The following is a 57,533-nucleotide window of genomic DNA, read 5'->3' on the forward strand; positions in this document are numbered from 1 at the left end:
TCGCCGTCGTCCACCGTCTTGACGATCAGCTCCTTCATGTCATAGGGCTTGTTCGGGTTGTCCGGCACCAGGGTGTCGAGCGAAAGGTCGAGCCGCTCGGCCGGGTCGTCACTGCGGCGCACCGGCGGCTTCTCCTTGTTGTTCAGCGGCAGGTAGTTGAAGAGGCGGCGCAGCATCAAGAGCGCGTCGACGTCGTTCTCGAAGGCGAGATCCGCCACGCCGCTGCGCGCCGTGTGGGTGGAGGCGCCGCCGAGCTCCTCGGCGCTGACCTCCTCGTGTGTCACCGTCTTCACCACCTCGGGGCCGGTGACGAACATGTAGCTGCTGTCCTTCACCATGAAGATGAAGTCGGTCATGGCCGGCGAGTACACCGCGCCGCCGGCGCAGGGGCCCATGATCATGCTGATCTGCGGCACCACGCCCGAGGCCATCACGTTGCGCTGGAACACCTCGGCATAACCGCCGAGCGAGGCGACGCCTTCCTGGATGCGCGCGCCGCCCGAGTCGTTCAGGCCGATCACCGGAGCGCCGACCTTCATCGCCTGGTCCATCACCTTGCAGATCTTCTCGGCATGCGCCTCGGACAGCGCGCCGCCGAACACCGTGAAGTCCTGGCTGAAGACGAACACCAGGCGCCCGTTGATGGTGCCGTAGCCCGTCACCACGCCGTCGCCGGGAATATGCGTGGCATCCATGCCGAAGTCCGCACAGCGGTGCTCGACGAACATGTCCCACTCTTCGAATGAGCCAACGTCCAGCAGCACCTCGATGCGCTCGCGCGCCGTGAGCTTGCCCTTGGCGTGCTGCGCGTCGATGCGCTTTTGGCCGCCACCCAACCGGGCGGCGGCGCGTTTGTTCTCGAGTTGTTCAAGGATGGTGGTCATCTTGGATTCTTGATGTCAAACAAAGGGAAAAACCATTCAGGCCGGCGCGGCGACGAAACCGCCTGCCGCCAGCAACTGGCGCGCCGCCGCGGACGGCGGCAACTGCCCGCGCGCCACTTGCTCGGTGACCGCTGCGAGACGCCCGCGCACCGCCGGATGATGATGAAACGCGGCCTTCAGGCCCGAGTCGATCAGCGACCACATCCAGGCGCGCGCCTGCTGCTGGCGGCGCGCCGCCAGCTTGCCGTTGGCGGTCTGCAGGTCGCGAAAGCGCGTGACGCACTGCCAGAATTCGTCCAGCCCCTCGCCCTTCAGGCCGCTGATGCGGATCACGTCGGGGTGCCACTGCGCGGCGTCGTGGCGCATGTGCTCGGGGTTGCCCTGCTGGCCGATCAAGCGCAGGGCCGACTTGATCTGCGCCTGCGCGCGGATGGCGGCAGCGGGTTCTATGTCGGCCTTGTTGATGACCACCAGGTCGGCCAGCTCCATCACGCCCTTCTTGATGGCCTGCAGGTCGTCGCCCGCGTTGGGCAGTTGCAGCAGCACGAACATGTCGGTCATGCCGCTGACGGCGGTTTCGCTCTGGCCCACGCCCACCGTCTCGATCAGCACCACGTCGTAGCCGGCGGCCTCGCATACCAGCATGGCCTCGCGCGTTTTCTCGGCCACGCCGCCCAGGGTGCCGCTGCTGGGGCTGGGGCGGATGTAGGCCTGCTCGAGCACCGACAGGCGTTCCATGCGCGTCTTGTCGCCCAGGATGGAGCCGCCCGACACCGTAGACGATGGGTCGATGGCCAGCACCGCCACGCGGTGGCCCTTGTCGATCAAGTACAGGCCCAGCGTTTCGATGAAGGTGCTCTTGCCCACACCCGGCACGCCGCTGATCCCCAGGCGCAGCGCGCGGCCCGTATGCGGCAGCAGGGCCGTCAGCAGCTCATCGGCCTGCGCGCGATGGTCAGTGCGCGTGGATTCGAGCAGGGTGATGGCCTTGGCGATGGCGCGGCGCTGGGCCGCGGACGTGCCGTGCAGCAGGGGTTCGAGCAAGGCGTGGGTCATGCGTGCCACTCACAAAATCTCGAAGGCGCGCCCATCGGGCAGGCGGTAGCGGGAAAAATCGCGAGCGTCCAGCGTCATGACGGTGGTCACCCCCGTCTCCGTAGCCAACCACACCAGCGAGGCATCGGCCAGGTCCATCTCGGCACGGGGCCGCTCGGTATAGCGCTGCATCAGGGGCACGAAGTCCAACAGTGACTCTTGCTGAAACGGAAACACCGACACGGCGCCCTGCCCTAGCCAACTGAGCAGCGCAAAGCGGTTGGGCGGCGGCACCAAGTAGCTTGCCTCGGTCACGCAAGGCCATGTCGTCGAGAGCGACCAGTTTTCAAGCGCCGCCAACTCCAGCAGATCGCGGTAGCGATCGGCGTGTGGTTCGCCTTGCCCGAAAATCGCCACCATGGCGCTCGCGTCAATCAGCGCCGAGGCCATGTTTGGCGCGCAGCTTGGCGATCAACGCAGCGCGCGAGCGCTCGGTGTCATACGGAATGTCGTGTTCGGCCGCGAACACCCGACTCAACTCCTGGGCGCGCGGATTCTGAGCCATCTCTTGCTTGACCTTGAGCATCAACTCATACGGGTTCTTGCGGCCAAGCGCCCGCTGCACCGCATTGATGATGAACTGTGATTTGGTGATGCCCTGGCGCTGGGCTGCGAGCTCGAGCTCCTTCTCCAGCAATGGCTCCATGCGAACTGATACGGCCATGATGTTCTCCGATTGGAATACCGTATTACTGTATCACGTCGTCAGACTCTCGAAGCCTTGATCTGCTCCAGCACATCCTTGGCACTGGCCGGAATCGGCGTGCCGGGCCCATAGATGCCCTTGACGCCGGCCGCGTACAGAAAGTCGTAGTCCTGCCGCGGCACCACGCCGCCGACAAACACCACGATGTCGTCGGCGCCCTGTTTCTTCAGCTCGGCCAGGATGGCCGGCACCAGCGTCTTGTGGCCGGCGGCCAACGTCGACACGCCGATGGCGTGCACGTCGTTCTCGATCGCCTGGCGCGCGCATTCCTCGGGGGTCTGAAACAGGCTGCCAATGTCCACGTCAAAGCCCAGATCGGCAAAGGCGGTGGCCACCACCTTGGCGCCGCGGTCGTGGCCGTCCTGGCCCAGCTTGGCGATCATCACGCGCGGGCGGCGGCCTTCGGCGTCGGCAAAGGCGTCGATCTCGCCCTTGAGTTTTTCCCAGCCGGAGGCAGAGTCGTAGGCGGCGGCATAGACGCCGGAGACCTTTTGCGTGTCGGCGCGGTGGCGCCCAAAGACTTTTTCCATGGCATCGCTCACTTCGCCCACGGTGGCGCGGGCACGGATGGCGTCGATGGCGGCGGCCAGCAGGTTGCCTTGGCCGTTTTCCGCTATCGTCGTAATAGCTGTCAGCGCTTTCTGTACCTGCGCCGGATCGCGTTTTTGCTTGATGGCTGTCAGGCGCGCGATCTGGTTCTCGCGCACCTTCACGTTGTCCACCTCCAGAATGTCGATCGGGTCTTCCTTGGCCAGCTTGTACTTGTTGACGCCCACGATCACGTCCTTGCCCGAGTCGATGCGCGCCTGCTTCTCGGCCGCGGCCGCCTCAATCTTGAGCTTGGCCCAGCCGCTGTCCACGGCCTTGGTCATGCCGCCCATCGCGTCCACCTCCTCGATGATGGCCCAGGCGGCGTCCGCCATGTCCTGCGTCAGCTTTTCCATCAGGTAGCTGCCGGCCCAGGGGTCGACCACGCTGGTGATGTGCGTCTCTTCCTGGATGATGAGCTGGGTGTTGCGCGCGATGCGGGCCGAGAACTCGGTGGGCAGCGCGATCGCCTCGTCGAACGAATTGGTATGCAGCGACTGCGTGCCGCCAAACACCGCGGCCATGGCCTCGATCGTCGTGCGCACGACGTTGTTGTAGGGGTCCTGCTCGGTCAGGCTCCAGCCGCTGGTCTGGCTGTGCGTGCGCAGCATCAGGCTCTTGGGGTTTTTGGGGTCAAAGCCCTTCATGATGCGGCACCACAGCAGGCGCGCCGCGCGCATCTTGGCGATCTCCAGGTAGAAGTTCATGCCCACCGCCCAGAAAAAGGACAGGCGCCCGGCAAAGGCATCCACGTCCATGCCCTTGGCCAGCGCGGTCTTGACGTACTCCTTGCCGTCGGCCAGGGTGAAGGCCAGCTCCAACGACTGGGTCGCGCCCGCCTCCTGCATGTGGTAGCCGCTGATGCTGATCGAGTTGAACTTGGGCATGTGCGCTGCCGTGTACTCGATGATGTCGCCGATGATGCGCATGCTCGGCTCGGGCGGATAGATGTAGGTGTTGCGAACCATGAACTCCTTGAGGATGTCGTTCTGGATGGTGCCCGCCAGTTGGGCCTGCGCCACGCCCTGCTCCTCGGCTGCGACGATGTAGCCGGCCAGCACCGGCAGCACGGCGCCGTTCATCGTCATGCTGACGCTCACCTTGTCCAGCGGAATGCCGTCGAACAGGATCTTCATGTCCTCCACGCTGTCGATGGCCACCCCCGCCTTGCCCACGTCGCCCGTCACGCGCGGGTGGTCGCTGTCGTAGCCGCGGTGGGTGGCCAGGTCGAACGCCACCGACACGCCCTGCCCGCCCGCGGCCAGCGCCTTGCGGTAGAAGGCGTTGCTTTCTTCCGCCGTCGAGAAGCCCGCGTACTGGCGGATCGTCCACGGCCGCACCGCGTACATGGTGGCCTGCGGGCCGCGCACGAAGGGCTCGAAGCCGGGCAGCGTGTTCGCGTAGGGCAAGCCCTGCACATCCTCGGCCGTGTACAGGGGCTTGACAGTGATGCCGTCGGGCGTGTGCCAGTCCAGGGCAGCGACATTGCCGCCGGGTGCGGATTTTTGCGCTGCCTTGTGCCAGTCGGCCAGGGTGGAAGGCTTGAAGGAAACAGGGTCTTGACTCATGGCGATCTCGGGCTTTGCGGCCGGCTGTCCGCATTGGGGCGGGCGGTGGGCACCCCACGCCTGGGGCGTGGCCGAACCGTTTGGAAATTCCCGTAATTATTAATTCAAAATCCAGTTTCGGGGCTAGAATTCACAAAATAATTTTTCCTCCATCGCCTTGTGACCGCCACCCTTGCCCCCCGCGCGCTGTACGAAGAAGTGGCCGACCGCCTGCGCCAGCGCATCTTTGCGCACGAGCTGGCGCCGGGCGACTGGATCGACGAGCTGAAGATTGCGGGCGATCTGGGCATCAGCCGCACGCCGCTGCGCGAGGCGCTCAAGGTGCTGGCCAGCGAAGGCCTGATCACCATGAAGCTGCGGCGCGGCGCCTACGTCACCGAAGCTTCGCCCAAGGACCTGGCCGACGTCTATCACCTGCTGTCGCTGCTGGAGACCGACGCCGCCCGCGCCGTGGCCCGCCACGCCAGCGATGCCGCGCTGGCCCAATTGAGCGCGCTGCACCAGGAGCTGGAAGCCGCGGTGCGTGACAGCGAGCGCTTCTTTGCGCTGAACGAAGCCTTTCATATGCGCCTGCTGGAGCTGGCCGACAACCGCTGGCGCCTGCAGGTCGTGCAGGATTTGCGCAAGGTGATGAAGTTGCACCGCCAGCATTCGCTGCACAAGCACGGGCGCCTGACGCAATCGCTGGCCGAACACCGCGAGCTGATGGCGGCGCTGACAGTCCGCGACGGCGAGCGCGCCGCCGTCTGCATGCGCCGGCACTTCGAAGGCGGCCTGGAGGCGGCGAGTTGAAATGCAACACCCCGAGTCTCCACTCGCTGCGCGATGTTTCGCCTCCCTTGCAGGGGGCCGAGCCTGCGCGCAAAAGGTCCGGTGGACCTTTTGTTGGCTGGCGAGGGGCCGGGCCACTGGCCCGGCGCGGCCTGCAAGGCTCGCCCCTGGCCGGGAAAACCCCGGCCACGGCGATCGCGGGCTTGGCCTGCTCCGCGGCCGTTTAGCTCCTTGAGTTTCATGGCCTGTGGGTGGCGCGGTGCGCCACGGCCAAACGAGTCCGGTGAGTAACTACAATATTCATAGCTGCATGTGTATGCTGATTGTGCGCTCGCGGCCCATTCGACCATGAATTCACGCCTTGCCACCCCCTCCCGCCGCGCCCTGCTTGCCGCTGGCCTGGCCTGCGCCTGGCCCGCCGGAGCGCGCAGCGCCGACATGGGCCCCTGGCCGCGCGATGAGCGTGTGCCCGGGGGCGTTGCCCGCATCGAGCTGGGGCCCGCCGCCGAGCGGCCCCAGGCGTTTTCGGGCAATGTGCCGCTGCTGGTCGTGGGCGATCCGATCAACTGGACGGCCCTGCTTGGCATCGCCCTGGCGGCAGCGCCCGGCACCCAGAGCATCCGCGTGCGGCAAGACGATGCCGAACGCAGCGTGACCGTCACCATCGCCGCCAAGCGCTACGCCGAGCAGCACCTGAAGGTGGCCCCCAAGACCGTGGACCTGTCGCCCGCCGACCTGGCCCGCTACGAGCGCGAGCGCGATCACCAGCAACGCGTGATGGCCACTTTCAGCACCCTGCCGACGGGGGACCTGGCGATGCGCCCGCCGGTGCCGGGCAAGCGCTCCGACTCATTCGGCAAGCGGCGTTTTTTCAACGGCCAGCCGCGCAATCCGCACAGCGGCATGGACATCGCGGCCGCCACCGGCACGCCCGTGATCGCGCCCCTGCCCGGCACCGTGATCGACACCGGCGACTATTTCTTCAACGGCAACACCGTCTGGCTGGACCATGGCGGCGGCCTGCTGTCCATGATGTGCCACCTGAGCCGCATCGACGTGCAGCCGGGCAACCCGCTGATGGTCGGCCAAGGCCTGGGCCTGGTGGGCGCCACCGGCCGCGTCACGGGCCCGCATCTGCACTGGAGCGTGGTGCTCAACCGCGCTTCGGTGGACCCGGCCTTGTTTCTCGACGCCTGATCCGCGGGCCTAGTCAGGCCCGGCCCCGATCCGCGTTTGCTCGGGTTGACACCGTCGGGCACGCCGCGGAGCATTCCGGGCCATCGTGGCCCCGGACCAAAGCCCGCAACCAACCCGTACCGTTGCCCGCCTGGCATTGGCGCTTGCCGCCACCTTGCTCGCGGCGTGCGCCGCGCCGCCCGCTCCCACGGCCTCACCGCCCATCGTGTCGGCCACCAACCGCCTGGGCATGCGCTTCGTGCATGTGCCCGCCGGCGAGTTCCGGATGGGCAGCGACGAATCCGCCCAGGCCCTGGCCCACGCCTTCCCCAACGCCGAGCGCCGACGCCTGCTGCAACTCGCCGACGAGGCGCCGGTGCATCGCGTGCGCATCACCCGGGATTTCTGGCTGGGGCAGACAGCGGTCACCGTCGAGCAGTTCCAGCGCTTCGTCGAGGCCTCGGACTACGTGCCCGAATCGATCCGCGACGGCACCGGCGGCTACGGCTTCAACCCCGACTACGACCCGGCGCGCACGCTCCGCGGCGACGCCTTCGAAGGTCGTGATCCCCGCTACTCATGGCGAAACCCGGGCTTTGCGCAAACCGGCGAGCACCCGGTGGTCAACGTCACCTGGAACGACGCCGCCGCGATGGCGCGCTGGCTCGGCGCGCGCGAGAACGCGCGCTGCCGCCTGCCCACCGAAGCCGAATGGGAGTACGCGGCCCGGGCCGGCACCCGAACGCGCTATCCGGGCGGCGACGACCCGCAGGTCCTGCTCGCCACGGCCAACACCTTCGACCGCAGCAGCGCCGCGCACTGGCCGCGCTGGAGCGAGCAGGCCGGCGCCGGGAGCGACGGTTACGCCTTCACCGCTCCGGTGGGCCGCTTTGCGCCCAACGCCTTCGGCCTGTACGACATGATCGGCAACGTGTGGGAATGGGTGGCGGACTGGTATGGCGAAGACTATTACCAGCACTCGCCCGTGGACGACCCGCAAGGCCCGGCCAATGGCACCGTGCGCGTGCGCCGCGGCGGCTCCTGGCACACTTGGCCGTTGTATGCGCGCGTGGCGTTTCGCAACTGGAACAGCCCGCAAACGCGCTATGTGCTGGTCGGCTTTCGACTGCTGTGCGAGGCACGGCCAATTTCCTGATCCAGGGCGCGCGACACCGATTTAGCCCGGCGCCGCGATGCATGCGCCTTTCGCGCCGCAGCGCCGTTCGCTACGCCAGCGTGGAAGCCGCGCTGGGCTCGCTTGCGCTGTCGGCATCCTCCGACAGACGCTTGAGGGCCCGTTCGACCACCGGATCGATCTCCACCGGGCGCAGATGGCGCAGGCGCATCAGCTTCTCGCAGGTGCGCTGCGTCATGCTGTGCGCGCGCCCGCCATGGCTGACGAACATGAACAAGGAGCCGTTGTCGCTCATCCAGCTCAACTGCGCGCGGCGCCAGCGACCATGCACGTACAGATCGACCCAGTCGCCCGTGCGCAGGCGCGCCACTTCGGCGCGAATGCGGGTCAGTAGCTCGCTTTCCGTCAGCTCGGCCGGGCTCGCGGCTGCCGGCGCCACCGGCTGAGCCGAATCGTCCAGGGCGGATTCGAGCTTTCCGGTCAACACGGGCACCGCGACGTCGGCAGCGTCGCCGGCCGGTGCCTCGGCCGGCGTCGGCGCGGCGGTCGCCGCCCAGTCCAACGCACCCGTGTCCTCGAACCCGGCCGCCTCGCGCTCGTGGCGGCCCAGCCACGGCTGCTCGGCCTTGCGCGGCGCCGGCTGCTCGGCGACTTGCTCTTCCAGCGGCGGCAGCGCGTCCCAGGAATTGCCGGTGCGCGCAAAGCCCGAGGCCTCGACGTCTTGCGCGCTGCGCAGGCGCCGCAGCCGCAGCACCGGATCGTGGTAGCGGATCAGCGCATCGAAAAACGCCTGCGTCTCGGCCGGCTCCTTGCCCAGCATGTCCAGCCCGCGCCGCAAGGTCTTGATCAGCCCGGGCACCACCTCGAACAGGCGCGCGGGCTGCTTGATGGCCTGCTCGCGGTTGACCGACCACAGCAGGTCGCTCACCACCGCCAGGTAGCCGCCCGGATCGAGCCGCGCCCCCGTGTTGGTCAATTGCGCATGGGCGATGACCAGCGACCAGTCGCGATACAGAAAATCCGCCACCACCGCGGGCACGCCCACCAGGTCGGAGCGCAAGCTGAACTCCCACGCAATCCGGTCGGCCAGGGTCTGGCGCTCCTGCGCGAACTGCATCGAGTTCTGCGCCTGCTCGCGCGTCTCGCGCTCGCCATCGTCACGCTGCTTCCACTGCGTTTGCAGCGACAGGCGCCGCTCCTCGAAGTCCTTGGGCGTGGCCACCGGCAGCTCGATCAACTCGCGCACGGCGGCGCGCACCGGCAGCATGAAGTGCTCGAACTCCGGATCGAACTCGTCGTTGTATTTGAAGCTGCGCTGCGCGACGGCCTCGACAAACATCCGTGCCGGATGCGACTCGTCGCCAAAAAAACGCGGGTGATCCAGCGCCATGCGCAGCAAAGCCGGCTCCAGCGCCACGAAGGCCTCGCGCACCGGTGCCAGCATCCGCTCGTCGTCGGCCACCTGGTTGATCAGCGCGCGCACCGCATCCAGCCCGAGCACCTGGCTGATCTTCTTGGCCTTGGACTTGAGCTCCATCAGCGCGCGCGTGCGCGCCTGAACCGAGCCGTGCTCACCCCAATCGTCCGGGGGCAGCGGCAAATCCACGCCCACGGGGCGCACCGGTCGCTCCATCACGCCCTGGCTGCGACGCTGCTCGCTGTCCAGTGCGTGCGCGGCGGCATCGAACGTTGCCTGCGGGCGCCGCCCCAGCCCCTCCATTTCGGCGTCCACCGCGTCGTAGTAACCGGGCGGCAAAGGTTCGTCGTACTCCTCCACCCACTGCGGCTGGTAGAGAAACTCGCGAATCATCGCCGCGCCCACGGCCGGACGCGCTTGCGAAAGCTGGTCCATGCGCGGCATGAAGGCGCGAGCGCGCGCGCGCGCCGCTCGGGACCCTGCGGCGGACGCTCGGCGCGCCCCTTGTTCGGTGGCCGCATCGCCAACGCCACCCGACCCGCCCGATCCGCCGGACCCAAAGCCGCCTCCCGCTGATCCACTGCCGCCACTGCCAGCGTCACCGCCGCCCGCAACCTCCGCGCCGCGGCCGCCGCCCCCACCCGCGCCTGACCCACTCCCTTCGGTCAGCCTCAGGCGATAGCGCGCCTCCTCCACCCCGCTGGCCTCCAGCAGGGCAATCAAGGCCTCGTACACCGCGTGCATTTCGGCGGCAAAGGGGCGGCCGATGTGCCGGGTCCAGAGCGCACGAACTTCGGCTGTCTCGGGCTGGTCTTCAAGGACGCGCAGCAGCGCCCCGCAGTACACGTCCGGGCGGAACGGGTTGAGCTCGGCGCGCACCACGGGCAAGCCGAGCACCGAACTCATCAGCGAGTCGAGCACGCCCAGCGAACGCTCGATCACGGGCATGGCATTTTGCTGCAAGCGCGAAGCCTCGACGAAGCGGGCCACTTCGGTGTCGTCCAGCAGCGCCAGGGTCGAATCCTCGCTGCTCGGCCGCCGCTGGGGTTCGGCTTGCGTGTCCGCGCGCAGCGCCGACTCGATGCGCTGCATCAGCACCTGCGGAAACTCCGCGCGCAAGCGCGGTGCGTAACGCAGCAGCGCCGCGTGCGCGTCGCCCAATTGCAGACGGCGCGACACCGAGCGCGCGTTGCGCTGGTCTTCCTCGATCGCGCCGCAGGCGGCCTGAATGGCGCGATCGAGCATGGGCGCCGCGTGCAGCAGCGCCTCGCGCTTGCTGCGCTCGACCAGGGGGTTGTTCAGGTGCTCAGGGTGCATCGGCTGGACGAAACGCGATCAAACCCTTCAAAAGACCAGCGGCACGCGGCGGCGCGCAGCGGCTTGGACCTGCTGCGCAACGCCCGACTCGCCAACGACCGCTCTGACACGCAGTGCCATCGATTCATCGGACAAGGGACGGATGCGCGACATGGTTGGATGATGGAGCGACGCGGGCCAATTTCCTCCGGCTCGGCACTGCACGACAGCAGCGTGCCGCCGCCGTGGCATCAGGCCGACAGCGGTTTTGTCAAATATACCGCCTCGCGGCCGACGATCGGCCGGCGCGTGGGCATGAAGACAGTGCATTCGTCACACGGCGATCGGATTTCGCCGGCCGAGCCATCGGTGGCGATCAACTCACCCTCGGCAAAAGTCTCAAAGCCGCTGAGCGGGCGGGTGAACTCGAAGGACTCGGTCTGCACCATGCAGGTGCGCAGCAGCTCGAAGCGGCGCTGAGGCGCCGGAGCCGCAGTGGTCGCCGGCACACTGATCAGCCCGAAGTGGGCCAGAAAATCGAGCGCCGTGCGGGTGGCGACCTCGGCCGAGCTGCGCAGGAAATGCTGACCGCACTCCACCACCAGGGCAGCGCCTGCAACCTCGCCCGGCAATCCGTGCCGGCCGTGCTGGATCAAGGGCGTGCCGCTGCCCAGGCCGCTGGGCATCACCAGATGGGTGGTGGAGGCACCGCCGGCGCCGATGGACAGGGCCGCGCGGGCATTGCGCGGAAAGTCCGGATAAACCCAGAACGCCCCACCGTCGTGGCTGGTGGAGTGGATGTCCAGGATATGGTCGGCGGCCGCCACCACCGGGCGCAGTTGGCGCGCCCGCCGCAACTCGGGGCTGTCCTCGGCGCCGTCCAGCCACGCGCCGGACCATACGCGGTTGAGGTTGTGCACGATCTGCCGGTTGGCAAACGGGTCGTCGGCGCGGAACGCCTCATAGGCCTCGACGTGCGCAAAACTCACGGTCAGCACGCCAATCAAGGGACGCACGCCCGTGTCCAGCAGATGCGTGGCGGCCACCATGCCGCAAATCTCGTTGCCGTGCGTCAGCGCATTGATCAGAACGTGCGGCCCGGGCCGGCCGGAGTCGAACCGGTGCACGTAGTCGACGCCGGTATTGCCGGCCCGGTAGGCCGACAGGTCGCGCGGCAGCACTTGCAGGGGGGTGTCGTTGGGTTTCATGAACAAGAGTCGAGGGCAAGCGCGCAGCCATGCGGCCTTCGCGCACAATCGGCGCATGGCCAAAGTTTTGCAGGATATCGCGTTTTCCATGCTCGATCTGGTCGCCGTGCGCCAGGGGCGCACCGTGGCCGACGCCTTGGCGGTGGCGCTGCGCACGGCGCAGCACGCCGAGCGCCTGGGCTTTGCGCGCTACTGGATGGCCGAACACCACAACATGATCGGCATCGCATCGTCGGCCACGGCCGTGCTGGTGGGCCACATCGCCGGCGGCACCCAGCGCATCCGGGTGGGCTCCGGCGGCGTCATGCTGCCCAACCATGCGCCGCTGGTGGTGGCCGAGGCCTTCGGCACCCTGGCCGAGCTCTACCCCGGTCGCATCGACCTGGGCCTGGGCCGCGCGCCCGGCACCGACCCGATGACCATGCGCGCGCTGCGCCGCGACCGGGTCGAATCGGTGGACGACTTTCCGCGCGACGTGGCCGAGTTGCAGCAGCTGCTGGACGAACCCCGGCCTGGCCAGAAGCTGATTGCCACGCCCGGCGCCAGCACCCGCGTGCCGATCTGGCTGCTGGGCTCCAGCCTGTTCTCGGCGCAACTGGCGGCCGAGCGCGGCCTGCCCTATGCCTTTGCGTCGCACTTTGCGCCCGCCCTGCTGCTGCCCGCGATCGAGCTGTACCGGCGTCTGTTCAAGCCCTCGGCCCAGTGCGCCAAGCCCTACGTGATCATCGGCGTGCCGGTGGTGGCCGCGCCCACCGACGAGGAGGCCATCCACCTGGCCGGCAGCGTGTTCCAGCGCGTGCTGGGCATCCTGCGCGGCGAGCGCGGCTTGCTGCAACCGCCGCAAGAGGGCTTTTTCGCGCGCCTCGCCGAAGCCGAGCGCGCCGGCATCGCCGACTTCCTGGCCTGCGCCGTCATTGGCGGCCCCGCCACCGTGCGCGCCGGCCTGCAGGCCCTGGCCGAGCAAACCGATTGCGACGAGATGATGCTGGTGTGCGACGTGTACGACCCGACGCTGCGCCTGCGCGCGCTCGACATCACGGCGGCGGCGCGCACGGCGGCCTGAGCGGCATCGATAAAATACCGCCTCCCGAACGCCGCCGCAGCCTCTGGCAGCCCGCCGCCACCCTCGCATGGACTACCCCGCAAACCTGTTTGTTGTCGCCGCCCCCAGCGGTTCTGGCAAGTCGAGTCTGGTCAAGGCCCTGATGGAACTCGACGCCGGCGTGGCGCCCTCCGTCTCGCACACCACGCGGGCGCCGCGCGGCCAGGAAATGGACGGGCGGGAGTATTTTTTCGTCGATCGCCCCGCCTTCGACGCCATGATCGAAGCGGGCGACTTCTTCGAATGGGCCGAGGTGCACGGCAACCGCTACGGCACCTCGCGTCAGGCCATTGCCGCGCGCATGCAGGCCGGCCATGACGTGGTGCTGGAGATCGACTGGCAGGGCGCGCTGCAGATCCGGCGCCTGTTTGCCAACGCGGTGCTGATCTTCGTGCTGCCCCCCAGCTGGGACGAATTGCGCGCCCGCCTGCAGCGCCGCGGCGAGGATTCGGCCGAGGTGATCGAGCTGCGCCTGGCCAACGCGCGCAGCGAGCTCCGACAGGTAAAAAATTTCGACTACGTTATAATCAATGAGATATTTGAACGCGCGCTTTTTGACCTCAAAGCCATCGTGCACGCGCAGCGCCTGAAGTACGGCGCACAAAAACGCACCCGCGCCGCCACGTTCAAAGCCCTCGACATCGACTGAACACCCTCCACACCGCCATGGCCCGCATCACCGTCGAAGACTGCCTCGAAAAGATCCCCAACCGCTTTCAGCTGGTGCTTGCCGCCACCTACCGCGCGCGCATGCTCAGCCAGGGCCATGCGCCCAAGGTCGAGACCACCAACAAGCCGGGCGTGACGGCCTTGCGCGAGATCGCCGCCGGCCAGATCGGCCTGGAAATGCTCAAGAAAGTGCCCTGAGCGGAAAATTCGCCGCACGCACCCTGAAAGCGCCCTTTGTGGCGCTTTTTTCATGACCGCCAGCGCAAGTGCCCGCGCATGGTTAAATTCGGGCAATGAGCACGGCAAGCGCGTCGATCGACCCGCCGCTGGCCGCCGCCACCGCGGCGGCCGCGAGCTTTGCCGCGCTCGAATCCAAACTCGGCTACCTGGACACCGCCGACATCGAGCAGGTCCGCCAGGCCTACCGCTTTGCCGACACCGCGCACCTGGGCCAGTTGCGCCACAGCGGCGAACCCTATATCACCCATCCCATCGCCGTGGCCGCCCAGGTGGCCGAGTGGAAGCTGGACGCGCCCGCCATCATGGCCGCGCTGCTGCACGACACGATGGAAGACTGCGGGGTCACCAAGGCGGATCTGGTCGAGCGCTTTGGCGCACCCGTGGCCGAGCTGGTGGACGGCCTGACCAAGCTGGACAAGCTGAGCTTCAACACCCGAGAGGAAGGGCAGGCCGAGTCCTTCCGCAAGATGCTGCTGGCCATGGCGCGCGACGTGCGCGTCATCCTGGTCAAGCTGGCCGACCGCCTGCACAACATGCGCACCATGGGCGACATGCCGCGCAGCAAGTGGGCCCGCATCAGCGGCGAGACGCTGGACGTGTATGCCCCCATCGCGCACCGGCTGGGCCTGAACCAGACCTATCGCGAGCTGCAGGACCTGGCGTTTCGCCACCTCAAGCCCTGGCGCTACAGCGTGCTGGCCAAGGCCGTGGGGCGCGCGCGCCAGCGTCGGCGCGACCTGATCCAGAAGGTGCAGCAAGACCTGGAGCGCGCGCTGGCCGAGGCGGGGCTGGCCGCGCGCATCATCGGGCGCGAGAAGCAGCTGTACTCCATCTACCGCAAGATGGACGAAAAGCGCCTGTCCTTCGCGCAGGTGAGCGACCTGTATGGCGTGCGCCTGATCCTGCCCGACGTCATCGCCTGCTACACCGCGCTGGGCGTGCTGCACCAGCTCTACAAGCCGGTGCCCGGGCGCTTCAAGGATTACATCGCCATCCCCAAGATCAACGGCTACCAGTCGCTGCACACCACCCTGGTGGGGCCGGCCAGCATCAACGTCGAGTTCCAGATCCGCACCGAGGCGATGGACCTGGTGGCCGAGGCCGGCGTGGCCGCGCACTGGCTCTACAAGAGCGGCGAGCATGGCCATCTGCACGGCGAGCAGCTGGGCAACCAATGGCTGCAGTCGCTGCTGGACATCCAGAACGAAACGCGCGACGCGGCCGAGTTCTGGGACAACGTCAAGGTCGATCTCTTCCCTGACGCGGTCTACGTGTTCACGCCCAAGGGCCAGATCATGGCGCTGCCGCGCGGCGCCACGGTGGTGGACTTTGCCTACGCCATCCACAGCAACGTCGGTGACCACACGGTGGCGGCCAAGGTCAATGGCGAGCAGGTGCCGCTGCGCACCGAGTTGTCAAACGGCGACGCGATCGAGGTCGTCACCGCGCCCGTCTCCAGCCCCAACCCGGCGTGGCTGGGCTTTGTGCGCACCGGCCGCGCGCGCTCCCGGATCCGCAGCCACCTCAAGTCGCTGGCGCAAGACCAGTCGCGCACCCTGGGCGACAAGCTGCTGGCGCAGGCCCTGCGCGCCGAAGGCGTGGGCCAGCCGCCCAGCACCGGCCCCGACGGCAAGCCGATCTGGGACAAGCTGCTGCGCTTCACCGGCAACCGCTCGCGCGATGAGCTGCTGCTGGACATCGGCCTGGGCAAGCGCAGCGCCAGCATGGTGGCCAAGCGCCTGGCCACGCTGCTGGGCGAGCAAGGCGTCAAGCCTGATGCCCTGCTGCTCACCCGCGCACGCTACACCGCCCACGAGAACCTCTCGCAGGGCGCCGTCACCGTGGACGGCTCGGCCGACGTGTCGATCAAGTACGCCACCTGCTGCCGCCCAATCCCGGGCGACGGCCTGCTGGGCTATCTGGGGCGGGGCGAAGGCCTGGTGGTGCACACCGACGAGTGCGCCGTGGCGCGCCGCCTGCAGCACAAGGACCCCGAGCGCTTCATCACCGTGGCCTGGGCCGACGAGCCGGTGCGCGCCTTCGAGGTCGGCATCGTCGTCACCGTGGTCAACGGCAAGGGCGTGCTGGCGCGCGTGGCCGCTGCCATCGCCTCGGCCGAATCCGACATCGTGCACCTGGGCATGCCCGACGAGGTGGCGCAGGACGCGCTGGACCTGCGCTTTGTCATCACGGTGCGCGACCGCACGCACCTCGAGCACGTGCTGCGCACGCTGCGCTGGACGCAGTCAGTGCTGCGCGCCACGCGCACCGTGCCGGCGTCAAGCTGATGCGGCCCCCGGCGACGGCGCCGGGTAACTCACCGCCAGCACTTCGATCTCCTGCACGCCGGCGGGCGTTGGCAGCTGCAGCACGTCGCCCACCCGCGCACGCAGCAGGGTGCGGGCAATCGGGCTGATCCAGCTCACCTCGCCCTGGCTGCTTTCGGCCTCGTCGATGCCCTTGATGGTCACCGTGCGCTCGACGCCCTCTTGGTCGGCATAGGTCACCGTGGCACCGAAGAATACCTGCTCGCCGCCGTGGTGCACGCTGGGGTCGGTCACCTCGGCGATCTCCAGGCGCTTGGTCAGAAACCGCACGCGCCGGTCAATCTCGCGCAGGCGCTTTTTGCCGTACAGGTAGTCGCCGTTCTCGCTGCGGTCGCCGTTCTTGGCGGCCCAATGCACCGCCTCGACCACCTTGGGACGCTCCTCGTCGATCAGGCCCAACAGTTCGGCGCGCAATCGCGCATAGCCCTGCGGCGTGATGTAATTCTTGCCGCCAGCGGGCAGCGGCGGCAGCGCCGGTTCGTCATCGTCCTCGCCATCGCTCTCGCGCGTGAAGGCCTTGTTCATGCGTTGATGATAGCCATGTGACAATGGCCGACCCCGCGGGCCTCGACCCGCGAAACACCGCATGACCCGCCCGGCCGCCCACGCCCTCTTGACCCGCCTGCGGCTGCGCGCCATGCTGCGCGCACTGCTGAGCAGCTATATCCTCAACGGCGCCGCCGTGGCGCTGGGCATGTTCCTGATCACGGCGCTCATCCATGCCACGCTCGGCCCGGTCGCGTCGGCCAACGCCAGCGTGGGCACCGTCATTGCGCTCATCTCCGACAACCCGCGCGCCTGCCGAGGCAAGTTCCTGCACCTGATTGCCGCGCCGGTCTTGGGCGTGCCCCTGTTCCTGGCCGTGCAACTGCTGCGCGTGCACCCGGTGGAGCTCGGCCTGTTGCTGCTGCCCGGCACCTTTCTGGCCTTTCTGTCCACCGCCTGGGGACGGCGTGGGATGCCGGTGGCGGCGGCGGTCATGTTCGCCATGCTGCTGGCCATGGCACCCAAGCCGGCCGCCGACCTGCACGAAGCCCTGCAGCGCACCGGCTGGTGCGCGCTGGGCGCCGGACTGTACGTGCTGTGGGGCACGGCCAGCGGGGTGGTGCTCAACGGCCGCTACCGCACGCAGGCCCTGGCCGAACTGCTGCTCACCCTGGCCGCGTTGCTGGACATCCATGCGTGGCGCGTCACCCGCGCGATGAATCCGCGGGGTGACGAAGACCCGCTGGCTCTGGGCGAGGTGCTGCGACGCCAAGCCGCGCTGGCCGAGCAGTTGCAGGCCGCGCGCGACCTGATCCTCGAAGCGCCCGGCACGCCACGCCGCCAGCGGCTGGCCGGCATGCTGATGGTGGCGCTGGAGATGCGCGACCGCCTGATCGCCGGAGAGCTCGACATCGAACTCATCCACCCGGGGCCGTCGGCCACACTGGAGCAGCTGGCCACCATCCTGCACGCCATGGCCCGGGACGTGGCCGAGCTGGCCGACGCGCTGCTGCTGGGCCGCATGCCCGCGGCAGCACAGGACCATGGCGACGCACTCGCCCGCCTGCGCGAACAAGCCTACGCCGAAGCCCATCAGAACCCGGACGATGTCCGGGCCGTGGCCCATGCTGCCCTGCTGCGCAGCGTGAGCGTGCGCATCGGCGACCAGAACGCCGCCGTGCGCCAGTTGGCCGCGCAGGCGCGCGGCGAGCAGGCGCCCAACCTGTCGGCGGTGCGCATCGGCTGGCAGTTGTTCGTCAGTCCCGCCTACTGGTCGCTGCAGCCCTTGCTGAGCGTGTGGCACTGGCGCCAGCCGGCGCTGCGCCACGCGGTGCGCGCGGCGCTGGCGGTCGGCACCGGCTACACGCTGGCCATGCTGCTGCCCTGGGGTTCGCGCGACTACTGGATCCTGATGACCATCGTGGTGGTGCTGCGCGGCAACCTGGCGCAAACGCTGGAGCGGCGCAACGACCGGGTGCTGGGCACGCTGGTCGGCAGCATGCTGGCCGTCGGCTTTCTGGCGCTGGAGCCGCCCGCCATCGCGCTGTTGTTGGTGGTGGTGGTCGCGCAGGGCGTGGCGCACGCCTTCGCGGTGCGGCGCTACACCGTCACCTCGGTGGCCGGCTCGGTGATGGGCCTGGTGATGGTGCACCTGCTGTACAGCGGCGGCCACCCGGCGTTCGACTTCGTCGAGCGCGTGGGCGACACCCTGCTGGGCACGGCCATCGCCTGGGCCTTCTCCTACGTGCTGCCCTCGTGGGAGCGCATGCAGATCGCGGCCACCGTGCGCCGCGTGTGCCGCGCCATGGCCCAGCACGCGCGCCAGTCGCTGGCCCTGGCCACGCTGGCCGAGGTCACCGGCCAACCCGAGCTGGCCTGGCGCCTGGCGCGGCGCGAGGCCTACGACGCCCTGTCCGCCCTGGTGCAGGCCACCGGCCGCGCGCTGGTCGAGCCGCGTGCCGTGCGCCCGCCCATGGCCGCGCTGGAACAACTGCAGGGCCACGGCTATCAGCTGCTGGGACAACTGTCGGCCATCCAATCCATCTTGCTGCTGCGCCGGCAGCGGCTGGAGCTGCCGGCCGTGACCGGGCCGCTGGCCGACACCGCGCAAGCCATCGGCCAGGCCCTCGAACTCGATCAACCCTGGTGTGCCCGCTCGTCCGATGCTCCGCACGACCCGACACTGCCCGAGCGCCTGAGCGCCATCCCCGAAGACCTGCCCGACCCCTTCGCGCCCAACACCAACGCCTGGCTGCTGCGCCGCCTGCATCTGGCCGACGACCTGGCCGCCCGCGTGCGCGCCGACGCCCTGCGCGTCATCGGCCCGTCGGCGGCGCCATGAAGCGCCAAGCCAACGAGTCGATCAACGCTGCTTTCTCTGCCCCAGATGGCCTGTCCAGCGTCATTCGCTGCCGCCAACGAATTTGTCGACGTCACCCTTGCCGAGCGCAGCTTGCCGCGGCATCATGTCGAACAAGATGCGTCACGACAGCGTTCTGACCTTCAGCAAGGCGGTCGAATCTGCCCTGCGAACCGCAAGAAATGGCTGACCCTCGACAGCGACGGCAAGGAGACAACATGGACCTCGGTGCAATGCTGAATGGCAAGCGTGTTCTGATCACTGGGGCATCGTCGGGGCTGGGCGAGAACTTCGCCCGACTCGCGGCGGGCTGCCACGCCAAGGTGGTCATCGCGGCGCGGCGCAAGGACCGGCTGCAAAGGCTTGCGAAGGAGTTGGAGCAAGCCGGTTCGCCGCAAGTCACCGTGATAGAAATGGACGCCGCCTCGGAGCAGTCGATCGATGACGCATTCGCGCAGATCGATGCGTCCGGAGAAATTCTGGACGTCGTTGTCAACAACGCCGGCGTCTCCAATGACGGACTGGCGCTCACGCTGCCGACCAAGGACTTCGACGACCTGATGGCGGTCAACGTGCGCGCCGTCTGGCTGGTTTCGGTGCGCGCCGCACAGCGCTGGCAGGCGGCCGGCCGGGGTGGCGCCATCATCAACATTGCCTCGATCCAGGGCGAGCGCGTCATGCCGGGCATCACGCCCTACTCCACGTCCAAGGCCGCGGTGGTGCACATGACCAAGAGCCTGGCCCTCGAATGGGCGCGCTGGGGCATCCGCGTCAACGCGATCGAGCCGGGCTACATCGGCACCGAGATGACGGATGCGATGTGGGATACCGACTACGGCAAGGCATTGATCAAGCGCATTCCGATGCGCCGGCTGGGCAAGCCCGAGGAGCTGAACGGTCTGTTCCTGCTGCTTGCGACCGATGCCGGTTCATGGATGACGGGTGCCTGCGTGCCGGTCGACGGCGGGCACCTGTGCTCGTCTCTGTAAAGCATCAAAGACAGCGCGCGGCCTGACGGTCGCCAACGCCCGATAGCCGGCGCCCTGCCTGCATTCGCCATCCAGGAGAAAAAAATGACTGACTCGAATGCCGCTGTGCTTGACCGATATCGCAACATCGCCGTCGTTGGCGCGGGCGTGATCGGATCATCCTGGACTGCGCTATTTCTGGCGCATGGCCTGAAGGTCATGGTCAACGATCCGCGCGCCGACATCGAGTCCGTCGTCAAGAGCGATCTTGTCGAGATCGCACCGACGCTCAAGGCTCTCGGGCTGCCTTCCGAGGGGCTTGAGAAGAATTTGCGCTTCGAGGCCGACCTGGAACGCGCGGTTTCCGGTGTCGACCTGGTGCAAGAAAACGGCCCCGAGAAACCCGAATGGAAACAGCAGCTCTGGGCCCGCATTGAAAAAGCGGTGCCTGCGCACGCGCTGCTGCTGTCGTCCAGCTCGGCGCGCCCAGCCACCGAGCAAGGCAGCCAGATGCAAAACGCAAGCCGGCTGCTGGTCGGCCACCCGTTCAACCCGCCGCACCTGATCCCGCTCGTCGAGGTGGTGCCGGGCGAGCACACCGACCCCCAGGCCGTCGAAGACGCGGTGGCGTTCTACGCCGCGCTCGGCAAGGTGCCGCGCGTGCTCAAGAAAGAAATCCAGGGTTTCGTGGCCAACCGGCTGCAGCGCGCCATCATGCGCGAGGCCTGCTATCTGGTGCAAGAAGGCGTGGTCACGGTCGATGAGCTGGACGACATCGTCACGAGTTCCATCGGCATGCGCTGGGCCGTCAACGGGCCCTTCAGTTCGTTCCACATGGGCGGTGGGCCCGGAGGCCTGGCGGCCTTCTTCACCGATGGACTTGGCAAGAACATGGTGGCAGCCTGGAAGAAAGTGCCCACCGTGGAAATGGACGACGTGCTGCGCGAGCGCATCATCAGCCAGACCGCGGCGTCGTTCGGCAAGATTCCGATGGAGCAGATGGAGCGCACCCGCGACAACAGGCAGGTCGCGCTGCTGCGCGCGCTCGGCAACGCCCACGCGTCGGGCACGCAGAAGCAATGATGGCCTCGGCCCGGCGCTGACACCCTGGGCCCCAACCGCGAGGAAAACCCCATGACCAACATCCTGGACGGCTTGCGCGTCATCGACTGCGGCAGCTTCATCGCCGCCCCTGGCGCCGCCACCGTGTTGTCCGACTTCGGCGCCGACGTCATCAAGGTCGAGCCGCCCGGCGCGGGCGACGCCGCGCGCACGATTTCGCGCATGCCGGGCAACCCATCCAGCGAGCACCCCTACGGCTGGCTGCTGGACAACCGCAACAAGCGCGGCCTGGCGCTCAACCTGGCCAGCCCCACCGGCTTGGCGGTGCTCAAGCGCCTGGCCGAACGCGCCGATGTGTTCATCACCAACTTTCCGCTGGCGACGCGCAAGAAACTCGGCATCGGTTACGAAGCCCTTTCGGCACTGAACCCGCGCTTGATTTACGCATCATTCACCGGTTACGGTGAGCGGGGGGCCGAAGTGGCCAAACCCGGCTTTGATCTGACGGCCTACTGGGCGCGCTCGGGCCTGATGGACGGCTGCCGCACGGATGCAGGCACACCGCCTGCGCGCGCGCTCACCGGCATGGGCGACCACCCCTCGGCTGTCTCGCTGTTTGGCGCCATCATGCTGGGGCTGTACCAGCGCGAGCGCACCGGCAAAGGCTCGCAGGTGGGTTCTTCGCTGCTCGCCAATGGTTTTTGGGCCCATGGCTTTCAGGTGCAGGCGGCGCTGTGTGGTGCAACCTTCTACCCCCGGCCGCCGCGCGATCAGCACTTCAACGCCCTGACGGCTTACTACCGTTGCCGCGACGACAAGTGGATCATGCTCACCATCCTCAACGAGAATCGCGATTGGCCGGTTCTGGCCAAGTGCCTGGGCCGCGAGAACCTGATCGATGACCCTCGCTTCGTGCAGCGCGCCGACCGCTTCAAGCACGCCCACGCCTTGATCGCCGAGTTTGACGCCGCCTTCGCCACGCGCGATCGTCCCGAGTGGCGAAAGATTCTTGGCGACGCCGGCCTGGTGTTCGAGATCGTCGCCAGCGCCGAGGACGCCGCCTGCGACCAGCAGGCCATCGACGCCGGCGTGCTGGTACCGTTCGAGAACGACACCTTGATGACCATCGACAGCCCGTTGCACGTGGATGGGGTTGCCAAGGTCAAGCCGCGCAAGGCGCCGGACGTCGGGCAGCACAGCGATGAGATCCTGCGCGAGGCCGGTTACAGCGACGGCGAGATCGAACAACTTCGCGCCAGCGAGACCGTGGCTTGAAGGAGCCGGCGGATTGAACACCTGCCCTCGTGCCATCCGAGAACCTTTCCACACCACCCCAGGAGCCCCCATGACACTGAGACTGACCCGCCGCGAAAGCCTCATCCTGTTGACCGCTGCATCGCTGGGCTCTGCGGCCCACGCACAGTCGTACCCGAGCAAGCCGATCACGATGGTGGTTCCGTATCCACCCGGTGGCGGCACCGACGCCGTGGCGCGACTGATCGCCGAGAAAATAGGCAAGAAGCTCGGCCAGAACGTAGTCGTCGACAACAGGGCCGGCGCGTCGGGGCTGATCGGCGTGGACAAGGTCGCCAAGTCCGTCCCCGACGGGTACACGATCCTGGTGGCCCTCAGCACCCAGTTCGTGATCAACCCGTACCTGTTCAAGAAGCTACCCTACGACCCCAACAAGGACATCGCGCTGGTGTCCCAGATCGTGGCGTCGCCGATCGCGCTGCTGGTGCACCCCAGCGTGCCGGCCACCGATGTGCCGTCGATGATGAAGTACATCACGGCCAAAAAGGGCAAGCTTGCCTATGGCTCCTACGGCATCGGCTCGGCGTCGCACCTGAGCGGCGCGCACTTGAGCCAGATAACCGGCGGAGACATGAACCACGTGGCCTACAAGGGCGAAGCGCCAATGATCCAGGACCTGATCGGCGGCCAGATGCCGATGGGATTTGGCAGCGCGGTGCAGGCCAAGTCGATGATCGACGCCGGCAAACTCAAGGCCATCGCCGTCACGGGCGAAAAGCGTCTCCCCCTGCTGCCCAATGTACCGACCTTCGTCGAGCAGGGAGTCAAGGACGACGTGTTCCGCACTGTTGGATTCATTGCGATGGCTGTGCCGGGCGCGACGCCCAAGCCCATCATTCAACGCTTGGCCGCGGAAGTGAAGGCAGCCTGCGAGTTGCCTGAAGTGCGTGAACGCATCGCCGGCTTCGGATTTGAAGCCGCACCGCTCGGCCCCGACGAGTTCACCGCCAAGGCCAAGGCCGACGCACAAGTGTGGGCCCGGCTCGTCAAGCAGACCGGCGCAACGCTCGATTGAAGATTGCGCAGACAGATGTGCGGCGCCCAGATGCGTCGCCCGCCGCAACCGCCGTTTCGAGAAACCATCATGAAAGCATTGCTGGCCCTGCTGATCCGCTACAAGCGTCTCGTGCGCATCGACCTGGCCGATGGCTCGGTGCAAGACCTGACCGACAACACCGGCGACGCGCCCGATGGCGTCGTCGTGGAAAACGGTGTCGTCTACTGGACGACGATGGGCAAGCCGATTGTCGACCCGAACGATCGCAGCGAAAAGGGTCGTGACTACTCGCCGAAAAACGGTGGTGTGCATGGCATGAAGCTGGACGGTTCGGCGCCCTTCGACGTCGTTCCGTCTGGCGGCCTGACGACCGGCAAGCAGCTCGCCAGCGACGGTGCAGGCACGCTGTACTGGGGTGATCGGGAAGGTTTCAAGGTTTCCCGGGTACGCGTTGACGGGACGGGCCTGGAAGACGTCGTGGTCAATCCACGCGACGACCAGGGTCTGGGGGAGTGCGTCGGTTGCGCGGTGGATCGGAAACGCGGCCACGTTTACTGGAGTCAGAAAGGGCCGTCCAAAGGCGGCCAGGGTCGTATCCTTCGCGCCAACCTGACGCTGCCCAAAGGACAAACGCCGGCCACGCGCAGCGATATCGAAGTGCTGTGGACAAACCTGCCCGAACCCATCGACCTGCATGTCGAAGGCGACCGGCTGTATTGGACCGATCGTGGCGCGCCGCCGAACGGCAACACCCTGAACCGTGCCCCCATTCCCGGCCCTGGCGAGCGCGGCGTCAGGCCGGAAATTCTGGCCTCGGGCTTTGGCGAAGCGATCGGCCTGTGCGTCAACGAGGCGATGGGTCTGGCCTGGGTATCGGCGCTCGACGGCAAGATTCGCGAAGTGCCGCTGCCGGACATGCCCGCTGCCGACCGCGCCGAACGCATCCTCGTATCCTTCGAATCGGCCGTCACGGGGCTGGCCGCGCTCTGACGCGTGACGATTCTGCTCTGCAATAGACGCCCTGGACCCGACAAGCCCACCCCCCCATTGACACGCTGCCCGAAAGGGTTGGACGGCATTCCGCTGATGCCGCAGCCTGCACTTGGCCGAGGACTTGGCCGCCCATGTGCGCGGCGACGCCGGCCGGATCATCCGGCCACAGGCGGGACCCGCGGCGGCGGCATGAAACGCCAGGCGATCGCCCAACCCAGCGCCTGCACCCCCAGCAGCAAGGCCACCGTCCCCGGCCAGCCGCCGCGCGCATACGCAAAGCCGCCCACCCAGGCGCCGCCAAAACCGCCCAGGTAGTAGGCCGTGTAATACAGCCCGCTGGCCAGCGAACGCCCCTGCGTGATGCGATAGGCCAGAAAACTCAGCGTGGCCGACTGGGTGATGAAGGTGCCGCACGCGGCCAGCGCCAGTGCCACCACCACGCCGCCCGCCGTTGGCAGCAGGGTCAGCCCCACGCCCAGCGCCGACAGCCCCACCGACAGCAAGATGGTGCGCCGCGCGCCCAGGCGCGCAATCCAGCGCCCGGCCAGCGGCGTGACCACCACGCCGATCAGATACACCGCAAACACATTCGCCAGCGCCGCCGGACCGAAGTGATAAGGCGCCCCCGCCAGATGAAAGTTGACGTAGGTGAACATGCCCACCTGCACGAACAGCACCGTCAGGCCCAGCGCGCACGCCGCTTGCAGACCCGGGTGGCGCAGCAGCTCGCCCAAGGTGCGCAGCGCGCCGCCCAGGCGCAGGTTGGGCACGAAATGGCGCGAGGCCGGCAGCACCCGCCCGACCAGCACGGCGCCCGCCAGGTTCAGCCCGCCCAGCACGCCGAAAGCCGCGCGCCAGCTCATCCACTCGGTCAGGTGGCCCAGCACAAAGCGCCCCAGAAACCCGCCCAGCACGTTGCCGGCCACATACACCGCCATCACCCGCGCCATGGCCGCGCCGCGAAACTCCTCGCCGATGTAGGCGATGGTGACCACCGTCACCCCCGGCACCGCCAGGCCTTGCAAAAAGCGCAGCACCGTCAGGCCATGCACCGACTCGACCTGGATCATCGCCATCGTCGGCAGCGCCAATGCGCACACCGAGGCGACCACCATCGCCTTGCGCCCCAGCGCATCCGAGGCCATACCCATCAGCGGCGACACCAGCGCCACCGCCAGCACCGTGGCTCCCACGGCACTGCCGATCTGCACCACGGTGGCGTTCAGGTCGCGCTGCAGCTCAGGCAAAATCGACTGCACCGAATAGACCTGCAAAAACGCAAACACGCCCACCAGCGCCATCGTCAACAGCAGCAGCGGATCGGGGCGGTCGTTCCAGTCGGGCAGGGCTACGGGATTTGGTGATGCAGACATGGGCGCGATGCAGACTGCGGGCACGGCCGCCGCGTCCACGCAATGACAAACGCCGAGTCTATGCGGACACCGGCCTGAACACATTCCATGACCGAAACCGATCTCTCCGCACACACCCCCATGATGGCGCAATACCTGCGCCTGAAGGCCGACTTCCCCGACACCCTGCTGTTCTACCGCATGGGTGACTTCTACGAGATGTTCTATCAGGACGCCGAGCGTGCCGCGGCCTTGCTGGACATCACGCTCACCACGCGCGGGCAGTCGGCCGGCCAGCCGATCGCGATGGCGGGCGTGCCGTTTCACTCGGTTGACGGCTATCTGGCGCGCCTGATCAGGCTGGGCGAGTCGGTGGCGATCTGCGAGCAGGTGGGCGACGTGGCCACCAGCAAGGGCCCGGTGGAGCGCAAGGTGGTGCGCGTGGTCACCCCCGGCACGCTGACCGACAGCGAGCTGATGAGCGACAAGAGCGAGTCGCTGCTGCTGGCCGTGCACCCCGGCGCGCGGGGCCGCGTGGGCCTGGCCTGGCTGGCCGTGACGCAGGGCCGGGTGCAGCTGGCCGAGTGCGCCGCCGATGCGCTGCCGGCATGGATCGACCGCATTGCGCCCAGCGAGCTGCTGCTCCCGCAGGACGCCCCGCCCGCCTTCGAGCAGCGCCTGGGCAACGCACGCGCCGCCCTCACCCACCGCCCCACCTTCCAGTTCGACGCCGCGCTGGGTCGGCGCAAGCTGCTGGAGCAGTTGCAGACCGCCAGCCTCACCGCCTGGAGCGCCGACGACCTGCGCGAGGCCCACGCCGCCGCCGCCGCGCTGCTGGCCTACGCCGAGCACACGCAGGGCCGCGCCCTCACCCACGTGCGCGCGCTGGCGGTCGAGCGCCCGGGCGAGCTGATCGAGCTGCCCGCCACCACGCGCCGCAACCTGGAGCTGGTACAGACCCTGCGCGGCGAGGACGCGCCCACGCTGTTTTCGCTGCTCGACACCTGCATGACGGGCATGGGCAGCCGCCTGCTGAAAAGCTGGCTGCTGGCGCCGCAACGCGCGCGCGACGCTGCCAGCGCGCGCCTGCAGGCCATCGGCGCGCTGCGCGAAGGCGGCCTGTGGCAGCGCCTGCGCGCCACGCTCAAGGGCACCAGCGACGTCGAGCGCATCACGGCGCGCCTGGCCCTCAGTCAGGTGCGCCCGCGCGAGCTGGTGGCTTTGCGCCACGCACTACAAAAACAAGAGCTGCTGGCGCTTGTCCAACAAACGCCAGAGGCACTTTTGACCACTCATCCTGATGGTGCGCCCGCCCCTCACGCCTCCCTCTCCCCAGAGGGGCGAGGGCGATCGGCTACGCCGGTTTTACCCCCTCTCCCCCGGGGCGAGGGTCGGGGTGAGGGCGCACCCCCTGCCTCGCAGCACGGCGAGCGCCCTGCCCTGTTGGCACACATTGCAGAAAACCTGCACCCCCCCGCCCAAGCCCTGGCCTTGCTGCAAGCCGCCCTGCAAGACGAGCCCGCCGCGCTGATCCGCGAGGGCGGCGTGATCGCCCCCGGTCTGGACGCCGAACTGGACGAGCTGCGCGCCATCGCCGGTAATTGCGACGCCTTTTTGCTGGAGCTGGAGGCGCGCGAGCGCCAGCGTACCGGCATCGCCAACCTGCGCGTGCAGTTCAACAAGGTGCACGGCTTCTACATCGAAGTCAGCGCCGGCCAGGCCGCCAAGGTGCCCGACGACTACCGCCGCCGCCAGACGCTGAAAAACGCCGAGCGCTTCATCACGCCCGAGCTCAAGGCCTTCGAGGACAAGGCGCTGTCGGCGCAGGAGCGCGCCCTGGCGCGCGAGAAGTGGCTGTACGAGCAATTGCTGGCCCAGTTGCAGCCGCACGTGCCGCAGCTCACGCGCTTTGCCGGCGCCATCGCCACGCTCGACGCCCTGTGCGCGCTGGCCGAGCGCTCCCTCACGCTGAACTGGTGCGCGCCCAGCTTCGTGCGCGAGCCCAGCATCGAAATCCGTGCCGGGCGACACCCCGTGGTCGAAGCGCGCCTGGCCGAGACCAGCGGCGCACCCTTCATCCCCAACGACACGCTGCTGGGCCCCAAGGCGCGCATGCAAGTCATCACCGGCCCCAACATGGGCGGCAAGAGCACCTACATGCGCCAGGTCGCGCTGATCGCCCTGCTGGCCAGCATGGGCTCATACGTGCCCGCGCAAAGCTGCCGCCTGGGGCCGCTGGACGCCATCCACACCCGCATCGGCGCCGCCGACGACCTGGCCAACGCCCAGTCCACCTTCATGCTGGAGATGACCGAGGCCGCGCAAATCCTGCACACCGCCACGGCGCAGTCATTGGTGCTGATGGACGAGATCGGTCGCGGCACCAGTACCTTTGATGGCCTGGCGCTGGCATCGGGCATCGCCACGCACCTGCACGACAAAGTGCAGGCCTTCACGCTGTTCGCCACGCACTACTTCGAGCTGACCGAGTTTCCGGCCACGCACCACGGCGCCTTCAACGTCCATGTGGCCGCCGCCGAAAGCGGCCACGACATCGTCTTTCTGCACGAGCTGCAACCCGGCCCCGCCAGCCGCAGCTACGGCATCCAAGTGGCGCGCCTGGCCGGCGTGCCCGCCGCCGTGGTCAACCATGCGCGCCATGCGCTGGCGCAGCTGGAGCAAGGCGCGGCCGCGCACCAGGCGCAGGTCGATTTGTTTGCGCCACCGCCAGCAACCGCTGCGCCCGAGCCCAGCGCCTTGGACGCCGCGCTGGCCGCCATCGACCCCGATGCCCTCAGCCCGCGCGAGGCGCTGGAGGCGCTGTATGAGCTGAAGCGGCGACATGGCCCCGGCAAGCCCCCTGCTTGACGGCGTGGATCGAGCCGGCAGAAAATGTAGTTTTCAACACTACATATAGGCCGCGACATGAAAAGCATTTCCGCCGCCGAGGCCAACCGCCGCTTTTCCGCCCTGCTGCGCGACGTGGCGGCCGGCCAGACCATCACCGTGCTCTCGCGCGGCAAACCCGTGGCAACCATCGCCCAGCCGCGCGCACTGGCGGCCGAGCGCGCGGCAGCCAAGAAGCGACTGCTCGCACGCCTCGAACAACAAGCACCGACCGGTGAACGCGACTGGACGCGGGGCGAGCTGTACGAGAGCTGATCGGTGCGCGTCGCCCTCGACACCAACATCCTCGCCTACGCCGAAGGCCTGGGCGACGCCGCGCGCTGCGCGGCAGCGCGGCAACTGATCAAGAAACTGCCCAGCGACCAGACCCTGCTGCCGGCGCAAACCCTCGGCGAGCTGTTTCGGGTGCTCACCGCCAAAACCCGGCGCCCACCCGAGCAAGCGCGCGAAACCGTCCTGAGTTGGGCCGACACCTTCGAAGTGGCTGATTCCAGCTGGACCGCCTTTCAAGCGGCCTTCGACCTGACGGTGGACCACCAGTTGCCGACGTGGGATGCCCTGATCCTCGCCGTGACCGCCGAGCAGCGCTGCCGGGTGCTGCTGTCGGAAGATTTTCAGGACGGCTTTACCTGGCGCGGCGTGACGGTGGTCAACCCTTTTGCGCAGCCGCGCTCGCTTCTGCTGACAAACCTGATCAACGCCGGGGGCTGACCCGGTCGTTCAAGGCCATCAGGAAAGCGAAATTTCATTTTCCTGAGATCCCCACCCCCCGCACCGTCACCTTCCTGCCCTTGATGCGCCCGCCGTTCAGCCGCGCCAGCGCCTGCTCCCCGATCTCGCGTGCCACGGCGACGTAGGTGGCGTACTCCATCACCTGGATCTTGCCCACCTGCTCGCGCGTGAAACCGGCCTCACCCGTCAGCGCGCCCAGCACGTCGCCGGCGCGGATTTTTTCCTTGCGGCCGCCGACGATCTGCAGCGTGGTCATGGGCGCGCGCAGCGGCGCTGCGTTGGCGGGCGTGAGCGTGTCCACCGCCTGCCACTGCGATGCGTGGCCGACGAACTGCTCGATGCGGCCGATGCGGCCCATGTCCTCCATCGTCGCCAGGCCCAGCGCCAGGCCGGCCTCGCCGGCGCGGCCGGTGCGCCCGATGCGGTGCACGTGCACCTCGGCATCGGGCGTGATGTCGACGTTGATCACGGCGGCCAGTTGCGTGATGTCCAGGCCGCGCGCGGCCACGTCGGTGGCGACCAGCACCGTGCAGCTGCGGTTGGCAAACTGCACCAGCACCTGGTCACGATCGCGCTGCTCCAGCTCGCCGTGCAGGGCCAGCGCGTCAAAGCCCTGGCCTTGCAGCAGCGCCACCAGCGCGCGGCACTGCTCGCGCGTGTTGCAAAAGGCGAGCGTGCTCTCGGGCCTGAAGTGGTTGAGCAATTTGGCCACGGTGGGCAGGCGCTCGGCGGGCTTCACCTCAAAAAACAGCTCGCGGATGTGCTGGGGCGCGTGCCGGGCGTCGACCTTGACGGTCTGCGGATCGCGCATGAACTGCCTGGCCAGCCGCGCGATGTCGTCGGGGTAGGTGGCCGAGAACAGCAGCGTCTGCCGCTCCTTGGGGCACTGGCGCATGACCTTGACCATGTCGTCGTGAAAGCCCATGTCCAGCATGCGGTCGGCCTCGTCCAGCACCAGGGTGTTCACGGCGTCCAGGTTCAGGGTTTCGCGAAACAGGTGGTCCAGCACGCGCCCCGGCGTGCCGATGGCGATGTGCGCGCCGTGCTCCAGGCTGGCGGCCTGGCCGCGCAGCGGGACGCCGCCGCACAGGGTGACGACCTTGACGTTGTCCTCGGCCCGCGCCAGGCGACGCACCTCGGCCGTGACCTGGTCGGCCAGCTCGCGCGTGGGGCACAGCACCAGCGCCTGCACGGCAAAGCGCCGCACGTCCAGCCGGGCCAGCAGAGCCAGGGCAAAAGCCGCCGTCTTGCCGCTGCCGGTCTTGGCCTGGGCGATCAGGTCCTTGCCCTGCAGCGCCAGCGGCAGGCTGGCGGCCTGGATGGGGGTCATCTCCAGGTAGCCCAGCTGTTGCAGGTTGGCTTGCATGGCGGGCGCCAGGGGCAGCGCGGAAAACGGGGCGGCGCCGCTGTCCGCCGGCGGAGAAGACGGCGTGAGCGCCTTGGGAGATGTCTTGGTCATGGGTGATTATCGGGACTGCGGGCTCTACACTTCGCAGTTGCCTTTTCCCCTCCCTGCCCATGACCTCCATCGTCTTCTCCCACGGCAACAGCTTTCCGGCCAGCACCTACGGCGTGATGCTGGGCAGCCTGCGCACACGCGGCTACCCCGTGGCCGCCATCGAAAAATTCGGCCACGACCCGCACTACCCCGTCACCGACAACTGGCCGCACCTGGTGCAACAACTGGCCGACTTTGCCGCGCAGCAAAAAGCCGCGGACAAGGGGCAGGCCCCCATTCTGGTGGGCCATTCGCTGGGCGGCATCCTCAGCCTGATGTGCGCCGCGCGCCACCCCGAGCTGGCGCGCGCGGTGGTCATGCTCGACTCGCCCGTGCTGGGCGGCTGGCGCGCCGGCGCGGTGCGCGTGGTCAAGCGCACGGCGCTGATGCAGCGCTTCTCGCCCGCGCAAACCAGCCGCCGCCGGCGCGACCAGTGGGACGACCGCGAGGCCGTGTATCAACACTTCGCCGGCAAGAAGCTGTTTGCCCGCTGGGACCCGCAGGTGTTGCGCGACTACGTCGATCACGGCACGGTGGACGCCGACGGCACCTGGCGCCTGGCGTTCGAGCGCGAGATCGAGTCGCGCATCTACGAGACCCTGCCGCACAACCTGGACGGCCTGCTGCGCCGCCACCCGCTCAAGTGCCCGCTGGCCTTTGTCGGCGGCCTGCAGTCGGCCGAGATGAAGCAGGTGGGCGGCGTGCAGGCCACCGCCCGCTTGGCCAAGGGGCGCGTGATGATGCTGGAGGGCACGCACCTGTTCCCGATGGAAAAGCCACTGGCTGCGGCCGCCGCCATCGAGGCCAGCGTGCGCGGCATGGGGTTTTGATGCTCAACGCTCGATCACCCAGGCCGTGCCAAAGGCCAGCGGCTCGGCCGGCCAGTCGCCGGCCGCGGTGGGCAGTCGCACGCCGCGCTCCAGCAGGCGCACCGCGCGCACCACGCCGGCGTGGGTGATCCACACGGCGTCGCGTCGGCGCCGCTGCCAAGCGTCCCAGGCGGTGGCCACGCGGGCCATCAGCTCGGCCACGCATTCGCCGCCGCCGGGGCGCACGTGGGCGAAGTCGGCCAGCCACGCGTCGAACTCGGCGCGCGGGATGGCGGACCAGCGTTCGCCTTCCCAGGCGCCAAAGTCCATCTCGCGCAGGCTCGCGTCGGGTTTCAAGGCCAAATCGGGTCGCAGCGCCCGCAGCTCCTGCGCAAGCAGCTCGCATCTTTGTAGCGTCGATACGCGCAGCGTGGCACCGTGCGGCAACTCGCGCGCCAGCCGGGCGGCGGCGCGGCGGGTGGCATCCATTCGCGCGGGCACGTCGCTCTGGCCATAGCAGATGCCGGCGGGCAAGTCCACCTCGGCATGGCGCACCAGCCACAGCTTCATGGCAGTCGCGCCGCCAGGCCCAGGTACAGCGCCAGTTCGCACAGCTGCTGCGTGGCGCCCAGCGTGTCGCCGGTAAAGCCCTGCAGGCGCCGGCGCAACAGGCGCAGCATGGCCGCCAGGGCCAGGCACCACAACAAACCGGTGACTGCAAAGTTCATAGCGTCTTGCGCTTGCCACACAAGCGCCACCGCCGGGATGGACCACAACACCCCGGTCCACGCACCGCGCGCCGAAACCGCTTCGGCCAGCGGCTTGGACTTGGCCTGCGCCGCGTCGCTGACGTAGGGCAGCGCGCGCATCACCACCAGCGGCGCCGCGCGCGACAGCACGTGCGCGGCCAGCAGCGCCGCTGCGGCCAAGGCCGCGCCGCGCTGCGCGATCGAGGCCAGCAGCGCCAGCTTCAAGCCCAGCGCCAGCAGCAGCGCCACCGTGCCATAGCTGCCGATGCGCGAGTCCTTCATGATCTCCAGCGCGCGCTCGCGGCTGACCTGGCCGCCCAGCGCATCGGCGGTGTCGGCCAGGCCGTCCTCATGAAAAGCGCCCGTCAGCCAGACCGTGGCGGCGGTGGACAGCAGCGCCGCGACCCACGCGCCCCACACGGGCAAGGCCGCCCACAGCACGGCCGCGCCCGCCGCGCCCACCACCCAGCCCACGCCCGGAAAATGCCCCGCGCTGGCGTTCAGCATGGCGGGGCTGTAGCCCACCCACGCCGCCAGCCGACCGGCAACGGGGATACGGGTAAAAAACTGAAGGGCGAGCAGAAAGTGGCGCAATGCGTTCATCGAACAAACAAGCCTGGGCGGCGCCTGGCGCGCCGCCATGGGCACCGGACCGGCCGGGCCCCGCGGATTGTAGGCATCGGGCCAATCCGCCGCGGCCCTGTGCACAATGCAGCGAAGGCCCCTGCGCACGCCCACCACCCCAACCTCCATCACGCCATGCCTGTTGTTCAACACCTCAACTCACCCGGCTTCGCGGCGCTGGGGCTGCCCTTCTCGGAGATCGTGCGGGTCGACGGCACGCTGTACCTGTCGGGCCAGATGGGCACCCTGCCCGGCACGCTGCAACTGGCGCCCGGCGGCATGGCGGCCGAGGCCGAGCAGGCGCTGCGCAACATTCGCCAGGCGCTCGAGCACCACGGCTTTGCCATGAGCGACGTGGTCAAGTGCACCGTGATGCTGGCCGACATGAACGACTGGCCAGCCTTCAACACCATCTACCGGCGCCACTTCAGTGCCCCCTACCCGGCGCGCAGCGCGTTTGGCGGCTGCCAGCTGGCGCTGGGCGGGCGCCTGGAGATCGAAGCCATGGCCGTGGTCACCGGGGCGCGCTGATGAGCCTGCGCTTCGACGAATACCGCCGCTTTGACGCGCTCGGCCTGGCGCAGGCCATCCGGCGCGGCGACTTGTCCAGCCATGAGGTGCTCGACGCCGCACTCGCGCGCCTGCACGCCATCAACCCACAGGTCAACGCCGTCACGCACCTGAGCGATGCGGCCATCGACGCCGCGCGGCGCGCCACGCCCGCCGGGCCGCTGGGCGGCGTGCCCTATTTCATCAAGGACCTGCACGCGCCGGTGCAGGGCATGCCACTCACGCACGGCAGCCGGCTGTTTGCCGATCAGCGGATGGACTTCGACAGCGAGACCGTGGCGCGCCTGCGCCGCGCCGGGCTGCGCATCCTGGGCCGCACGGCCACGCCGGAGTTCGGCATGAGCGCGTCCACCGAGCCGCTGCTCACCGGCCCCACGCGCAACCTCTGGGCGCTGGGGCACAGCGCCGGCGGCTCCAGCGGCGGCGCGGCGGCCGCCGTGGCCGCGGGCATCGTGCCGGCCAGCCACGCCACCGACAGCGGTGGCTCGATCCGCATTCCGGCGGCATGCAACGGCCTGGTCGGGCTCAAGCCCACGCGCGGCCTGCTGCCCACCGGCCCGCACCGGGGCGAGGCCAGCCACGGCCTGAGCCACGAGCACGCCGTCACGCGCTCGGTGCGCGACTGCGCCGCGCTGCTGGACGCCACGGCCGGCCCCGATGCCGGCGCGCCCTACTTCACCGCGCGCCCGGCCGAGCCATTTCTGGCGCTCATCGCACGCCCGCCCCGGCGCCTGCGCATCGCCTTCACCACCGAGACCTTCGCGCACCGCGCCATCGACCCCGAATGTCAGGCGGCCGTGCGCACCGCCGTCGCCTGCCTGCGTGAGCTCGGCCACGAGGTGATTGAAGGGGCACCGCCATTCGATTCGGGCGAGCTGGGCAGTGCCAGCAGTCTGCTGTTGCTGACGGGCCTGGCTGCCCAGGTGCAGGCGCGCGAAGCGGCGCTGGGCCGCGCAGCGCGCGAGGACGAACTGGAGCCCCTGACCTGGCTGGCCGTGCGCCTGGGCCGCTCGGTGAGCGGCATCACCTACGCCAGCCAGTTTGCGCGCATCAACACCCAGGTGCGCCGCATCGGCCGCTTCTTCGAATCGGTGGACATGCTGCTGACGCCGACCACCGCCACGCCGCCGCCGGCGCTGGGCGTGCTGTCCACCCAGACGCACACGCTGGAGAGCTTTCAGCAGGCGATGGCGGCCTTTTGCCCCTTCACCGGCGCCTTCAACGCCACCGGTCAGCCCGCCATCAGCCTGCCGCTGCACTGGACGCCCGATGGCTTGCCCGTCGGCGTGCAACTGGTGGGCCGCTTTGCCGATGACGCCACGGTGCTGCAACTGGCTGCCGACATCGAGCGCGCCCGGCCGTGGTTCGACCGCACCGCGCCACTGTGAGGCCGGCCGACGCGCATGATGCGTCGCACCAACTGCGCAGCGCTGTGCGCGATCCCGACGTCGTGCTTTGTCTCGGGGCGCGCCTTACCGCCCCGCGGCTTCGGCATCAACGGCTTGCTGCACCGCCTGGTAGAACGCCTCGCGCGCCGCCGACTGCGGGTTGCCCGCCGCGCCGGCCTTGTCCCAGTCGGAATTGGTCACGATGACGAGCTGGCGCCTTGGGTCGATGAAGATGCCCTGGCCAAAGATGCCGCGCGCGGTGAAGCTGCCGTCGTCATAGGTCCACCACTGATAGCCATAGCCGCGCCCCGGCGTGCCGATGTCGGCCTGCTTGTGCGTGGCCTCGTGCAGCCAGCCTTCGGGCACCAGCGGCTCGCCGCCCACCTTGGCGCCCTCCAGAATGAACTGGCCAAAGCGCGCGTAGTCGCGCGGCGTGGCCTGGATGCAGCAGCCGCTGATCTCCTTGCCGGTCTTGGACAGCAGCCAGGTCGCCTCCTGCTCCATGCCCACGGGTTGCCAGATTTTCTCTTGCAGGTATTCGGCCAGCGGCTTCTTGATGGCGGCCATCAGCATCACGCCCACCAGGTTGGTCTCGCCCGTGCTGTAGTTCCAGCGCGTTCCGGCCGGGGCCGCGCGCGGCAGCTTGCGCATGTAGCTGACCAGCGCGTCCACACCCGGCTCGGGCACGTGGTTGTTGAAGCGCGCCACGTCGGACTTGGGATCGTCATAGTCCTCGTTCCAGGCGACGCCCGAGGTCATCGTCAGCAACTGGCGCACGCTCACGTCGTCGTAGGCCGAGCCCTTCATGTCCGGCAGGTAGTCGCTCACCTTGTCGTCCATGCTCTTGATCAGGCCGTCCTTCAGCGCCGCGCCCACCAGGGTGGAGGTGAAGGACTTGGCGACCGAAAAGCTGGTCCAGCGGCCGTTGCCGTCAAAGCCCAGGCCGTAGCGCTCCAGGCGCAGCTTGCCGCCTTGCACGATCAGCAGGGCCGCGCCGTGCTGGTTGGTCATGTAGGCATCCACGTCCACCGCCAGCTTGAGCGGCGCGCCCTCGGGCAGCGGCCGCGGCGAAGGCCCGGGCAGCGCGGTGTGCCACTTGGCCAGCAGCGGGATGCGGTCCATGGCGCGAAAGGCCGCATCGCGCTGCGACTGGCTCCAGAACAGGATGTTGCGGTTGGTCGGCACCGTGGCCAGCAGCCCGCGCGTTTCCTTGTCCAGGCTGAACCAGCCGGCGACGGCGGCAATGACCAGCACGACCAGCGTGCCGAGGGTGAGCTTCTTCCATGTTTTCAAGCGTGTGCTCCTTGTTGACTTGCGGATGTTAGAAGAAACAGCCGGACGCAGAGGACGCAAAGATGACGCAGAAGGCGCAAAAAAAGAAAATTCAAATGGATTCCTTTTGCGTCCTTTGCGAATCCTTTGCGTCCTCTGCGTCCGGTTTTCTGGCTCCCAAATTTTCAGGACTTGTCCGACACGCCCGCCGACTCGAAGCTGGCCATCTCGTTCAGGATGGTGCAGGCCGACACCAGCAGCGGCCAGGCCAGCGCGGCGCCGCTGCCTTCGCCCACGCGCAGGGCCAAGTCCAACAACGGTTCCGCATTCAGCAATTGCAGCAGCCGCGCGTGGCCGCGCTCATCCGAGCGGTGCGCAAACACGCAGCGTTGCAGCACATGGGGCGCCAGCTTGCAGGCCACCAGCACGGCGGCGCTCGCGATGAAGCCATCGACCACGATCACGCGCCGCTCGGCTGCCGCCTGCAGCACACTGCCGACCATGGTGGCGATCTCGAAGCCGCCCAGCGCGGCCAGTGCCGCCAACACGTCGGTCGCACCGGCGTTGGCCGCCAGCGCCTGGCGCAGCACGGCGGTCTTGCGCGCGATGCCCGCCGCGTCGAGCCCGGTGCCCGCGCCCGTGACGTCGGTCACGTCCACGCCGCCCAGTCGCGCCACCAGCAGCGCGGCGGCGCTGGTGTTGCCGATGCCCATCTCGCCCAGCAGCAGGGCGTTGCCGGGCAAGGCGCGCACGATGTCCACGCCGTTTTGCAGCGCCTGCGCGCACTGCGCCGGTGACATGGCGGGGCCGGCGCTGCAGTCGGCCGTGCCGTGGGCGATCTTGCGGCTCAGGAGGCCGGGTGCCGGCGCAAAGTCGCCGCGCACGCCGCAGTCCACCACGCTCAGGGCAATGCCGTGCTGGCGCGCCAGCACGCTGACCAGCGCGCCGCCGGCCAGAAAGTTGCCCACCATCTGCCGGGTCACGTCGCTCGGATAGGCCGACACGCCGCGCGCGGCAATGCCGTGGTCGGCGGCAAACACCAGCAGCTGCGGCTGCGCAAGATGCGGCTCGGTCGTGCCCAGGATCTGTCCCAGCCGCTGCGCCAGTGCCGCCATGCGGCCCAGTGCGCCCTGCGGCACGGTCTTGCGGTCGATCTTGTGGCGCAGGGCGGCCACCAGTGCGGCATCATGCAGGTCGTCGATGGATGGAAGAGAAAGCGCCCTCATATGTCCGATTCAGTGCACGCCGCCGCGCGGCAAGGATTTGAAAAACACGCCGACGCTTACGCGCGTGGGCGGCCCGACTATCCGGCCGCGCTGGGCGGCTGGCTGCGCGATGCGCTGGGCCTGGGCCTCGGGCGCGTGGTGGCCGACGTGGGTGCGGGCACGGGCAAGTTCACGCCGCTGCTGACGGCCACCGGGGCGCAGGTGATCGCTGTCGAGCCGGTGGATGCCATGCGCGCGCAGCTGGCCGCCGCGCAGCCCGCCGTGCGCGCTCTGCCCGGCACGGCCGATGCGCTGCCGCTGGCCGATGCGGCGCTGGACGCCATCGTCTGCGCGCAGGCCTTCCACTGGTTTGCCACGCGCGCCGCGCTGGATGAATTTGCGCGCGTGCTCAAGCCCGGCGGCCGGCTGGGCCTGGTGTGGAACGTGCGCGACGAGTCGGTGGACTGGGTGGCCGAGCTCACGCGCATCGTCACGCCGCACGAAGGCGACGCGCCGCGCTTTCACAAGGGCAGCTGGCGCCAGGCCTTTCCGCACCCCGCCTTCGGTCCCCTGCAAGAGAGCGTGTTCGCCTACACGCACGAAGGCCCACCGCAGCAGGTCATCGTCGATCGCTTCATGTCGGTCAGCTTCATTGCGGCGCTGCCCGAGCACGAACAGGCGCGGGTGCGCGCGCAGATCGAGGACCTGATTGCCTCGCACCCCGCGCTGCGCGGGCGGCAGATGCTCCAATTTCCATATCACACGCGGGCCTTTGTCTGCGTGCGTCATTGAACCTGGAGACGGCAGTTGGACGCACTTGCCAGTGCCGTGATCGGTGTGCCAGGCAAGGCGCGCCGACGCGGCGGGCTGTTGCCCGCAAGGAGAAGCAACGCGGCATGGCGCACCGAGCGCGGTGCTGGCGAGTGCGTAGCGCTGTCACCCCACGGGTGAGTCGCAACGAAGCAGACAGGTCCAATGTCCATGCGGCTCTCGTGATGTTTGAAAGCGGTCAACTGCCGTTTCCAGGTTGAACCAGGGATTGGAGCACGCCGGGCGCAAAGGCGCGCTCGATCTCATCGGCCAGGCCGTCGAACACCGCGTCCAGCGCGGGCGCGCCGGCACCAAACAAGGCGCGCAGCACGGCGGCATCCTCGAACAGGCCGTGCAGGTACACGCCCAGCACATTGCCCGCGCCGTTTTGCCAGGCCAGGCCGGCCATCACCTCGCGCGCCACATCGCCCTTGGCGGCCATGGCCGGGTGCTGCACCGTGCGGCCGCTGTGGATTTCGTAGCCTGATACGGTCACGTTCGACAGCGCCGACCAGGCCCCTGCGAGCGTGCCAAATCGCTGCGTGGCGTGGCGCACGGTCTTGTCAAGCTCGAAGCGCGTGACCAGCGGCAGCAGGCCCAGCCCCGGCCCATTGCAGAAATCACCCCCACGCTCCACCGCTGCGCGTGTTGCGCTGCCCTCCAAGGGGGCCGCGTTTTCGCCTTGGGGCGGCCCGGCGGCGAAAACCGGCTCCACGCCGTGCACATCAATCAGCGCCTCGCCCAGCATCTGCAAGCCGCCGCAGATGCCCAGCACGCGCCCACCGCGCGCCGCGTGTGCGGCAATGGCCGCGTCCAGCCCTTGCGCGCGCAGCCAGGCCAGATCGGCGGCGGTGGCCTTGCTGCCGGGCAGGATGATCCAGTCAGCGCGCGCCAGCGCGGCCGGGTGGCGCGCCCAGGTCAAATGCACGCCGGGCACGTTCTTGAGCGGCTGGAATTCGTCGAGATTGCTGATGCGGGGATAGGCGACGATGGCGATGCGGATTGAGGACGCTGGCCCCCATCCCGGCCGTCCCCCAGAGGGGGAAGGAGAAAGACCCGCACCCCTGCCCTCTCCCGCCAGCGGGAGAGGGAGCAAAGCCGCGGCGGGGTGGGCGGACGCCAGTCTTGCTCCCTCGTCCCTCTGGGGAGATGGCTGGGATGAGGCGCACGATGCGTTCCGCGCAGCGGGCTGTTCGCTCCCTCTCCCGCTGGCGGGAGAGGGTTGGGGTGAGGGTACGGCGCGCCTCTCGTCAAACACGCCATCTTCCTCCGGCAGCCCATGTCCAAAGCGCATCGGCACCACCGCCACCGTGGGCACGCCGGTCAAGGCCTGCAATTGCTCGGGCGCGGGCGCCAGCAGGCTGGCATCACCACGAAATTTGTCCAGCACGAAGCCGCGGATGCGCGCGCGATCTTCTTCAGCCATCAATGCCCAGGTGCCGTACAGGTGGGCAAACGCGCCGCCGCGGTCGATGTCGGTCACCAGCAGGCAGCGCGCGTCGGCATGGCGCGCCACGCGCAGGTTCACCACGTCGCTGGCCGTCAGGTTGATCTCGGCCGGCGAGCCCGCGCCTTCGATCACCACCACGTCGTTTTCGGCGCGCAAGGCGTCGAGCGCGGCGGCGATCTGCGGCCACACGCGCTCGCTGCGCCCGCGCCAGGGCAGGGCCGACAGCTCGCGGTCGACCTGCCCCAGCAGCACCACCTGGCTGCGCGTGTCGGCCTCGGGCTTGAGCAGCAGCGGGTTCATGCGCACGTCGGGCACGGCGCGCGCGGCCAGGGCCTGGAAGTATTGGGCGGAGCCGATTTCACCGAGGATGTGGCCGCCACGCTCCCCTGCTGCGCATGGTGCGCTGGCCTTGCAGGCCGCAGAGCTGTCAGAGCCAGCTCCTCTTCGGGCTGTCCAGGCTCGCGCAGGCGAGCCCGGAGCCGCAGCCCTCAGCCCCGAGGGGGCCGCACCCCGCCTTGGGAGCGGCCCGGCGGCCGGGTGGCCCCCGCCGCCGTCGCCTGCCTCGCTGGGCGAAACAGCCCCATCAGCGCCCGCCACAACCCTGGCGTTGTTGCTCATGTTCTGCGCCTTGAATGGCGCGACCTTCAGGCCCTGGTTGGCGTAGTGCCGGCACAGGGCCGTGGCGATCCAGCTCTTGCCGGCGCCGCTGCTGGTGCCCAGCACCATCACGCAGCGCGCGGTCACTGGACAACCCTCCGCGCCGGGGAGCAATCCAGCGCGCTCACTGCCGGCACTCCGTGGCGCAGGGTCGCCAGCAGCGCGTCCTGCGTGGCGGGCGCGGCCACGGCCATGCGCACCCGACCGGGCAGGCCGAAGCTGGCACAGTCGCGCAGCTTGATGCCGTGGCGACGCAGCGCGGCCAGTTCAGTTTCCAGCTTCAACAGGCCGCCATCGCCCGCCCAGTCTGCGCAAGATGCTACAAAAAAGTGGGCAATGCTGGGCTCCACGCGCCAGTCCAGCGCGCGCAAGCCCTCGATCTGCCGCGCCTTCCAGCCGCGCAGCGTGGCGCGGCAGGCTTGCAGCCAGGTGCCGCAGCCGGGCGTGGCCCAGGCTTGCAGCAGCGCCACGCCGTGGGCCCCCAGCGGCCACGACGGAGCCAGGGCGTGCAGGCGCGCCCACAGTGCCGGCGCCACGACGCGCGGCGCAATGGCATAGGCCGCGCGCACCCCCGTCAGGCCCAGCGCCTTGTTGGGTGTGAGCAGGCGCCACACGCGCTCTTGCGCCGCACCGTCCAGGCTCGGCGCCCCATCCAGCCGCAGGGGCTCGTAGGCCTGGTCGAGCACCAGCGTCTGGCTGCTGCGCAAGGCGGCCACGCGCTGGGGCAAGCCGGCATCCGCTTGGCCCAGCGGGCTGGAGGGCTCGCAGGCCCACAGCAGGCTGGCGCGCTGCGGCGCGTCGGTCATCGGCAGGCCGGCGGCCTGCGCGGCGCGCGCGTAGTCGCCATAGGCGTGCGCGGGCTGCCACACGGCCGCCTCCGGCCCGGCCGTCAGCGCCACGGCCAGGCTGATGCGCTGGATGAACTCGCTGGCGCTGGCGGCCAGGACAATGCGATCGGTCGCCACGCCGTGCCAGGCGCCCAGCTGCCGGCGCAGTGCGGTGTAGGCCGGGTCGGGGTAGTGGCGCGCATCCGCGTGTTGCAGCGCCTGCAGCGCCGCCGGCCAGGCGCCGCAGGGGTTGCCGTTGCTGGACAAATCGTGTCGCGGCACACCCATGGCATCGGGGCCGCCATGCAGGGGGGTCAACACGCGAAAACTCCTGAAATCATAGCTGGCGGCGCGCATCCGGAGCGCGCAAGCGGCTCATTTTGCATCAAGCCTTCATCCCGCAAGCATCAGCAGCAGGACCCCGCAGGTCAGCACGGTGGCGGCCATGGCGCAGCGCGAGCCGATGGCGCAGGCGCGCAAGGTGTCGGCCGGCGTCGGCACGCGGGCGCCGGGGTTGAGCGCGTACACGCCCGGCTTGCGCAACTGCACGCCCAGCGCCAGGGCCATGGCGGCCATGGGCCAGCCGCCGTTGGGCGAAGGCGTGCGCGCGGCCTCGGCCGGCAGGCGCGGCAGGCCCCGCAGCCCGCCCAGCAGCGCGATCAGCACCGCGGTGATGCGCGCGGGCAGCCAGGCCAGCACGTCGTCGGCACGGGCGGCCCATTTGCCGGCCCAGCTCCAGTCGCGCGCCACGCCATCCAGCCGGTGCACGCCGCTATAGCCCCACATGGCGTCGGCGGTATTGGCAAAGCGAAACAGCGCCGCCCCGGGCAGGCCCAACAGCGCAAACCAGAACAGCGGGGCCACCAGCGAGTCGTTCAGGTTCTCGGCCAGGCTCTCGATGGCGCTCTCGCGCAGCTCATGCCCGGACAGCTGGCTCACATCGCGGCTGACCAGCCGCGCCAGCTGCGCGCGGCCAGCGCCGAGCGACTCGCCCAGCGCGCGTTCCACCGCCAGCACCTCGTCGTGCAGCATGGCCCAGGCCAGCAAGGGCTTGAGGAACAGCGCAAGCGCCAGCGTCGCCAGCCATGCCGGCTGCTCCAGCACCCAGGCCTGCAGCAGCCAAGACAGCGCGAACACCGCGCTTGCCGCGCCGCACCAGGCCAGCGCCGCGCCCCAGAAGGTGCGCTCGTCGGACAGCACCCGCGGCGCACCGGCCAGCGGCGCCAGGCGCGCGCCGGCCCAGGACAGATAGCGTCCCATCCACACCACCGGGTGCCAGCGCGCCGCCGGCTCGCCCAGCACGCGATCGATGGCCAGCGCCAGCGCCGGCGCGCAGGCCAGCAGGGCGACGTAGGCTTCGGGCGCGCCGCCCGTTCCGATCAGCATGGCCGCGCCTTGCTGCGGCGGCGGCGCGGCGGCGCGCTCAAGACGGCGCCGCCAGCAACTCGGTCAGCGCCGCGGGCTCCTGCACCAGGTCGGCCAGGGTGTGCTTGTCCAGCTCGGCATAAAACACCTTGAAGGCGCCGCTCAGGATGCCCGACAGCTTGCACGCCGGCGCAATGCGGCAGTGGTGGCTGAGATCGACCACCATGCATTCGACATACGCGGCGCTGCCCTCGCACAGGCGCACCACCTCGCCCAGACGAATCGACTCGGCCGGCTGCCCCAGCCGCAGGCCGCCGCCCTTGCCGCGCACCGTCTGCACCCAGCCGGCACGCCCCAGCAGATGCACCACCTTGGTCAGGTGGTTGGATGAAATGCCGTAGGCGGCGGCAATCTCGTCCACCGTGGCGCGGCGATCGGCTTGCACCGCCAGGTACATCAGCACGCGCAAGGCGTAGTCGGAAAAGGTGGTGACCCGCATCGGCGAAAATCACGCCCGGGCCGCCCTGCTGGCAACGCGGACTTGCGTTGCGGGCGTGCGTGCCATGGCGTACATTAAAAGATGTATTCATTATGCATTTTTAGGACTGACTCGCAAGGTCCCTCATCATGACTTTTGTCGTTACCGAAGCCTGCATCCGCTGCAAATACACCGACTGCGTGGACGTTTGCCCCACCGACGCATTTCGCGAAGGCCCCAACTTCCTGGTGATCGAGCCCGAGGACTGCATCGACTGCGCCGTCTGCGTGCCCGAGTGCCCCGTCAACGCCATCTATGCCGACGAGGATGTGCCCAAGGACCAGCTCGACTTCATCCCGCTGAACGAAGAACTGGCCAAGGGCTGGAAGACCATCTCGCGCAAGATCCCGGCCCTGCCCGACGCCGACGAGTGGGCCAAGGTCGGGCCAAAGCGCGAGCAACTGCAACGCTGATTTTCAAACTCTGCGCCATGCAATAGGGGCGCTTTGGACAGCCATGTCAAACCCACCCGGACACGACCACACCACCCCCGAGGCCATCTACGGCTTCGACGCGCGCGGCATCGCGCGGCGCTTTCGCCACTCGGCCATCTTCGGCGCGCTGGACGCGCTGAACCCCGGCGAGACCATGCGCTTCGTCAACGACCACGACCCGATCCCGCTGCTGGGCCAGCTGCAGGCGCGCTACGGCGAAGGCGTGCACATCGAATACCGCCAGCGCTCGCCCGAGGGCGTGGTGATCGACTTCGTGCGGCAGTAGCGATCACGCGGCGCCGCTTGCGGGCGGGCGGACCGTGCGCCTGCATCTGCGGGCACCCGAGGCGCGCATGACATGGCCCGCGGCCCGGCCGCTGCTCAGGCGCGATCCGGCTGCTGCCGGCGCGCCGCCAGCAGCGAGATGCGCGCCAGCCGGGCAATGACATCGCTCATGGCCGCCGCGGCCCGCTCGAACAGGGCGCCGTCGCTGGTGCGCATGATCGCCTCCAGCGTCTCGCTGAAGGCTTCCAGCGGCTTTTGCGCCTCCACCAGCAGATGCGCCGGCTGGTCGGCCGTGGCAGCAGCAGCGCCCGCCGCGTGGCCCTGGGCCCAGCCGGCCAGCAGGGCACGCGCGTCCTGGCCACCTTCGGCGATCGACACGCGCCCGCGCGCGACCACATCGTCGTCGGCCCGATCGGCGGACGGCGCCGCCGAACCCGGGGCCGACGGCAGCATCGCCTCGAGCAAGGCCGCGCTTTCCGGGTCGCCGATCGCGCGCAACCGCGCAGCCAGCGCGCGGTGCCGGCTGGCGATGGCCGTCTCGTGCTGGGCCAGCACCTCCTCCAGCGCCTTGGGCGAGCTCACCGTCAGATCGGGCAGGCGCACCGGGCGCCGCTCCTCGTGCCAGGCGCGGCGCCGAAAGCGGCGCAGCACGCCGGCGCGGCGCAGCTGCTCGGTGCCCAGTCGCTCGGCCTCGTCCCGCACGCGGGGGTCGGCCGCGCGCGCGGCCAGATAGCTGTAGAAGGCAAAGCCGCGCTCGCGGTTGTCCACCGCCAGCGCAAAGGCGCGATACGGCGTCAGCAACGCGCTGCCAAGCGCTTCGTCCCAGGCGGTCGACAGGCTGGGCGGCAGCCGTGCGGCAAAGCTTGCCACCGCCCCGACCGGCTGGCCCAGCTGCGCGGCCCAGCGCCGCACTGTCTCGGCATGCTCGCTCGCGTGCTCGCGCAAGACCCGGAATGCCGCCGCAGTGGCGATCTCACCGCGCTGCTCCATGTGCTCGATCAGTTCGCCGTAACGGTGCACGGCCTGCTCCTCGAGGGCGTTGGCCATGCCGACGAGCTCGCGCATGCTCACCGACTCGATCTCCGGGTCATGCTGGAGCCGGGGTTGATGCAGGTTGCGTTCAGGCATGCGGTGCTCCTTGGTCTGGCGGCCACGGGCCGATTCCGGGCCTTGACGATGCCGGGGCGGACAGCGCGCACCGCCTCGGCGCGCGCGGGCGATGCGCACAACCGCGCCGGCACCGCTTTGCCCAGAGACAGCCCTTCACTTTGTAAGCCCAACAAGCACCCGGAGCACGCTCCTTCATTTGATTTTGATCAAACAACGTCAAGGTACCAGACCCACCGTTACGGGTGTTGACACTTTGATCGGGGGTCGATTTCTATACTGGCCCGAAGCTGCCATGCACCCAACCCGTCCGACGCGGACGTCTGGAGAGGCAATTGATCAAGACATTCAGACAGGCGGCGACGGCGATGCTCGTTGCTTTCCTCCTTGCCCTGCCCTGGGGAAAGGCACTGGCCCAGAGTGCGCCGACGCTGGACAGCTTTCTGAAATCCGTGCAGCCGTCTGATCTGGTGCCCGGCGCCGACCGGTTCGGGCCGACGCGGGCCGACCCGCCGGTGGCCCCCGCGTTCAAGGGCGAGCAGCTGATCGGTTACGCGTACCTGAGCTCGCAGTTCGTCAACACCAACGGCTACTCGGGCAAGCCCATCCACACCCTGGTCGGGCTCGACACCAGCGGCACCATCGTCGGCCTGCACCTGGCGGCACACAGCGAGCCGATCGTGCTGATCGGCATCCCCGAGCAGCGCATCGTCGATTCGATCAAGCCGTTCATCGGCTACAACCCGCTGAAGGCGGCAGCCGAGGGCAAGGGCCCTCCCAAGGCCGACATCGTCAGCGGCGCCACGGTGACGGTGCTGGTCATCGGCGAAGGCATCGTGCGCTCGGCGGTGCGGGTGTCGCGCCTGCTCGGCCTGGGGGGCACGGGGCCGGCAGCGGAGACGGCTGCGGCGGCACCCAAGCGTGTGATCGATTCGCAAGCCGGCGGCATCCAGAGCTGGTCCGCGCTGCTGGCCGACGGCTCCATCGCCGCGTTGCACTTGACCGTGGGCAAGGTCAACGATGCCTTCAAGGCCTCGGGCAACGCGCAGGCCATCCAGCGACCGCAAGCGGGTGCGCCAGATGACCCCTTCATCGACCTCTACGTGGCGCAGGTATCGCAGCCCGCCATCGGCCGCAGCCTGCTGGGCGAGACCGAGTTCGACGCCGTGCGGCAGATGCTGGCGCCCGGGCAACAGGCGATCCTGGTGGCGGGCGACGGCGTCTATTCCTTCAAGGGCTCGGGCTACGTGCGCGGTGGCATCTTCGACCGCATCGAGCTGGTGCAGGGCACCGAGACCATCCGCTTCACCGACCGCGGGCACCGTCGCGTCGGCGCGCTGCAGGCCGCGGGCGCGCCGAATTTCCGGGAGGTCGATGTGTTCGTCGTGCCCGAGGGCGCCGAGTTCGATCCCGCCGCGCCCTGGCGTCTGCAACTGCTGGTGCAGCGCCCCATCGGCGCGCTCGACAAGGCGTTCGTCTCGTTCGAGCTGCCCTACGACCTGCCCACGAAATACACCCGGGCCGTGACCCCACCGGCCACCCCCGCGCCGGCCCCCGCCCCGACGGCCGCCACCGCGCCGACGGCATCGGCGGCGTCAGCCGCATCCGCGACGCCCGCCGTCGCAGCCACCGGCAACGGCGTGGCGGCGCTCGACGACCTGGAAGCCGTTCCGCTGTGGCAGCGCATGTGGAAAAGCAAGATCGCCGCCATCGTCGTGCTGGGTCTGATGCTGGTGGCGTTGACGGTGATCTTCTTTTTCCAGACCTGGTTCGTGCGCCGCGAGAAGCTGTTCGACCGCGTGCGGCTCGTGTATCTGGCCATCATTCTCCTGTGGCTCGGCTGGGTGGCGCAGGCGCAGCTGTCGGTGGTCAACGTGCTGACCTTCCTCACGGCGCTGCGCGAGGGCTTTCACTGGGAGGCCTTCCTGATCGACCCGCTGATCTTCATCCTCTGGACCTCGGTGGCGGCCGCCCTGCTGTTCTGGGGCCGCGGGCCGTTCTGCGGCTGGCTGTGCCCCTTCGGCGCGCTGCAGGAACTCGCCAACCGCATCGCCAAGGCGCTGCGGGTGCCGCAGATCAAGGTACCGTGGGCCGTGCACGAGCGCCTGGTGCCCATCAAGTACATCATCTTCCTGGGCCTGTTCGGCGTTTCGCTCGGCTCGCTGGCGCTGGCCGAAATGCTGTCCGAGGTCGAACCCTTCAAGACGGCCATCATCCTGCACTTCATGCGCCAGGCCTGGTTCGTGGTCTTCGCACTGGCGGTGCTGCTGCCGGGCCTGTTCATCGAGCGGTTTTTCTGCCGCTACATGTGCCCACTCGGCGGGGCGCTGGCCATCCCGGGGCGCATGCGCCTGTTCGAGTGGCTCAAGCGCTATCGCGAATGTGGCAACCCGTGCATGCGCTGCTACCACGAATGCCCGGTCGAGGCCATTCACCCCGAAGGCCACATCAACCCGAACGAGTGCATCGGCTGCCTGCACTGCCAGGTGCTCTATCACCATGACCGCAAGTGCCCGGTGATGATCCAGAAACGCCTGAAGCGCGAAAAGCGCGAGGCCATGCAGTCGTCGACCGGCGCGGCGGTGGCCACGCAGGTGCACCGCATGAAGTCCGAATTGCCCGGTTCGGCATGACCCGGCGCTGGTTGAGCGCCACCATTGTGAGACCAAGGAGTAGCGAAATGAGCGAGGACAAATCCAGATCGGAGCATCACGACCCGAGCCGCCGCGCCGTTCTCGGAGGCGGCGTCAAGGCCGTCGCTGTCACCGCCGGGGCGGCCGCCACCGGTCTGCTCGCCGGCTGCGGCCAGGGCGAACAGGCCACGACCACCGCTGCACCGACGGCCAGCAAGCCGGCATCGCAGGCGTCGCAGGCAGCGCTGGCGCCCGCCAAGTCGGCGCTGCAGGCGGCGCTCGACCGCACCCACGTCGGCCCGGGCGAACTCGACGAGTACTACGTGTTCTTCTCCAGCGGCCAGTCGGGCGAGCTGCGCATCTACGGCCTGCCCTCGATGCGCGAGCTGATGCGCGTGCCGGTATTCAACTACGACGGCGCCACCGGCTGGGGCCTGACCAACGAAAGCCGCAAGATCCTGACCGAGGGCCTGACGCCGGAGACGCGCAAGTTTCTGCAAAAGCGCGGCGGCATCTTCCTCAACGGCGACCTGCACCACCCGCACATGTCGTTCACCGACGGCACCTACGACGGGCGCTACCTGTACATGCAGGACAAGGCCAACACGCGCGTGGCGCGCGTGCGCTGTGACGTCATGAAGTGCGACAAGATCATCGAAATCCCCAACGCCTTCAGCGCGCACGGCCTGCGCGTGCAGAAGTATCCGAAAACCGGCTACGTGTTCGTCAACGGCGAAAACCGCATCCCATCGCCCAACGACGGCACCAACGTCGACGACAAGGCCGCGTATCGCTGCTTCTTCACCGCGATCGACGGCGAGACCATGAAGATCGCCTGGCAGGTGATGGTCGATGGCAACCTCGACAACGTGGACGCCGACTACCAGGGCAAGTACGCGTTTTCCACCTGCTACAACTCGGAGCAGGGCTTCACGCTGGCCGAGATGACGGCGGCCGAACAGGACTGGGTGACGATCTTCAACATCCAGCGCATCGAGGAAGGGGTCAAGGCCGGCAAGGCCCAGATGATCAACGGCGTGCCGGTGCTCGACGGCCGCAAGAAGGACGGCAAGGATTCGCCCTACACGCGCTACGTCCCCGTGCCCAACAGCCCGCACGGCATCAACACCGCGCCCGACGGCATCCATGTCATCGCCAACGGCAAGCTGTCGCCGACCTGCACGGTGTTCGACGTGCGCCGGTTCGACGACCTGTTCGACGACAAGATCAAGCCGCGCGACGTCGTCGTCGCCGAGCCCGAGCTGGGCCTGGGGCCGCTGCACACGGCCTTCGACGGCAAGGGCAACGCCTACACGACGCTGTTCATCGACAGCCAGATCTGCAAGTGGAACATCGCCAAGGCGATCGACAAGTTCAACGGCAAGGACGCCGACCCCATCATCCAGAAGCTGGACGTGCACTACCAGCCCGGCCACAACCACACGTCGATGGGACAAACCAAGGAGGCCGACGGCAAGTGGCTGCTGTCGCTCAACAAGTTCTCCAAGGACCGCTTCCTCAACGTCGGGCCGCTGAAGCCCGAGAACGACCAGCTGATCGACATCTCGGGCGACCAGATGATCCTGGTGCACGACGGCCCCTCGTACGCCGAACCGCATGACGCGACCATCATCCACCGCTCCAAGGTCAACCCGATCAGCATCTGGAAGCGCGACGATCCGTTTTTCGCCGACGCCGTCAAGCAGGCGGCCGCTGACGGCGTGAAGCTGGAGGAAGCGGCCACGGTCATTCGCGACGGGCACAAGGTGCGCGTGTACATGTTCTCGGTGGCACCCACCTTCAGCCTGACCGACTTCAAGGTCAGGCAGGGCGACGAAGTGACGATCTACGTCACCAACCGCGACACGTTGGAGGACCTGACGCACGGCTTTGGCCTCGGCAGCTATGGCATCAATTTCGAGGTGGCGCCGCAAGCCACCGCCTCGGTCACCTTCACCGCCGACCGCCCGGGTGTCTTCTGGTACTACTGCTCCTGGTTCTGCCATGCGCTGCACATGGAGATGAAGGGGCGCATGCTGGTCGAGGCCAGGCGTGCCTGACCTGAGCTGGCGGGCTCTGGCGCCAGTGGTGCTGGGGCTGGCGGTGCTGGGCAGCGCCGGCGCCGCCCAGCACCGGGTCGAGCCGGACACGCCGCTGCAGCCGCTGATCGAGGCGGCGGCGCCGGGCGATGTGCTGCTGCTCGCGCCGGGCCGTCACGCGGGTCCGCTCGTGATCGATCGCCCGCTCGCGCTGCGCGGCGAACCAGGCGCCATCGTCGAGGGCCCGGGCACCGGCAGCGTCATCACCGTGTCGGCGCCCGACGTGCGGATCGAAGGGCTGGAAATCACCGGCTCGGGCATCGACCTGCCGGCCATGGATTCGGCCATCCTGGTGCAGCAGACGGCGCCGCGCGCGATGGTGCGCGGCAACCGGATCATGAACAACCTGTTCGGCGTCTACCTGCACGGCGCCGCCGATTCGCGGGTCGAAAGCAACGTCATCGACGGCCGCCGGGACCTGCGCCTGGCCGAGGCCGGCAACGGCGTGTCGATCTGGAACGCGCCGGGCGCCGCGATCATCGGCAACACCATCAGCCACGGGCGCGACGGCATCTACGTCAAGATCAGCCATCACAACCGCTTCGAGAACAACACCTTCTCCAGGCTGCGCTTCGCCATCCACTACATGTACACCAACGACAGCCGCATCGCCGGCAACCGCTCGCGCGGCAACCATGTCGGCTGGGCGATCATGTATTCCGAGCGCCTGGATATCGAGGACAACGTCTCCGACGACGACCGCGACCACGGCCTGCTGCTGAACTCCACCAACGACTCGCGGGTGATCGGCAACGTGGTGCGCCACGGCGGCGAAAAATGCGTCTTCGTCTACAACGCCAACAACAACCGGCTCGAGAACAACTGGTTCGAGGGCTGCCCGATCGGCATCCACTTCACCGCAGGCTCCGAGGGCAACGTGATGACCGGCAACGCCTTCGTCGCCAACCGCGTGCAGGTCAAGTACGTGGGCACACGCTTCATCGACTGGGCCGCCGGCGGGCGCGGCAACTACTGGAGCGACAACCCCGCCTTCGACCTCGACGGCGACGGCATTGCCGATCGACCCTACCGGCCCAACGACGTCATGGACGAAATTCTCTGGACGCGCCCGCAGGCCAAGCTGCTGGCCAACAGCCCGGCGGTGCAACTGGTGCGCTGGGCGCAGGCGCGCTTTCCGGCGCTCTACCCGGGCGGCGTCTTCGACAGCGCGCCGCTGATGCGCCCGGTGCGCGTGCCCAAGCCGGCCGAGCCGCTGCCATGACCCCGATCGCGCAATGGGTGGAAGTCGGCAAGCGCTACGGGCCGCTGGTCGCCGTCGAGGACGTTTCGCTGGCGCTGCGGCCGGGCGAGGTGACGGCCCTGGTCGGCCACAACGGCGCCGGCAAGACGACGCTGATCAAGCTGCTGCTGGGCCTGATCCGCCCCAGCGTCGGCCGCGTCGAGGTGCAGGGCCAGAACCCGGCCGGACGCGGTGGTGCCCAGGCGCGGCGCACGCTGGGTTTCCTGCCCGAGAACGTGGCCTTTCACGGCGCCATGACGGCGGTCGAGCTGATGGCTTTCTACGCGCGCCTGAAGGGCTGTGCGCCCGCGGGCAACGCGGACTTGCTGGCGCGTGTCGGTCTCGCCGCCGCGGCGCGGCGGCGCGTGGCCACCTATTCCAAGGGCATGCGCCAGCGCCTGGGCATCGCCCAGGCGCTGATCGGCGAGCCCCGGCTGCTGCTGTTCGACGAGCCGACCAGCGGGCTCGACCCCGCGTCGCGCGTGGAGGTGTTCGACACCATCGACAGCCTGCGCGCGGGCGGTGCGACGGTGCTGGTTTCGACGCATGCGCTGGCCGAGGTCGAGCAGCGCGTCGACCGCGTGGCAATCATGCATCGCGGCCACCTGCTGGCCGCCGGCACGCTGGCCGAGCTGCGCCACGGCGTGCGTGCCGAAGTGCGCATGCAGCTGCGCCTGCGGCCGCAGGCGGCGGCGGATGTGGCGGCCCGCCTGCCGCAAGGCCTGCGCTGCACCGCGCGTGCCGGCGGCCTGGCGATCGAGCTGCCGCGCACGCGCAAGATGGAGGTGTTGCACGCCATTGCCGGCCTGGGCGCGGAGGTTGAGGACGTGGAGATCGCCACGCCGGGACTCGAGGCGCTGTACCGCGACCTGGTCGAGGCGCGGGGCGAAGCGGGCGTGGCGGCATGAAGACGGGACTCATCGCCATGCAGGAAATCCGCGTCGGGCTGCGCAACCGCTGGGTGCTGGCCACCACCCTGCTGCTGGCGGCGCTGGCGCTGTCGCTGGTGCTGCTGGGCAGCGCACCCACCGGCACGGTCAAGGCCGACCCGCTGGCGGTGGTCATCGTCAGCCTGTCCAGCCTCACCATCTTCCTGGTGCCGCTGATTGCGCTGCTGCTGTCGTTCGACGCCATCGTCGGCGAGCACGAGCGCGGCACGCTGATGCTGCTGCTGGCCTACCCGGTGGCGCGCTGGCAGGTGGTCGTCGGCAAGGTGCTGGGGCAGGTCGTCATCCTGGCCATCGCCACGCTGATCGGTTATGGCGTGGCGGCGGCGGCGCTGTGGCTGACCTCGGCGGCGGCCCTGCAGGCCTGGGGCGGCTTTGCCGCCATGGTGCTGACCTCGGTCATGCTGGGCGCGGCCTTCGTGGCCATGGGCACGCTGGCCAGCACCCTGGTGCGCGAGCGCGCCACGGCGGCGGGCCTGGCGGTGGCCGTGTGGCTGTTCTTCGTGTTGCTCTACGACACGGCGTTGCTCGGCGTGCTGGTTGCCGATACCGGCCGCCATCTGGGCACGCAGGCGCTCGACGTGGCCCTGCTGCTCAACCCGGCCGACGTCTACCGCCTGTTCAACATGAGCGCCAGCGCCGGCGCCGCGGTCTACAGCGGCATGGCCGGGCCCGGGACCGCGACCGGCCTGCCGGCCGGTGCGCTGCTGGCGGCGTTGACGGCCTGGGTGCTGGCGCCCTTGGCGCTGGCCGTCCTCGCCTTTCAAAGGAGATCGATATGAGCGCGCGCTTCGCCTGGGCGACGGCGTGGCCATCGTCGCCCGCGCGACGCGCGTGCATGGCTGCCCTGCTGGCGGCCTGCGCTCTGCTGGCCGGCTGCGACCGGACCGAGCCCGCGGCGGCCGTGCCTGCGGCGGCCGAGCTGACCGGCGACGTCGCCTTCGAAGCCACGGGCTACTACTGCGGCATGCTGCTGGCCGACCACGCGGGCCCCAAGGGCCAGATCCACCTGGCGCAGCGCGACAAGCCGCTGTGGTTTTCGTCGGTGCGAGACACCATCGCCTTCACGCGCCTGCCCGAAGAGCCGCGCGACATCAGCGCCATCTACGTCAACGACATGGGTCGGGCCCGCGACTGGGAGCATCCCGAGGCCGGCACCTGGATCAACGCAAGCACGGCCTGGTATGTGATCGACAGCGACCGCCGTGGCGGCATGGGCGCGCCCGAGGCCATTCCCTTTGGCGAGCGCGCGGCAGCCGACGCGTTTCGACAGGCGCACGGCGGCAAGGTGCTGCGGCTCAAGGAGATTCCCGACGCCTATGTGCTGGGACCGGTCGATCTGAAGCCCGCGTCCGGCGGCGCGAGCGCGCCGGACGGCCATGCCGACCATTCGCCCACCCATTCCCGCGTGCCGCCCGCGCCCGCTGCGCCCGCATCGGGTGCGGCCCGACCCTGAAGGAGCCTGTCATGCCGCAACGTCGACGTTTTCTGGCCATTGCCGCAACCTGGAGCGCGCTCGGCCCCGCCGCCGCGATGGCCGCCCCCGCGCCGCAGCCGGTGGTCTGGAAGGGCGTGACCCTGGGCGCGCTGGCGTCAATGTCCATCGTCCACCCCGACCGTGCGCACGCCCAGGCGCTGCTGACGCGCAGCCTGGCCGAGATCGAGCGACTGGAGGGCATCTTCAGCCTCTATCGGCCCGACTCGGTGCTCTCGCGCCTGAACGCGGCGGGCCGGCTGGACGCGCCGCCGGCCGAGCTGGTCGAGCTGCTGTCGTTCAGCCTGGCGCTGGCGCGTGCCACCGACGGCGCCTTCGATCCGAGCGTGCAGCCGCTGTTCAAGACCTACCTCGAGCACTTCAGCCAGCCCGGCGCCGCCCCCGCCGGACCACCGCCCGCGCGGATCAAGCGGGCCCTGGCGTCGGTCGGCTTTGCCGACGTCGAGCTGGACAGCGACCACGTGCGCCTGCACCGGCCGGGCGCCGCGCTCACGCTCAACGGCGTCGCCCAGGGCTTCATCACCGATCGGGTCGCGTCGCTGCTGCGTGCCGGCGGCCTGGACAACGTGCTGCTCGACCTGGGCGAGGCCCGCGCCATGGGCCGGCACGCCGACGGCCAGCCCTGGCGCGCCGCCGTCCGCGACCCGGCCCACACCGAGCGCACCCTGTTCGACCTGGCGCTGGGCAACGACCGCGGCCAATGGCCGGCGCTGGCCACGTCTGGCGGCTACGGCACGGTCTTCGGCACCGACCCGCGCGTGCACCACCTGCTGGATCCGCGCAGCGGACACAGCGCCAACTACCACGCGTCGGTCTCTGTAGCCGCGCCCAATGCCACGCTGGCCGACGGCCTGTCCACCGCGCTGTGCATCGTGCCGCCCGCGCGGGCCGACGCCCTGGTGGCTGCCCATCCCGGCGTGCGCGCCTGGTTTGTCGATGGGCGCAGCCGCGTGACCGCGCGGGACACCTGAGGTCCGCCGGCCGACGAGACGCGAGGCCTTCCGGCCCCATGGCCAGCCGCCGCCGACCGCAGGCCGGCGGCAGGGCGTGCGGGGCATACATGTCGGCCCGGCCGCTGCCAACGCATGGGGCGCGGGCGCTTGATATCGCGTCCGCTCTCATTTTAATAGCTGTTGGCGCTTGGTGGAAGCCGGCGCTGGCCTTGTTTTATTCGAAACGCAAAGGGAAGAAGAAAGCCGTGGGGCCGGCGCGGGCGTTTCTGGCCGCGCTTGACGCGCCTTCCCGGCCGGGTGCCCTCAGAGGTTGAGAGTTTTTTGGACGTGCTCGAGGAGCGCGTCAAAACGCGGCCAATCGAGACGCAAAGCGCAGTCGTAGCTTGAGCTACGGCGAGTATTTGCAACGACGAGTGGGCGTGTTTTGGCGTGATCAGCGGGCATGGGCAAAAGACTCTCAATCTCTCAGTCGTGCGCCGCCGACGGCGCGAGCACGGGCTCGGTGATGGCGCCCGGCACGCGCCGGCGCGCCAGCAGCGAATACACGGTGGGCACCACGAACACCGTCAGCAAGGTGCCCAGGCTCATGCCGCCGACGATGACCCAGCCGATCTGGCGGCGGCTTTCGGCGCCCGCGCCGGTGGCCAGCGCCAGCGGCAGCGCGCCCAGCACCATGGCGCCGGTGGTCATCAAAATCGGCCGCAGGCGCTGGCTGCTGGCGTGCACCAGAGCCGCAAGCATGGGCTCGCCGCGCTGGCGCAGCTGGTTGGTGAACTCGACAATCAAAATACCGTGCTTGGTGACCAGGCCCACCAGGGTGATCAGCCCGATCTGCGAGTACACGTTGAGCGAGCCGCCACTCCACTTGAGCGCCAGCAGCGCGCCGATCATCGACAGCGGCACCGACAGCATGATGACCAGCGGATCGACGAAGCTCTCGAACTGCGCGGCCAGCACCAGGAAAATGAACAGCAGCGCCAGCACGAAAACGATCATCAGCGCGCCCTGCGAGGAGCGGAACTCGCGCGAGATGCCGTTGAGGTCGGTGGTGGCGCCACCCTTGAGCACCCGGTCCGACGTCTGCTGCAGGAACGCCAGCGCCTCGCCCAGCGAATAGTCGGGCGCCAGATTGGCCGTGAGCGTGGCCGAGCGGCGCTGGCCGAAGTGGTTGAGCTCGCGCGGCGACACGCTCTCGCGCACGCTGACCAGCGCCGACAGCGGCACCATCGAATCGACCCCGCCCTTGCTGGCACGCAGCTGGATGCGGTCAATGTCCTCGGGCGTATTGCGCCCCAGCGCCGAGGTCTGCACGATCACGTCGTACTGCTCAGCGTCGCGCTTGTAGCGCGTGACCACGCGCCCGCCCAGCATGGTCTCGATGGCGCGCGCCACGGCATCCACGCCCACGCCCAGATCGGCCGCGCGCTCGCGGTCCACCTCCACGCGCAGCTCGGGCTTGGACAGACGCAAGTCCAGGTCGGGCGCGACAAAGCCGGGGTTCTTGCCCACCTCGTCCATGAGCTGGCGCATCATCCGGTTCAGGTCGGCATAGCTGTCGGAGGTCTGCACCACGAAATTGACCGGGCGCTCGCGAAAGCCCTGGCCCAACGAGGGCGGCGTGATCGGAAAGGCCGTCACCCCCGCGATGCGGTTGAAGCGCGGTTGCAGCTCGCGTGCAATGTCCAGCGTGGAGCGCTGGCGCTCGCTCCAGTCCACCGCGCGGTACACCACGCTGCCCTGCGACACCGAGGGATTGCCGATGCTGGCGAAGATGCGGTCGAACTCGGGGTACTGCTCGCCGATGCGCTCCAGCTCGCGCGCATAGCGGTCGGTAAAGTCCAGCGTGGCGCCGTCAGGGGCGTTGATGTTGGCCAGGATCACGCCGCGGTCTTCCAGCGGCGACAGCTCTTGCCGCATGCCGGGATACACCAGGGCAATGGCCGCGGCGCAGCCCAGCATCACCAGCAGCACCAGCCAGCGCCACCGCGTGAGCACCCGGCGCAGCAGCCGCGCGTAGCCGTCGGCCAGCGCGGTCAGCCACTGCTCCATCGTGCGGTCAAACCAGCCCGGACTGGGGTTGTGGCGCAGCAGCTTGGAGCACAGCATGGGCGAGAGCGTGAGCGCCACGAAGCCCGACACCAGCACGGCGCCGGCCAGCGCCAGCGCGAACTCGACGAACAGCCGCCCGGTGCGCCCGGGCGTGAAGGCCAGCGGCGCGAACACCGCCGCCAACGTGAGCGTCATGGCGACGATGGCAAAGCTGATCTCGCGCGCGCCGTGGATGGCGGCGGCAAAAGGCGCCATGCCCTCCTCGATGTGGCGGTAGATGTTCTCCAGCATCACGATGGCGTCGTCCACCACCAGGCCGATGGCCAGCACCAGCGCCAGCAAGGTCAGCGTGTTGATCGAGAAGCCCGCCAGCGCCATCAGGCCAAACGCGCCGATCAGGCTGACCGGGATGGTGATGATGGGAATGATGGAGGCGCGCACCGTGCGCAGGAACACGAAGATCACCAGGGCCACCAGCACGATGGCCTCGACGATGGTCGAATACACGCTCTTGACCGCGCGGTCGATGAACACCGAGTTGTCGTTGGCGATGTCGATCTTGACGTCGGGCGGCAAGTCCTGCTGCAGGCGCGGCAGCATGGCCTGCACGCCCCTGGACAGCTCCAGCGGGTTGGCCGTGGCCTGGCGGATCACTCCGGCGGAGATTGACGGACGCCCGTTCAGGCGCACGGCGCTGCGCTCGTCGGCGGCACCCTCTTCCACCCGCCCCACGTCGCGGATGCGCACCGGAAAGCCGCTCACGCTGCGCACCACGATGTCGGCAAACTGCGCGGGTGTCAGCAGGTCGGTCTGCGAGGTGACGGAGAACTCGCGCTGCTGCGACTCGATGCGCCCCGCCGGCAGCTCCAGGTTGCTGCGGCGGATGGCGTCCTCCACGTCCTGCGTGGTCAGCCTGTAGCCCGCCAACCGGTCGGCGTCCAGCCACACGCGCATGGCGTACTTGCGCTCGCCGAAGATGCGCACGTCGGCCACGCCGGTCACCGTCTGCAGCCGGGCCTTGACGATGCGGTTGACCAGGTCGTTGATCTCCAGCGGCCCGCGCGTGTCGCTGGAGAAGGCCAGCCAGATCACCGGAAAGGCATCGGCCTCGACCTTGGCGATCACCGGCTCGTCGATGGCCTGCGGCAGCTTGTTGCGCACGCGCGAGACGCGGTCG

The 57,533-nt window shown here is 68.9% G+C and carries 48 protein-coding genes and 2 pseudogenes (1 of these 50 running past the window's edge); 29 read left to right on the forward strand and 21 right to left on the reverse strand.

The features are described from left to right. The 5 genes from U1F38_RS12895 to scpA form a co-directional block, all read right to left on the reverse strand. Positions 1-884: acyl-CoA carboxylase subunit beta (locus tag U1F38_RS12895; RefSeq protein ID WP_409987481.1), on the reverse strand; the 884-nt coding region annotated here is incomplete at its 3' end. Between the two features lie 36 nt (positions 885-920). Beyond that, positions 921-1,940 (reverse strand): methylmalonyl Co-A mutase-associated GTPase MeaB, encoded by a 1,020-nt coding sequence (gene meaB, locus U1F38_RS12900; protein ID WP_409987482.1) that lies wholly within the window; start codon positions 1,938-1,940, stop codon positions 921-923. 9 nt (positions 1,941-1,949) lie between these two features. Beyond that, positions 1,950-2,339 carry a hypothetical protein gene (locus tag U1F38_RS12905; protein WP_409987483.1) on the reverse strand — a complete coding sequence of 130 codons (390 nt, stop codon included), beginning with the start codon at positions 2,337-2,339 and terminating at the stop codon, positions 1,950-1,952. Between the two features lie 10 nt (positions 2,340-2,349). Then, positions 2,350-2,643, reverse strand: coding sequence for a toxin-antitoxin system HicB family antitoxin (locus tag U1F38_RS12910; RefSeq protein ID WP_409987484.1), 294 nt, complete (start codon positions 2,641-2,643; stop codon positions 2,350-2,352). Positions 2,644-2,684: 41 nt separating this feature from the next. Continuing rightward, positions 2,685-4,841, reverse strand: a complete 2,157-nt coding sequence (gene scpA / locus U1F38_RS12915) for a methylmalonyl-CoA mutase (RefSeq protein ID WP_409987485.1) — start codon at positions 4,839-4,841, stop codon at positions 2,685-2,687. Between the two features lie 159 nt (positions 4,842-5,000). Between scpA and U1F38_RS12920 the strand changes: the two genes are divergently transcribed. From U1F38_RS12920 to U1F38_RS12930, 3 genes are all read left to right on the forward strand, one after another. Then, positions 5,001-5,633, forward strand: coding sequence for a GntR family transcriptional regulator (locus U1F38_RS12920; protein ID WP_409987486.1), 633 nt, complete (start codon positions 5,001-5,003; stop codon positions 5,631-5,633). 327 nt (positions 5,634-5,960) lie between these two features. Next, a complete protein-coding gene (locus U1F38_RS12925) occupies positions 5,961-6,809 on the forward strand; it encodes a peptidoglycan DD-metalloendopeptidase family protein (RefSeq protein WP_409987487.1) in 849 nt (282 codons plus the stop codon). A 205-nt stretch (positions 6,810-7,014) separates the two neighbouring features. Beyond that, positions 7,015-7,944, forward strand: coding sequence for a formylglycine-generating enzyme family protein (locus U1F38_RS12930; protein WP_409987488.1), 930 nt, complete (start codon positions 7,015-7,017; stop codon positions 7,942-7,944). Between the two features lie 70 nt (positions 7,945-8,014). Here the strand turns inward: U1F38_RS12930 and U1F38_RS12935 are convergent, their stop codons facing one another. Both U1F38_RS12935 and U1F38_RS12940 read right to left on the reverse strand, forming a co-directional pair. Next, positions 8,015-10,657, reverse strand: a complete 2,643-nt coding sequence (locus tag U1F38_RS12935; RefSeq protein ID WP_409987489.1) for a DUF1631 family protein — start codon at positions 10,655-10,657, stop codon at positions 8,015-8,017. Positions 10,658-10,887: 230 nt separating this feature from the next. Beyond that, positions 10,888-11,844, reverse strand: coding sequence for a succinylglutamate desuccinylase/aspartoacylase family protein (locus tag U1F38_RS12940; protein WP_409987490.1), 957 nt, complete (start codon positions 11,842-11,844; stop codon positions 10,888-10,890). A 55-nt stretch (positions 11,845-11,899) separates the two neighbouring features. On the opposite strand from U1F38_RS12940, the gene U1F38_RS12945 reads away from it, so the two are divergent. From U1F38_RS12945 to U1F38_RS12960, 4 genes are all read left to right on the forward strand, one after another. After that, the gene (locus U1F38_RS12945; protein WP_409987491.1) at positions 11,900-12,907 is read left to right on the forward strand and encodes an LLM class flavin-dependent oxidoreductase; all 1,008 of its coding nucleotides are present in this window, start codon (positions 11,900-11,902) and stop codon (positions 12,905-12,907) included. A 67-nt stretch (positions 12,908-12,974) separates the two neighbouring features. Continuing rightward, positions 12,975-13,595 carry a guanylate kinase gene (gene gmk, locus U1F38_RS12950; RefSeq protein WP_409987492.1) on the forward strand — a complete coding sequence of 207 codons (621 nt, stop codon included), beginning with the start codon at positions 12,975-12,977 and terminating at the stop codon, positions 13,593-13,595. A gap of 17 nt (positions 13,596-13,612) precedes the next feature. Further along, positions 13,613-13,813: a DNA-directed RNA polymerase subunit omega gene (rpoZ, locus tag U1F38_RS12955; RefSeq protein WP_293220091.1), complete on the forward strand. Its 201-nt coding sequence runs from the start codon at positions 13,613-13,615 to the stop codon at positions 13,811-13,813. Between the two features lie 95 nt (positions 13,814-13,908). Then, positions 13,909-16,143: a RelA/SpoT family protein gene (locus U1F38_RS12960; RefSeq protein WP_409987493.1), complete on the forward strand. Its 2,235-nt coding sequence runs from the start codon at positions 13,909-13,911 to the stop codon at positions 16,141-16,143. Here the strand turns inward: U1F38_RS12960 and greB are convergent. Further along, positions 16,135-16,707: a transcription elongation factor GreB gene (gene greB / locus U1F38_RS12965; protein ID WP_409987494.1), complete on the reverse strand. Its 573-nt coding sequence runs from the start codon at positions 16,705-16,707 to the stop codon at positions 16,135-16,137. The genes U1F38_RS12960 and greB overlap by 9 nt on opposite strands. A 61-nt stretch (positions 16,708-16,768) precedes the next feature. Here greB and U1F38_RS12970 point away from each other — a divergent pair, with 61 nt between their 5' ends. The 6 genes from U1F38_RS12970 (at position 16,769) to U1F38_RS12995 (ending at position 24,358) form a co-directional block, all read left to right on the forward strand. Next, complete coding sequence (locus U1F38_RS12970) at positions 16,769-19,009, forward strand: FUSC family membrane protein (RefSeq protein ID WP_409987495.1); 2,241 nt, start codon at positions 16,769-16,771, stop codon at positions 19,007-19,009. A gap of 236 nt (positions 19,010-19,245) precedes the next feature. Beyond that, entirely contained in the window at positions 19,246-20,016 is a 771-nt protein-coding gene (locus tag U1F38_RS12975) for an SDR family NAD(P)-dependent oxidoreductase (RefSeq protein WP_409987496.1), read from the forward strand. An 84-nt stretch (positions 20,017-20,100) separates the two neighbouring features. Continuing rightward, positions 20,101-21,078: a 3-hydroxyacyl-CoA dehydrogenase NAD-binding domain-containing protein gene (locus tag U1F38_RS12980; RefSeq protein ID WP_409987497.1), complete on the forward strand. Its 978-nt coding sequence runs from the start codon at positions 20,101-20,103 to the stop codon at positions 21,076-21,078. 51 nt (positions 21,079-21,129) lie between these two features. Continuing rightward, positions 21,130-22,332, forward strand: a complete 1,203-nt coding sequence (locus U1F38_RS12985; protein ID WP_409987498.1) for a CaiB/BaiF CoA transferase family protein — start codon at positions 21,130-21,132, stop codon at positions 22,330-22,332. Positions 22,333-22,402: 70 nt separating this feature from the next. Beyond that, positions 22,403-23,386, forward strand: a complete 984-nt coding sequence (locus U1F38_RS12990; protein WP_409987499.1) for a Bug family tripartite tricarboxylate transporter substrate binding protein — start codon at positions 22,403-22,405, stop codon at positions 23,384-23,386. A 69-nt stretch (positions 23,387-23,455) separates the two neighbouring features. Further along, a complete protein-coding gene (locus U1F38_RS12995) occupies positions 23,456-24,358 on the forward strand; it encodes a hypothetical protein (RefSeq protein ID WP_409987500.1) in 903 nt (300 codons plus the stop codon). Positions 24,359-24,516: 158 nt separating this feature from the next. On the opposite strand, the gene U1F38_RS13000 is transcribed toward U1F38_RS12995, so the two are convergent. Next, on the reverse strand, positions 24,517-25,734 hold the full coding sequence (locus U1F38_RS13000; protein WP_409987501.1) for an MFS transporter: 1,218 nt from the start codon (positions 25,732-25,734) through the stop codon (positions 24,517-24,519). An 87-nt stretch (positions 25,735-25,821) separates the two neighbouring features. Between U1F38_RS13000 and mutS the strand changes: the two genes are divergently transcribed. Genes mutS through U1F38_RS13015 form a run of 3 tightly spaced genes read left to right on the forward strand, consistent with a single transcriptional unit; the run spans position 25,822 to position 29,331 of the window. After that, entirely contained in the window at positions 25,822-28,581 is a 2,760-nt protein-coding gene (gene mutS / locus U1F38_RS13005; protein ID WP_409987502.1) for a DNA mismatch repair protein MutS, read from the forward strand. 57 nt (positions 28,582-28,638) lie between these two features. Then, on the forward strand, positions 28,639-28,875 hold the full coding sequence (locus tag U1F38_RS13010) for a type II toxin-antitoxin system Phd/YefM family antitoxin (protein WP_409987503.1): 237 nt from the start codon (positions 28,639-28,641) through the stop codon (positions 28,873-28,875). Between the two features lie 3 nt (positions 28,876-28,878). Beyond that, positions 28,879-29,331, forward strand: coding sequence for a PIN domain-containing protein (locus U1F38_RS13015; RefSeq protein WP_409987504.1), 453 nt, complete (start codon positions 28,879-28,881; stop codon positions 29,329-29,331). A 34-nt stretch (positions 29,332-29,365) separates the two neighbouring features. On the opposite strand, the gene dbpA is transcribed toward U1F38_RS13015, so the two are convergent. Beyond that, positions 29,366-30,811: an ATP-dependent RNA helicase DbpA gene (gene dbpA, locus U1F38_RS13020; RefSeq protein ID WP_409987505.1), complete on the reverse strand. Its 1,446-nt coding sequence runs from the start codon at positions 30,809-30,811 to the stop codon at positions 29,366-29,368. Between the two features lie 59 nt (positions 30,812-30,870). On the opposite strand from dbpA, the gene U1F38_RS13025 reads away from it, so the two are divergent. Continuing rightward, the gene (locus U1F38_RS13025; protein ID WP_409987506.1) at positions 30,871-31,680 is read left to right on the forward strand and encodes an alpha/beta hydrolase; all 810 of its coding nucleotides are present in this window, start codon (positions 30,871-30,873) and stop codon (positions 31,678-31,680) included. 3 nt (positions 31,681-31,683) lie between these two features. Here the strand turns inward: U1F38_RS13025 and U1F38_RS13030 are convergent, their stop codons facing one another. Both U1F38_RS13030 and cobS read right to left on the reverse strand, forming a co-directional pair. Beyond that, positions 31,684-32,229, reverse strand: coding sequence for a histidine phosphatase family protein (locus tag U1F38_RS13030; RefSeq protein WP_409987507.1), 546 nt, complete (start codon positions 32,227-32,229; stop codon positions 31,684-31,686). Further along, the gene (gene cobS / locus U1F38_RS13035) at positions 32,226-33,011 is read right to left on the reverse strand and encodes an adenosylcobinamide-GDP ribazoletransferase (RefSeq protein WP_409987508.1); all 786 of its coding nucleotides are present in this window, start codon (positions 33,009-33,011) and stop codon (positions 32,226-32,228) included. Before cobS ends, U1F38_RS13030 begins: the two co-directional genes overlap by 4 nt. A gap of 156 nt (positions 33,012-33,167) precedes the next feature. Here cobS and U1F38_RS13040 point away from each other — a divergent pair, with 156 nt between their 5' ends. Both U1F38_RS13040 and U1F38_RS13045 read left to right on the forward strand, forming a co-directional pair. Continuing rightward, on the forward strand, positions 33,168-33,563 hold the full coding sequence (locus U1F38_RS13040; protein ID WP_409987509.1) for a RidA family protein: 396 nt from the start codon (positions 33,168-33,170) through the stop codon (positions 33,561-33,563). After that, positions 33,563-34,990, forward strand: coding sequence for an amidase (locus U1F38_RS13045; protein ID WP_409987510.1), 1,428 nt, complete (start codon positions 33,563-33,565; stop codon positions 34,988-34,990). Before U1F38_RS13040 ends, U1F38_RS13045 begins: the two co-directional genes overlap by 1 nt. Before the next feature lie 84 nt (positions 34,991-35,074). Here the strand turns inward: U1F38_RS13045 and U1F38_RS13050 are convergent, their stop codons facing one another. Beyond that, positions 35,075-36,283, reverse strand: a complete 1,209-nt coding sequence (locus tag U1F38_RS13050) for a serine hydrolase domain-containing protein (protein ID WP_409987511.1) — start codon at positions 36,281-36,283, stop codon at positions 35,075-35,077. Between the two features lie 164 nt (positions 36,284-36,447). Then, on the reverse strand, positions 36,448-37,488 hold the full coding sequence (cobT, locus tag U1F38_RS13055) for a nicotinate-nucleotide--dimethylbenzimidazole phosphoribosyltransferase (RefSeq protein ID WP_409987512.1): 1,041 nt from the start codon (positions 37,486-37,488) through the stop codon (positions 36,448-36,450). Between cobT and U1F38_RS13060 the strand changes: the two genes are divergently transcribed. After that, positions 37,489-38,259: a class I SAM-dependent methyltransferase gene (locus U1F38_RS13060; RefSeq protein WP_409987513.1), complete on the forward strand. Its 771-nt coding sequence runs from the start codon at positions 37,489-37,491 to the stop codon at positions 38,257-38,259. It abuts the gene before it with no gap. Positions 38,260-38,476: 217 nt separating this feature from the next. On the opposite strand, the pseudogene U1F38_RS13065 reads toward U1F38_RS13060, so the two are convergent. The 5 genes and pseudogenes from U1F38_RS13065 to U1F38_RS13085 form a co-directional block, all read right to left on the reverse strand. Beyond that, positions 38,477-39,280, reverse strand: a pseudogene (locus tag U1F38_RS13065) (hypothetical protein); the annotation flags it as partial. Positions 39,281-39,481: 201 nt separating this feature from the next. Then, a pseudogene (locus tag U1F38_RS13070) lies at positions 39,482-40,453 on the reverse strand (AAA family ATPase); the annotation flags it as partial. Positions 40,454-40,467: 14 nt separating this feature from the next. Beyond that, positions 40,468-41,532: an aminotransferase class I/II-fold pyridoxal phosphate-dependent enzyme gene (locus tag U1F38_RS13075; RefSeq protein ID WP_409987514.1), complete on the reverse strand. Its 1,065-nt coding sequence runs from the start codon at positions 41,530-41,532 to the stop codon at positions 40,468-40,470. Positions 41,533-41,604: 72 nt separating this feature from the next. After that, complete coding sequence (cbiB, locus tag U1F38_RS13080; RefSeq protein WP_409987515.1) at positions 41,605-42,597, reverse strand: adenosylcobinamide-phosphate synthase CbiB; 993 nt, start codon at positions 42,595-42,597, stop codon at positions 41,605-41,607. A 37-nt stretch (positions 42,598-42,634) separates the two neighbouring features. After that, positions 42,635-43,075, reverse strand: coding sequence for an Rrf2 family transcriptional regulator (locus U1F38_RS13085; RefSeq protein WP_409987516.1), 441 nt, complete (start codon positions 43,073-43,075; stop codon positions 42,635-42,637). A gap of 128 nt (positions 43,076-43,203) precedes the next feature. Here U1F38_RS13085 and fdxA point away from each other — a divergent pair, with 128 nt between their 5' ends. Continuing rightward, positions 43,204-43,527 (forward strand): ferredoxin FdxA, encoded by a 324-nt coding sequence (gene fdxA / locus U1F38_RS13090; RefSeq protein ID WP_409987517.1) that lies wholly within the window; start codon positions 43,204-43,206, stop codon positions 43,525-43,527. Positions 43,528-43,570: 43 nt separating this feature from the next. Further along, positions 43,571-43,834 (forward strand): DUF2249 domain-containing protein, encoded by a 264-nt coding sequence (locus U1F38_RS13095; protein ID WP_409987518.1) that lies wholly within the window; start codon positions 43,571-43,573, stop codon positions 43,832-43,834. 95 nt (positions 43,835-43,929) lie between these two features. On the opposite strand, the gene U1F38_RS13100 is transcribed toward U1F38_RS13095, so the two are convergent. Next, a complete protein-coding gene (locus tag U1F38_RS13100) occupies positions 43,930-44,961 on the reverse strand; it encodes a hypothetical protein (RefSeq protein WP_409987519.1) in 1,032 nt (343 codons plus the stop codon). 431 nt (positions 44,962-45,392) lie between these two features. Here U1F38_RS13100 and U1F38_RS13105 point away from each other — a divergent pair, with 431 nt between their 5' ends. Genes U1F38_RS13105 through U1F38_RS13135 form a run of 7 tightly spaced genes read left to right on the forward strand, consistent with a single transcriptional unit; the run spans position 45,393 to position 54,325 of the window. Then, positions 45,393-47,573, forward strand: coding sequence for a 4Fe-4S binding protein (locus U1F38_RS13105; protein WP_409987520.1), 2,181 nt, complete (start codon positions 45,393-45,395; stop codon positions 47,571-47,573). A gap of 47 nt (positions 47,574-47,620) precedes the next feature. Then, positions 47,621-49,633, forward strand: coding sequence for a TAT-dependent nitrous-oxide reductase (nosZ, locus tag U1F38_RS13110; RefSeq protein WP_409987521.1), 2,013 nt, complete (start codon positions 47,621-47,623; stop codon positions 49,631-49,633). Beyond that, positions 49,626-50,894: a nitrous oxide reductase family maturation protein NosD gene (locus U1F38_RS13115; protein WP_409987522.1), complete on the forward strand. Its 1,269-nt coding sequence runs from the start codon at positions 49,626-49,628 to the stop codon at positions 50,892-50,894. Before nosZ ends, U1F38_RS13115 begins: the two co-directional genes overlap by 8 nt. Then, complete coding sequence (locus U1F38_RS13120; RefSeq protein ID WP_409987523.1) at positions 50,891-51,820, forward strand: ABC transporter ATP-binding protein; 930 nt, start codon at positions 50,891-50,893, stop codon at positions 51,818-51,820. Before U1F38_RS13115 ends, U1F38_RS13120 begins: the two co-directional genes overlap by 4 nt. Beyond that, the gene (locus tag U1F38_RS13125; protein ID WP_409987524.1) at positions 51,817-52,641 is read left to right on the forward strand and encodes an ABC transporter permease; all 825 of its coding nucleotides are present in this window, start codon (positions 51,817-51,819) and stop codon (positions 52,639-52,641) included. The genes U1F38_RS13120 and U1F38_RS13125 overlap by 4 nt, the downstream gene beginning before the upstream one ends. Beyond that, positions 52,638-53,315: a nitrous oxide reductase accessory protein NosL gene (locus U1F38_RS13130; protein WP_409987525.1), complete on the forward strand. Its 678-nt coding sequence runs from the start codon at positions 52,638-52,640 to the stop codon at positions 53,313-53,315. Before U1F38_RS13125 ends, U1F38_RS13130 begins: the two co-directional genes overlap by 4 nt. An 11-nt stretch (positions 53,316-53,326) precedes the next feature. Next, positions 53,327-54,325 carry an FAD:protein FMN transferase gene (locus U1F38_RS13135; protein WP_409987526.1) on the forward strand — a complete coding sequence of 333 codons (999 nt, stop codon included), beginning with the start codon at positions 53,327-53,329 and terminating at the stop codon, positions 54,323-54,325. 447 nt (positions 54,326-54,772) lie between these two features. Here the strand turns inward: U1F38_RS13135 and U1F38_RS13140 are convergent, their stop codons facing one another. After that, positions 54,773-57,533, reverse strand: partial view of an efflux RND transporter permease subunit gene (locus tag U1F38_RS13140; protein ID WP_409987527.1) — the 3' portion only. It continues 326 nt past the right edge of the window; only the last 2,761 of its 3,087 coding nucleotides appear in the window; its start codon lies beyond the right edge, outside the window; its stop codon occupies positions 54,773-54,775.

Source organism: Ottowia sp., from assembly GCF_046348305.1.
In the GTDB taxonomy this organism is placed as follows: Bacteria; Pseudomonadota; Gammaproteobacteria; order Burkholderiales; family Burkholderiaceae_C; genus Ottowia.

Bases quoted from the DNA above. Each gene is read 5' to 3' on its own strand.
- meaB (WP_409987482.1), bottom strand. From the start codon at position 1,940: ATGACCCACGCCTTGCTCGAACCCCTGCTGCACGGCACGTCCGCGGCC.
- U1F38_RS12905 (WP_409987483.1), bottom strand. From the start codon at position 2,339: ATGGTGGCGATTTTCGGGCAAGGCGAACCACACGCCGATCGCTACCGC.
- U1F38_RS12910 (WP_409987484.1), bottom strand. From the start codon at position 2,643: ATGGCCGTATCAGTTCGCATGGAGCCATTGCTGGAGAAGGAGCTCGAG.
- scpA (WP_409987485.1), bottom strand. From the start codon at position 4,841: ATGAGTCAAGACCCTGTTTCCTTCAAGCCTTCCACCCTGGCCGACTGG.
- U1F38_RS12925 (WP_409987487.1), top strand. From the start codon at position 5,961: ATGAATTCACGCCTTGCCACCCCCTCCCGCCGCGCCCTGCTTGCCGCT.
- U1F38_RS12935 (WP_409987489.1), bottom strand. From the start codon at position 10,657: ATGCACCCTGAGCACCTGAACAACCCCCTGGTCGAGCGCAGCAAGCGC.
- U1F38_RS12940 (WP_409987490.1), bottom strand. From the start codon at position 11,844: ATGAAACCCAACGACACCCCCCTGCAAGTGCTGCCGCGCGACCTGTCG.
- U1F38_RS12945 (WP_409987491.1), top strand. From the start codon at position 11,900: ATGGCCAAAGTTTTGCAGGATATCGCGTTTTCCATGCTCGATCTGGTC.
- gmk (WP_409987492.1), top strand. From the start codon at position 12,975: ATGGACTACCCCGCAAACCTGTTTGTTGTCGCCGCCCCCAGCGGTTCT.
- rpoZ (WP_293220091.1), top strand. From the start codon at position 13,613: ATGGCCCGCATCACCGTCGAAGACTGCCTCGAAAAGATCCCCAACCGC.
- U1F38_RS12960 (WP_409987493.1), top strand. From the start codon at position 13,909: ATGAGCACGGCAAGCGCGTCGATCGACCCGCCGCTGGCCGCCGCCACC.
- greB (WP_409987494.1), bottom strand. From the start codon at position 16,707: ATGAACAAGGCCTTCACGCGCGAGAGCGATGGCGAGGACGATGACGAA.
- U1F38_RS12970 (WP_409987495.1), top strand. From the start codon at position 16,769: ATGACCCGCCCGGCCGCCCACGCCCTCTTGACCCGCCTGCGGCTGCGC.
- U1F38_RS12975 (WP_409987496.1), top strand. From the start codon at position 19,246: ATGGACCTCGGTGCAATGCTGAATGGCAAGCGTGTTCTGATCACTGGG.
- U1F38_RS12980 (WP_409987497.1), top strand. From the start codon at position 20,101: ATGACTGACTCGAATGCCGCTGTGCTTGACCGATATCGCAACATCGCC.
- U1F38_RS12985 (WP_409987498.1), top strand. From the start codon at position 21,130: ATGACCAACATCCTGGACGGCTTGCGCGTCATCGACTGCGGCAGCTTC.
- U1F38_RS12990 (WP_409987499.1), top strand. From the start codon at position 22,403: ATGACACTGAGACTGACCCGCCGCGAAAGCCTCATCCTGTTGACCGCT.
- U1F38_RS12995 (WP_409987500.1), top strand. From the start codon at position 23,456: ATGAAAGCATTGCTGGCCCTGCTGATCCGCTACAAGCGTCTCGTGCGC.
- U1F38_RS13000 (WP_409987501.1), bottom strand. From the start codon at position 25,734: ATGTCTGCATCACCAAATCCCGTAGCCCTGCCCGACTGGAACGACCGC.
- mutS (WP_409987502.1), top strand. From the start codon at position 25,822: ATGACCGAAACCGATCTCTCCGCACACACCCCCATGATGGCGCAATAC.
- U1F38_RS13010 (WP_409987503.1), top strand. From the start codon at position 28,639: ATGAAAAGCATTTCCGCCGCCGAGGCCAACCGCCGCTTTTCCGCCCTG.
- dbpA (WP_409987505.1), bottom strand. From the start codon at position 30,811: ATGACCAAGACATCTCCCAAGGCGCTCACGCCGTCTTCTCCGCCGGCG.
- U1F38_RS13025 (WP_409987506.1), top strand. From the start codon at position 30,871: ATGACCTCCATCGTCTTCTCCCACGGCAACAGCTTTCCGGCCAGCACC.
- U1F38_RS13030 (WP_409987507.1), bottom strand. From the start codon at position 32,229: ATGAAGCTGTGGCTGGTGCGCCATGCCGAGGTGGACTTGCCCGCCGGC.
- cobS (WP_409987508.1), bottom strand. From the start codon at position 33,011: ATGAACGCATTGCGCCACTTTCTGCTCGCCCTTCAGTTTTTTACCCGT.
- U1F38_RS13040 (WP_409987509.1), top strand. From the start codon at position 33,168: ATGCCTGTTGTTCAACACCTCAACTCACCCGGCTTCGCGGCGCTGGGG.
- U1F38_RS13045 (WP_409987510.1), top strand. From the start codon at position 33,563: ATGAGCCTGCGCTTCGACGAATACCGCCGCTTTGACGCGCTCGGCCTG.
- cobT (WP_409987512.1), bottom strand. From the start codon at position 37,488: ATGAGGGCGCTTTCTCTTCCATCCATCGACGACCTGCATGATGCCGCA.
- U1F38_RS13060 (WP_409987513.1), top strand. From the start codon at position 37,489: ATGTCCGATTCAGTGCACGCCGCCGCGCGGCAAGGATTTGAAAAACAC.
- cbiB (WP_409987515.1), bottom strand. From the start codon at position 42,597: ATGCTGATCGGAACGGGCGGCGCGCCCGAAGCCTACGTCGCCCTGCTG.
- U1F38_RS13085 (WP_409987516.1), bottom strand. From the start codon at position 43,075: ATGCGGGTCACCACCTTTTCCGACTACGCCTTGCGCGTGCTGATGTAC.
- fdxA (WP_409987517.1), top strand. From the start codon at position 43,204: ATGACTTTTGTCGTTACCGAAGCCTGCATCCGCTGCAAATACACCGAC.
- U1F38_RS13095 (WP_409987518.1), top strand. From the start codon at position 43,571: ATGTCAAACCCACCCGGACACGACCACACCACCCCCGAGGCCATCTAC.
- U1F38_RS13100 (WP_409987519.1), bottom strand. From the start codon at position 44,961: ATGCCTGAACGCAACCTGCATCAACCCCGGCTCCAGCATGACCCGGAG.
- nosZ (WP_409987521.1), top strand. From the start codon at position 47,621: ATGAGCGAGGACAAATCCAGATCGGAGCATCACGACCCGAGCCGCCGC.
- U1F38_RS13120 (WP_409987523.1), top strand. From the start codon at position 50,891: ATGACCCCGATCGCGCAATGGGTGGAAGTCGGCAAGCGCTACGGGCCG.
- U1F38_RS13125 (WP_409987524.1), top strand. From the start codon at position 51,817: ATGAAGACGGGACTCATCGCCATGCAGGAAATCCGCGTCGGGCTGCGC.
- U1F38_RS13130 (WP_409987525.1), top strand. From the start codon at position 52,638: ATGAGCGCGCGCTTCGCCTGGGCGACGGCGTGGCCATCGTCGCCCGCG.
- U1F38_RS13135 (WP_409987526.1), top strand. From the start codon at position 53,327: ATGCCGCAACGTCGACGTTTTCTGGCCATTGCCGCAACCTGGAGCGCG.